The organism is Nocardia sp. NPDC005978 (genome assembly GCF_040614455.1).
Taxonomy (GTDB): domain Bacteria; phylum Actinomycetota; class Actinomycetes; order Mycobacteriales; family Mycobacteriaceae; genus Nocardia.
In genome coordinates, this window is the sequence record NZ_JBEXUS010000071.1 from 1 (window position 1) to 42,539 (window position 42,539).

The window sequence follows — 42,539 nt, forward strand, 5'->3', positions numbered from 1 at the left end:
TTGGCCGCGCTGCGCGAGGCCGTACCGAACATCAACCTGCAGATGCTGCTGCGCGGGCGCAACACCGTCGGATACACCCCGTACCCCGAAAAGGTAACGCGCGCATTTGTTTCCGAGGCCGCGGCGACCGGTATCGACATCTTCCGCATCTTCGACGCCCTCAACAACGTGGATCAGATGCGCCCCGCGATCGACGCGGTCCGCGAAACCGGCACCACGCTGGCCGAAGTCGCGCTCTCGTACACCGGGGACCTGTCGAACCCGGACGAGGATCTGTACACCCTCGACTACTACCTGAAGCTGGCCGAGCAGATCGTGGAAGCCGGTGCGCACGTCATCGGCATCAAGGACATGGCCGGGCTGCTGCGCGCGCCCGCCGCGACCACTTTGGTGACCGCGCTGCGCCGCGAATTCGATCTGCCCGTGCACGTGCACACCCACGACACCCCCGGCGGCCAGCTCGCGACCTACCTCGCCGCCTGGCAGGCCGGAGCCGACGCGGTCGACGGCGCGTCCGCGCCCATGGCGGGAACCACCAGCCAGCCCGCGCTGTCGGCGATCGTCGCCGCGACGGCGAACTCCCCGCACGACACCGGGTTGAACCTGCAGAACGTGTGCGACCTCGAGCCGTACTGGGAAGCACTGCGAAAGGTATACGCGCCTTTCGAATCCGGGCTCCCGGGTCCGACGGGGCGCGTGTACACCCACGAGATTCCCGGTGGTCAGCTCTCGAATCTGCGTCAGCAGGCCATCGCGCTGGGTCTGGGTGATCAGTTCGAGGAGGTCGAGGCGAAATACGCTGCCGCGGACAGGCTGCTGGGCCGGCTGGTCAAGGTCACCCCGTCCTCGAAGGTCGTCGGCGACCTCGCCCTCGCCCTCGTCGGCAAGAACGTCGAGATCGACGACTTCGCCGCGGACCCGGCGCGTTTCGACGTCCCCGACTCGGTGATCGGTTTCCTGCGCGGGGAACTCGGCACCCCGGCGGGCGGCTGGCCCGAACCTTTCCGCAGCCGAGCCTTGGCCGGGCGCGGCGCGGCCAAGCCGGAAACCCCGCTCACCGCCGAGGACGAGGCGGGTCTGAACGGCAGCTCCGAAGAGCGCCGCGCCACGCTCAACAACCTGCTGTTCCCCGGACCGACCGCCAGGTTCCGCGCGCACCGTGAGAAGTACGGCGACATCTCCGCCCTGTCCGCCAACCAGTTCTTCTACGGTCTGCGCCACGACGAGGAGCACCGCGTCCAGCTCGACAAGGGCGTCACCCTCCTGATCAACCTCGAAGCCGTCTCCGAGCCCGACGACCGCGGCATGCGCACCGTCGTCTGCCTCCTCAACGGTCAGCTCCGCCAGGTCCAGGTCCGCGACCGCTCCCTCGCCCAGCAGGTTCCCCTCGCCGAGAAGGCCGACCCCGCCGACCCGGCCCAGCTGGCCGCGCCCTTCTCCGGAGTGGTGACCGTCGCGGTGTCCCAGGGCGACCGCGTCGAGGCCGGCGACACCGTGGCCACCATCGAGGCCATGAAGATGGAGGCCGCGATCACCGCACCCCGCGCGGGCGTGGTCGATCGCGTGGCGATCGGCAGGGGCCGGCAGGTCGACGGCGGCGACCTGTTGCTGGTGCTTTCGGGGAGCTGACCGAGCAGCTGTCAAGGCATGTGTCCACCAACTGAAACAGGTTCTAGAAATACTTGCTTCGGTCGCCTAGGGTGCAGGTGAATCGGCGTGAGAGTCGCTTCGCCGACCTTGGGAAGGGAAGTGTCCCGGTGGACATCACAGCCGCGGTTGCGCGTGGGGCGCAGGCCCCGCTCGGGCTCGAAGCCATCACCCTCGAGGAGCCCCGCGCCGACGAGGTGCTGGTGCGGATCGTCGCGAGCGGGGTATGCCATACGGACCTGGTGACCAAGAGCGTGTTCCCGGCGGAGCTGCCGATCGTGCTCGGGCACGAGGGGTCCGGCATCGTCGAGCAGGTCGGCTCGGACGTCGACGACGTCAAGGTCGGCGATCACGTGCTGCTGACCTACAGCAGCTGCGGGGACTGCGGGCAGTGCGCGGCCGGCGTGCCGTCCTACTGCGAGAACTTCGTGGTGCGCAACACCTCGGGCGGCCGCTCCGACTTCACCTCACCGCTGAGCCAGGACGGCGAGCGGGTGATGGGCGTGTTCTTCGGGCAGTCCAGCTTCGCGACCCACGCGCTGGTCTCGCGGCGCAGCGTGGTCGTGGTGGACGACGACGTCGATCTCGTCGCCAGCTCCCCGTTCGGCTGCGGTGTGCAGACCGGCGCGGGCGCGGTCGCCAACGTCATGCGGCCTGCGGCCCATGAGTCCATCGTGATCTTCGGGGTCGGCGGAGTCGGCATGTCCGCGCTGCTGGCCGCGCGGGCGCTCGGGGTCGAGAACGTGGTCGCGGTCGATCTGTCGGCCGAAAGGCTCACCCTGGCAAAGGAACTCGGAGCGGCGGCGACCATCGACGGCGCGGCCGAGGACGTCGTGGCCCAGATCCAGGCGGCGACCGGCGGCGGCGCGAACTTCGCCCTGGACACCACCGCGGCCAACCCGGTCATCGCCAAGGCGCTGCTGGCGCTGGCCCCGCGCGGCACCCTCGTGCTGGTCGGGCTGGGCGAGGCCACCATGGACTTCGAGATCGGTCATCTCATCGGCAACGGCAAGGCCGTGCGCGGCTGCATCGAAGGCAGCTGTGACCCGCAGGAATTCATCCCGCAGCTGATCGAATGGCATCGGGCGGGCAAGTTCCCGATCGAGAAGATCTCCCGGCGCTACGCGTTCGACGAGATCAACACCGCCCTGCACGACGCCCACGCGGGTACGACCATCAAGCCCATCCTGGTGCTGTGAACCGCATGCACCCGGCGTGATCGCCGGGCACGAGATGGATCGAGGGCCGCACCGGATACCGGTGCGGCCCTCGATCGCTCATCGACGACGCGGGTGAGCGATCACTGCGGGCGCAGGACCACCAGGCCCGGGGTGGTGCCGACGTACTCGGCGAACGGGGTGTCCACCACCTGGTACGCGGCCAGTGAACTGGCGTTGCGGAAGACCGGGCCGTTCGGCGTCCGCACGAAAATGCCCACGTGCGTGACATCGAGGCCCGGCAGATCCGCGTAGGCCGCGACGTAATCGCCGGTGCGCAGCTGCGAGACGACCGCCTCGTTCACCGCGCCCGCCGGGATGTAGGTGATCGCGCGATCCACCGCGGGCAGCCCGGGCAGGTAGGAACTGCCGTCGCCCTTGATGTTCAGCCGCTTCGGCACGCTGACCGCGGCGGGGGAGAGCGTCCCGGTGATGTCCGCGGCCGCGGTCCGGGGCGCGTTCGCCCAGTCGGTGAAGAAGTGCTTGCGCTTGGTGAACGCGACTTCGCCGCCGGTGTACCGGGTTTCGACCAGGTTCGCGACGAACTCCGCGCGGGTGGTCGACCGCGTGAGGGCCTCGACGTAGTCGAGGAAGGTGAAGCAGTCCACCCGGCGCAGGTCGACGATCAGCTCTTCGGGCCGGTCCGCGGCGCCGACGAGCATGTTCGCCCCGTACGGCGTGCCGAGGAAGTGGGCCGACAGCAACTCGATCAGCTCGCCCTTGCCGATGCCCGCGGGCGCGGCGCGGCGCACGGCCAGCAATTGGTCGATCTCGCCCGCGCTGACGTCGTCGATGACGGGATCCGCCGGGACGGCGACCGCCGCGGGACTCAGCAGCCCGGCGCCCCCGGCCAGCATCAGCACGACGAGCAGAATGCGAGCGATGACGCGCAAATCGCCTCCACGGAAGGGCCGAGCGGTGAACAGATGCCCTCCACCGTAACCCGCGAGCGGCCGCCGCAGGGTAGTAAGACTCCGCCGGAGCAGAACAACCCCCGCTGTCAGGATTTGGAAACCTGCCGTTTATCAACGGCTGCCAGACTTCACACACCCATACCCGCCGAATCTGTCGTAGGGTGCGGGCGTCGTTACAGCTAATCGGAAGTTGAACGCCGCTGTGTGCCCCAGGCAGCGGTGCGGAAGAAGTAGGCCCAGCAGGTGTTTTCTCGCTCGACCACGCGCGCCGCGGCTGCGCTGATTGCCGCAGGCATTCTCACCGTCCTCCTGCCGTCGGCCCCCTGTACCGCCGCACCGGAACCGAGCGAGCCGGGCGCCCGGCCCGGCGTGGCGGCCGCGCCGCCCGGCGCCGTGGTCGCACCCGACGGGTCGTACATCGTGCGCTCGCGGGTCGACGAGGACAGGCACCTGGAGTTCACCGTCTACTCGGTGGCGATGGATTCGGAACTCACCGTCGAGGTGCAGCGCCCGGCCGACACCTCCGCGCCGCGCCCGATCCTGTACCTGCTCAACGGCGGCAGCGGCGGCATCGGCATCGGCACCTGGGATCACCAGACCCGCGCGGAGGAATTCCTGGCGGACAAGGGCGTCAACGTGGTTCAGCCGATCGGCGGCGCGGGGTCGTACTACACCGATTGGCGCTCGCCCGATCCGCGCCTGGGCGTGGTCAAGTGGAAGACCTACCTGACCGAGGAACTGCCGCCGCTGATGGACGCGGCCCTGGGCTCGAACGGCGTCAATGCCATTGCGGGCGTGTCGATGTCGGGCACCTCGGTGCTGCAGTTGCCGATCGCCAAGCCCGGCCTGTACAGCGCCGTGGCGGCCTACAGCGGGTGCGCCCGCATCTCCGATCCCATCGGCCAGGCGTTCGTCCGGCTCACCGTCGGCTACAGCGGCAGCGACGCGGCGAACATGTACGGCGGCTCGGAGGATCCGCACTGGGCCACCAACGATCCGTACCTCAACGCGGAGGGGCTGCGCGGCATCGAGCTCTACCTCTCCAGCGGCAACGGCCTGCCCGGCCCCTACGACAAGGTCGGCGACCGCCGCATGGTCGGCACGGGCGTGGGCGCGCTGGCGAATCAGCTGCTGGTGGGCGGCATCATCGAGGCCGCCACCGATCAGTGCACCCGGAGCATGGGCGCCCGCCTGGAGGAGCTCGGCATCGCGGCCACGGTCGTGCTGCGGCCCTACGGAACCCACTCCTGGGGCTACTGGGACGACGAGCTGGTCGCGTCCTGGCCGGTGCTCGCGCGCGGACTCGGCGTCTAGCCGGGGACCGTGCCCGCCCCGAGTGTCGGGGCCGGGCGCGGGTCCGTGCTCAGGCCGGGTCGGTGGTGAAGAGGTTGAGCTTGTAGGTCGTGACCGGCGGCGCCCAGCCGAAGAGCTTGGCGATGGCGCGGTATTTGAACGGCCATTCTCGGGCCACGGCCGGTTGCGGCTGAGCGAAGGTGCGCGATTCGCGCAGGCGCAGGCCGTGTACTTCCAGCGTGGCCGGATCGTCGCAGATCCACTGCATGCGCGCGCTGACCGCCTGGAAGACCGGGTTGCGGTCCTGGCTCTTCATCATGAGCTGCCCGCCGGTGTCGAAAGCCAGTGGGGTGTCCGGGAATCGGGTGGCCAGCTGCCGCAGCACCGCGTGCACGCGCTCGGCGGGGAAGTAGAGCATGACGGCCTCACTGAGCAGGAACAGCGGACCGGGGCGTTCGGTGACCCGCTCGAACCAGTCGGTGTCGAACAGCGAACCGGAAATCATGGTGTAGCGGTCGCCGTCCTGGAAGAACCTGCGGCGCAGGGCCATGGTGTCCTCGACATCGAGGTCGAACCAGCGCAGGCGGCCGTTGTCCAGGCGGTCGAATCGGGTCGAGAGGCCGCAGCCGAGATCGACCACGGTGCCCTCGGGATGCTCGCGCAGGAAGCCGCGCACGTATTCGTCGAAGATGGCGGCGCGCAGTACCGACCCCGACAGGGACGGACCGCGGAATTTCGTGAAGTCGTAGTCGATGGCCTCGACGAGCTCGATCGCCCGCCGGTCGTTCAGGACGCTCGGCTGTCGCCGCGCGTCCTCGGCGCGGCCGTACAGCGGAATCAACAGTGTTTCCTGGATCGCACCCAGCGATACCGATTCACCCATGACCGCAGCCTAATTAAGGCTGCCCTTACCTGCCAGGGGTTTTCGTGGCGCCGGATTTCGCCCCGGCGATTCGATCGCGGCCGCCCGGGTAGTGCTGGGGCTAGAGGCAGTCGGAGCGCGCGAACGCGTGCGCAGGAGGTGTGACATGACAGAGAGCCGGACATCGGGAATGCGGTTGCGCCGGACCCCGCGCAAACACGCGGGTGAGGGCATCGAAGACGGCGTCAATGTGCTGGGGATCCTGCTCTTCGGGCTGGGCATCGTGGCCGTGGGTATGGCGCTGGTCGCGGGCGGGTACGGATTCGGCGGCTGGGCGCTGGTCGCCGGGGTGGCGGCGGCCGTGCTGTTCGTCGCCGGCGGGGTCGTGCTGCTGCTGGAGTGGCGGCGGCGGCATCCGCGGGGTGGGGTGAACGAGCCTGTCCGGCAGGGGCATTGAGCCCACTTTCGCGTGCGGTCGCCCGGCCGATGACCGATCGCCGGGCGGCGCCGGGCCCGCCGGTGTGACCGGCGACCGGGCCCCGGCTTGATAGCGTAAATATCGACCGGTTGATCGTTTATTGACGGGCGGCCGCCCGCGGGGCGGTGCGCCGCCCGGTTCGACCGCCCAGCGTGGGAGGAGTTACAGGTGGGGGTGACTCGCCGAACGCAAGCGGAGCGCCGGGCCGAGACGAGCGGACTGCTCATCGACGCGACCATTCTGACCATCCTCGAGGCCGGATACGTCGGGGTGACCGTCAAGGAGGTCTGCCGGCGCGCGGGGGTATCGCACGGCGGGCTCTTCGGGCGCTTCGACACCCTGGCAGACCTGGTGGCGGCCACCGCCGCGGAGGTCGGCCGCAGGCTCATGGAGGAGTTCATCGCGAAGATGGCGCAGCTGTCCGAACGGGGCGACGTGCACACGGTGCTGGCGCTGTGGCGCTCGGCCGCACGGGATCCGCTCAACACGGTCTGGCTGGAGCTGACGGTGGCCGCGCGCACGGATCCCGCACTACGGGAACGACTTTCGACGGCGCGAGCGGACTACGCGGCGGCCCTGCTGGCCAGCGGCAGCAAGATGTCCGCCCTGCGCGGGTTGAGCTCGGACCAGGTCTTCGTGCTCGGCTCGATGGTCGGGACGTTCTTCGACGGGGACGCCGTGCACCACGGGCCGTTCCCGCTGCCGGAGCTGGACGAGCCCCGGCTCGAGATCCTGGGTGCGATGCTCGGGCAATACCTGGACGGTGCGCGAACGCCGGAATGAACGGATTACCGTGGGAGGTATGACCGAGGTCCGGCGCCGGACGCCCACGCAGCGCAGGTCCCGCGAGACCGTGGAGATCGTGCTGGAAGCCGCCGCACAGATGTTCTCGCGCGAAGGACTCGCGGCGACGACCAATCGGATCGCGGAGCGCGCCGGCGTCTCGATCGGCACGCTCTACCAATACTTTCCGGACAAGCACGCGCTGTTGCGCGGGCTCGCCGAACGGCATCTGCGGGAAGGCGCGGCCCGGCTGGAGGTCGTCTTCGCCGAATTGCGCCGCACCGAGCCATCTTTCGAGCAGACCGTGCGGACGATCCTGGACACCGTCGTCGAGTTGCACCGTGATCGGCCGGTCCTGCACGCGCTCATGCACCGGGTCGCCCCTCGCGACATGGTGGAACTGGCCGAGCTGCGCGCGTTCGAGGAACACCTCGCCGACGAGGTCGCCCATCACCTCACGCGCTGCGGGCGCGGCGGCACCGACCCGGCGCTGACCGCCCGGACCATGGTGCACGGGCTCGACACCCACCTGCACCGCGTTCTGATCCACCGTTCCGTGGACACCGACCAGCTCCTGGACCTGGTGTACCGGCTGATCGGTGACCCGCGCCCGGCGCACCGGGTCCGACGGGCCGAGTGACGGGCGCGCCGATGGGCCGGGCGTTCCGGCTACTCGATCGTCCGTGCTGAACCCGGGGCGGGTGCGCCGGTCGAGCGCGCCGCCGTGAGTACCCCGCGCAGGGCATCGGCCAGCTGATCGATGCCGGGCTCTTCGACGGGGAAGTGCCCGCACCCTTCCAGGAGGACGAGTTCGGCAGGCGCACCGAGCCTTTCGAGGAAGCGAACGCTCAGCTCCGGCGGCGTCCAGCGATCCTCGGCGGGATGTACAAGGGTGACAGGGGTTTTCGGGAACAGCTCCGGTGCGGTGTGGCGGTATCGGAGGAAGCTCGACAGGAATCCCAGTGGCACCCGCACCCCGCCGCCGCGCGGATCGTGTGCGCACAGCCGCGAGAGGGCGGGGTCCGGGCTCATGTTGCGCATGTCGACCAGCCACCGGATCGGGACCCGCACCCCGCCCAGCACCGGTTCCACCGCACCCAGCAGCGCGGGCGCGAACGGGCCGGTGAACGACCAGCGCGCGGCGGCCCGCCGGGCGTCCGGGTCCGCGGGATCGAGCAGGCAGGTCGCCACGACGTGCGCCACCATGCCGGTCCGGGCCGCAACCTCGTAGGCGAGCATGCCGCCCATACTCGCCCCGAACACCACCAGCGGTCGCGGATCGGATACCGCCTGCTCCCTGACGAATTCGCACAGCAGCTCGACCCAGTCGCCGTACCGCACCGCTCGTGGCCGCGGCTCGACCGTGTCTCCGTACAGCGGGAGGTCGATGGCGAGGACCTCCGCGCCCGCCGGCCCCGCCTGCGCGGCCAGCGGCCACAGCAGTCCCGCGTGCCCGCCCCCGCCGTGGATCGCGAGCACCCGCACCGGCGCCTGCGGGTCGACCGTCCGCGCGATGTGCACCCGGCGGCCCCGCCACTCCCACCACGTCGACACCGGTTCGGTGAACGGCTCCGGCACATGCTGGGCCGGAATGAATCTCAGATACTCGCGATACTCCATGCCCCCAGCGTCATGCCGGTCGCACGCGGTGACAACTCGCGTTCACCGTCCGGAAATGGGGTCTGGAAATAGCTATCTACCTGTGGATACGGTGCACTCCCGCGCGGGGCCGCACCCGTTGCTCAGGTTCGGCTTGCGCGTCCCCCCGGACCAGTGCGGCATCTGGGCTTCGTGGTGCCGAACGTGGGGTCCGGACCCGTCCTGTGCGCCGCCATCGCCGACGCCGTCGAAGCGGCGGATGGCGTCGTCGGGGAAGCGGGTGGTGACGGTGGTGTGGGCGATGAGGGCGAGGTCGGTGCCGACCGCGCTCAGCTGCCGCTGCTGATGCCGTCACCGCTGCCACTGCCGGTACCGCCGCCGTCGACCGCGAGCAGATGGAACGCGGTCTTGCCCGCCAGCCCGAAGTTGTTGTCCGACACCAGGATCAGCGAGCGTGCGCCACCGCGCAGCGCCGGGCCCCAGGTCATGCCCTCGGCGCACTGCGGATCGATCCCGTTCGCGGTGAAATCGAACAGCAGCTTCTTGCCCATGGGGCGGGCGGTCGCGGGTGCGACCGCCATGCCGGTCACCGGATCCGCACCGGCGAAAGAGGTTTCGTAGATGCGGGCGGTGAATCCGGTGCGCGGGTCGTAGCCGCGTTCCAGGGTCAGGAACCGGCCCGCGTCGATCGGGAGGATCTCCGCGACGCCGGCGGCGGACGGTATCGCACCGGGCGCTACCCGATCGGTCGGATAGATGTATTCGGCGAGATCCGCTCCGGTGCCGATCTGGATCTGCACCAGCCGGGCTCGGCTCTCCGCGTCGGTCCCGGCGGCCGGGCCGTCCTGCACGAGCGCGTTCTCGCTGACCGCGATCAGCGCGGTGTTGTCGAACGACGGTGCCATGGCCTCGAATCCGAGATTGTCGCGAATGCCCGCGACCGGGACGCCCGCATCGTCCAGTTCCGGGGTGAACGCGGCCGGGACGGGCAGGTCGCGCACGTAGGACCCGTCCATGGCGGCCTGCCGCAGGAAACCCGGGCGACCGGTCTTGGCCTCGCCCTCGCTGGTGTAGTAGAAGCCCTGTTGTGTCGGCAGCCAGCGAATGGACTCGGTGTCCGCCGCGCGCGGCGCATACGGCTGACCGTCGATGTCGCGCAACCGAATCAGTGTGTCGAAGCGCGGATCACCCAGCTTGCCGTCCGCGCCGATCGGCAGATCCAGCGTGTAGGCCCGGACGGGACCCTGCTCACCGCGGTTGTCGCTGATCGCGAGGTAGCTTCGCGCGGCGGCGTTGTAGTCGATGCCGGACAGCCCGCCGACCTTGAAGCCGTCGAAGCTCAGCTCGTCCGGCAGTGTCACCGAATTGACGTAGCGCAGGCCGAGGCCGCCGAGGTCGGCGTGCGCGGGCGCGGGTTCGGCGATCGGGGTGATCGCGAGCCCGAGGCCGGCGGCGGCCGCGAGCAGAACGGTACTGGGTCGGGAGAACGTCATCGTCCGAGAGCCTTTGCGGATAGGGGCACTGTGCGCCGTCAGCGTGACCACCGTCCGGCCCGCCTGCCAGATCCCGTCCCGCTCAACGACTTCGCGTCGGGATTACCCCGGCGGGCCGCCGCCCGCGTGACATGATGCCGCCTCGTTCGCGGGGACCGGACCCGCGAATAGCGTTTGCCCGATAGTTACTGTCGCGCTGGGGAACTCCCTGGCAACCTGCTGAAACGGAAAATCCCGGCACCGCCGGGGTGGGCGGTTTGCCGGGATCTTGAAGTGCGCGAGGCGGGACTTGAACCCGCACGTCCGTGGACACCAGAACCTAAATCTGGCGCGTATGCCAATTTCGCCACTCGCGCTAACGGTACGACCGTCCAAACTCTACCGGGCTGAACGGGGAACCAGAAGCACCGGGCGGGCGTGGCGTACTGGTCGGTAACCCTACCTGGGCTTATAACGATTTGGTAACCGCCAATATGAGGAAGCCTCACATTTCCTTCACTCATGTAACCGGCCTCACCAGCGCCTTCAAACATGAGGGAGGGTCATGTTTCTCAATCTTCTGGTACGTACGTACCGAAATACCCGGGAGTACGCCGGAGGGCCGCGACCAAACATGAGGAGATCCTCATGATTTTGTGGAATCCTCGCCATCTACCAGGGCCAGTAGGCCGGAGGAACACCTGCGCACCGTGAGCGCGGCCCAGTCCTGTGGGGGCGGGCCGCCAGGAGAAGGAAGTCGAACGTCTTGACGATCAACGAGAGCACCGGAACCGGATCCAAGGCCAGGCTGGCGGGGAAGAGTCGGGAAAGCGGAGTCAGGTCGTCACTGCTCGATCGGTTGCTGGCGGGCGCGCCGTACGCGCTGGCCTTCGGTGGCCAGGGCGCCGCGTGGCTCAGTGAACTGGAGGAGATCGGGCGCGATTCCGCGCTCGAACCCGAGCTGACCTCGCTCGTCAACGAAGCCGCGCAGGCGCTGGAACCCGTTGCGGCGCAGCTGCTGGTGGTCCGGCCGGTCGGTTTCGACCCGGTTGCCTGGATGCTCGAGGAAGACCTCGCGGACCCGGACCAGGGGGAGGTGTCGGCGGCGCCCACAGCGCAGGTGCTGCGCTCCGCCGCGGTCTCCATGCCCGGTGTGTTCCTCACCCAGATCGCGGCCCTGCGCGCGCTGCGCCTGCAGGGCCTGGACATCGTCACCCGGCCCCCGGCCGCGGTCATCGGCCACTCGCAGGGCCGGATCGCCGCCACCGCCGCCGAGGCGCACGGGCACCGCGACGCCGAACTGCTCGCCGTCGCCCAGCTGATCGGCGCCGCCGCGGGCCTGGTCGCCCGCCGGCGCGGCCTCATGCCGATCGGTGACCGCTCCCCGATGGTCGCGGTCTCCAACGTCGACCCCGAACAGCTGCAGGCCGTCGTCGACGAGCTCGCGCTCGGCGTGGACGAGTCCAAGGCCGCCGTGCTGTCCATCCGCAACGGCCGCCGGCGCGCGGTGCTCAGTGGCCCGGTCGCCCAACTCGACCGAGTCCGTCAGCGCTGCACCGAGATCCACGACGAGCAGGCCGCCGAGCGCGAGTCCAAGAAGCGCGGCGGCGCGGTCTTCGCCCCCGTCTTCGAGGACATCCCGGTCGAGGCCGCCTTCCACCACCCCGCCCTCGGCGAGACCGTCGATATCGTGCGCGGCTGGGCCGAGCAGTGCGGCCTGGACGCCGAGCTGGCCGCGGCCCTCACCCAGGAAGTCCTCGTCGATCCCATCGACTGGGTCACCATCGTCGACACCACCGTCGCCGACGGCGCGCAGTGGATCCTGGACCTGGGCCCCGGCGACCTGCTGACCCGCCTCACCGCCGGTTCGCTCAAGGGCACCGGCGTCGGCGTGGTCGCCGCCTCCACCCGCCCCGGCCAGCGCAGCCTGTTCACCCCCGGCGCGGCCCCCGAGGTCGCCCCCGCCTGGTCCGAGTTCGCGCCCAAGCCGGTGCGCCTGCCCAACGGCCGGGTCGTGGTCGAGACCGCCTTCACCCGCCTGACCGGCCGCTCGCCCATCCTGCTCGCGGGCATGACCCCGACCACGGTGGACGCCAAGATCGTTGCCGCCGCGGCCAACGCGGGCCACTGGGCCGAGCTCGCCGGCGGCGGTCAGGTCACCGAGCAGATCTTCGCCGACCGCGTCGCCGAGCTGAAGCAGCTGCTGCACCCGGGTCGCTCGGTCCAGTTCAACTCCCTGTTCCTGGATCCGTACCTGTGGAAGCTGCAGCTGGGCGGCAAGCGCCTGGTGCAGAAGTCCCGGGCCGCGGGCGCGCCGTTCGACGGCGTCATCGTCACCGCCGGCATCCCGGAGCTGGACGAGGCCGTCGCCCTGATCGAGGAGCTCAGCGAGGTCGGCATCACCCATGTCGCCTTCAAGCCCGGCACCGTCGCCCAGATCCGCGCCGTGCTGCGGATCGCCGACGCCGCACCGGATTACGCGGTCATCATGCACATCGAGGGTGGCAAGGCCGGTGGCCACCACTCCTGGGAAGACCTCGATGACCTGCTCATCGACACCTACGCCGAACTGCGCAGCCGCGCCAATGTGATCGTCTGCGTCGGCGGCGGCATCGGCACCCCCGAGCGCGCCACCGAATACCTCACCGGCGTCTGGTCGCAGGGCTACGGCTACCCGGTCATGCCGCTGGACGGCGTCCTGGTCGGCACCGCCGCCATGGCGACCCTCGAAGCCACCACCGCCCCCGAGGTCAAGCAGCTCCTGGTCGACACCCCCGGCACCCCGGACTGGGTCGGCGCGGGCACCGCCGAGGGCGGAATGGCCTCGGGCCGTAGCCAATTGGGCGCGGACATCCACGAGATCGACAACTCCGCCTCGCGCACCGGCCGCCTGCTCGACGAGGTCGCCGGCGACGCCGAGGCCGTGGCCGCCCGTCGCGACGAGATCATCACCGCCCTGAACGGCACCGCCAAGCCGTACTTCGGCGACGTCGCCACCATGACCTACACCGAATGGCTCGAGCGCTACGTCGAGCTGGCGGTCGGCCTGGACCGGCGCCGGGACTTCGACTGCGGCGGCGACTTCGCCGACGCCATCAACGACGCCACCGCCTCGGTCTGGCTGGACATCACCTGGCGCACCCGCTTCGCGGAGATGATGCGCCGCACCGAATCCCGGCTCAACCCGGCCGACCGCGGCGAGATCGAGACCCTCTTCGCCGACGACGCCGCCTTCGAGGAGCCGGTCCGCGCGCTGTGCACGCTGAAGGAGCGGTACCCGGCCGCCGCGGCGACCGTGCTGCACCCGGCGGACGTCCCGTTCTTCGTCACGCTCTGCAAGACCCCGGGCAAGCCGGTCAACTTCGTACCCGTCGTGGACGGCGACGTGCGCCGCTGGTGGCGCTCGGATTCGCTGTGGCAGGCCCATGATCCGCGCTACTCCGCCGATCAGGTCTGCGTCATTCCCGGCACCGTCGCCGTCGCGGGCATCACCCGCGTGGACGAGCCGGTCGGTGAACTGCTGGACCGCTTCGAGCAGGACGCCGCCTACTCCCTGGTCCGGGCGGGCGTCGTCCCGGCCGCGGTCGACGGCCGCCGCCGCGCCGACGTCACCGCGGGCGCCATCGACATCGTGCTGGCCGCCCCGGACGTGCAGTGGTCCGGCCGCACCACGGTCAACCCGATCCACCGCCTCGGCGACCTGAACGAATGGGTCACCACCGAGCAGGGCGCGAACCACCCGCCCACCGGGTCCACCCTGACCCCGGTCACCGGACCCGAATCCGACCACTCCTACGTCGAATTGGCGGTCCCGCTGCTCGGCCGGGATGCCGTCCGGATCCGCGTCACCGTCCCGGTCACCGTGTACAACGGCGGCGCGCCCGTCATCACCGAAGCCGATGCCGACGTCGCCATGTCGGCGCTGCTCGGCGTGGCCGCCGGGCAGTCCCTGCCCGAGGTCAAGGACGCCGACGGCGTCAAGGTCGCGCACCTGAACGTGGCCTGGAGCCCGGACCTGATCGCCGATCACGCCGGTGTCACCGGCTCCGGCCTGCCCGACGGCCTGAGCACCCTGGGCCGCACCGTGCCCGACGTGCTGGTCGGCGCGTGCTGGCCCGCGGTGTTCGCGGTGCTCGGCGCCACCCGCACCGCCGATGACCGCAGCGTCATCGAGGGCATGCTCGACCTCGTGCACCTGGATCATCAGATCCAGCTGAACGGTGAACTGCCTTCCGCCGCAAGCGTGCTCGCGGTCAAGGCCGAAGCCGGCGAGACCCTCGACACCGATATGGGCCGGGTCGTGGAGGTGCGCGTGCGCATCTCCGGCATGCTCGACAAGCCCGAGACCGGCATGTCCATGCCGACCGTGGCCACCCTCACCGAGCGCTTCGCCATCCGCGGCCGCACCGGGGCCAACGAACTCAGCGATCCGCCGCGCGCCGGCGGCGTGCTCTCGGAGCAGGCCAAGGACACCCCGCGCCGCCGCCGTCGCGACGTCACCCTGGTCGCCCCGCGCGCCATGGCCGCCTTCGCGCAGGTCTCCGGTGACTTCAACCCGATCCACACCAGTGACGCCGCCGCCAGGCTGGCCGGGCTGGGCAGCCCGATCGTGCACGGCATGTGGCTCTCGGCCGCCGCCCAGCACGCGGTCTCGGCCATCGACATCGCCGACAAGGTGCCCCCGCGCACACTGTCCGCCTGGACCACCCGCTTCCTGGGCATGGTCCGGCTGGGCGCGCAGATCGACGTGCGCGTGGAACGCGTCGCCATGGATCAGGGCGCGGAGGTCATCGAGGTCTCCTGCCGCATCGACGGCGATCTGGTCATGACCGCCACCGGTCGCGTCGCGCCGCCCAAGACCGTCTACGCCTTCCCGGGCCAGGGCATTCAGACCAAGGGGATGGGTCTGGACGCGCGCACCCGCTGCAAGGCCGCCAAGGCGGTCTGGGACGACGCCGACAAGCACACCCGCGAAGCCCTCGGCTTCTCGATTCTCGCCGTGGTCCGCGACAACCCGACCTACCTCAAGGCGCGGGGCGTGGAATACCGGCACCCGCAGGGCGTGCTGCACCTGACCCAGTTCACCCAGGTCGCCATGGCGACCCTCGGTGTCGCACAGGTCGCCGAACTCCGCGAGGCGGGCGTCTTCATCGAAGGCGCGATGCTGGCCGGCCACTCGGTCGGCGAGTACAACGCGCTCTCGGCCGTGGCCGGGGTGCTCCCGCTGCACGCCGTCCTCGAGGTGGTGTTCCAGCGCGGCTCGGCCATGCACGAGCTGGTTCCGCGTAATGCCCAGGGCCTGAGCGACTATCGGATGGCCGCCATCCGGCCCTCGCAGATCGGCGTCGCCGATCACGAGGTCGTCGACTTCATCACCGGCATCGGCGAAGCCTCCGGCGAGTTCCTCGAGGTCGTGAACCTCAACCTGCGCGGCGCCCAGTACGCCATCGCGGGCACGGTCGCCGGACTCGACGCCCTCGAAGCCGAGATCGAGCGGTTGCGCGCCATCACCGGCGGCAAGCGCGCCTACATCCTGATCCCGGGCATCGACGTGCCGTTCCACTCCACCGTGCTGCGCGCCGGCGTGCCCGACTTCCGCACCAAGCTGCAGGGCCTGCTGCCCGCGGACCTGCACCCGGAGGTGCTGGTGGGCCGCTACATCCCGAACCTGGTGCCGCGCCCGTTCAGCCTCGAGCGCGAATTCATCCGGGAGATCGCGGATCTGGTGCCGTCCGAGCCGCTCGCCGAGGTGCTCGCCGCGTGGGACGAGTGGGCCGCCAAGCCCATCGAACTGTGCCGCGTGGTGCTCGTCGAGCTGCTGGCCTGGCAGTTCGCCAGCCCCGTGCGCTGGATCGAGACCCAGGACCTGCTGTTCACCGACGTCGAGCACGGCGGCCTCGGCGTCGAGCGGTTCGTCGAGGTCGGCCTCGCCGCCACCCCGACCACCGCCAACCTGGCCTCCAATACCCTGAAGCTGCCCGGCTTCTCGAACACCGTGGTCGAGGTGCTCAACATCGAGCGCGAGTCCGGCATCGTCTACGCCACCGACACCGATCCGGCGCCGGTCGACGAGCCGGAGGAGACTCCCGCCGAGACAGCTTCCGCGGCAAGCGCTCCCGCCGCTGCCGCCCCGGCCGCCGCCCCGGTGTCCTCGGGCGGACCCCGCCCGGACGACATCGCCTTCGGCGCGGCCGACGCCACCCGCATCCTCATCGCGCTGTGGACCAAGCTGCGGCTGGACCAGATCGGCCCGGTGGACACCATCGAGGGCCTGTGCGACGGCGTCTCCTCACGACGCAACCAGCTGCTGGTCGACCTCGGCGCGGAACTCTCGCTCGGCGCCATCGACGGTGCCGCCGACGCCGACATGGGCGCGCTGTCCGCCACCGTCGAGCGCCTGGCCCGCACCTACAAGCCGTTCGGCTCGGTGCTGTCCGACGCCATCGGCGATCACCTGCGCAAGGTCTTCGGCCCGTCCGGCAAGCGGCCCGCCGCCATCGGCGAACGCGTCAAGAAGGTCTGGGACCTGGGTGACGGCTGGGCCAGCCACGTCACCGCCGAGGTCTCGCTCGGCACCCGCGAAGGCGCCAGCGTGCGCGGCGGGGACATGGGCGGGCTCGTCGCCGGCGGGCTCAACGACGGCGCCGCCGTGGACGCGGCCATCGACGCCGCGGTCCAGGCCGTGGCCGCGCGCCGCGGGATCGCGGTATCCATGCCGTCCGCCGGCGGCGGCGGGGGAGCGACGGTCGACGCCGCCGCCCTGGGCGAGTTCACCGAGCAGATCACCGGCAACACCGGCGTGCTCGCCACCACCGCCCGGGTCATCCTGGAGCAGCTCGGGCTGACCGAGCAGATCTCCGCCCCCGAAGCCTCCGACGACACCCTGGTCGATCTGGTCTCGGCCGAATTGGGCACGGACTGGCCGCGTCTGGTGGCACCGGCCTTCGACGCCCGCAAGGCACTGCTCATCGACGATCGCTGGGCCAGCGCCCGCGAGGATCTCGCGCGGCTGTGGCTGGGCGTGGACGCCGACGTCGCCGACCTGGATGTCGAGGGGTACCTCGGCGCCGGCGCTGCCGTTGCGACACAGGCCAACTGGTGGCGTGAGCGCGCCAAGAGCGAAGCCCGCTCGGTGCTGGCCGGGGTCTACGGCCGCATCGCCGACGCCGCCGTCGCCACCGAAGAGCCGGGCGTATGGTCCTCGGACATCGCCGTGATCACCGGCGCCAGCAAGGGTTCCATCGCCGCGGCCGCGGCCGGGCGCCTGCTGGCCGGTGGCGCGACGGTCATCGCCACCACCTCCTCGCTCAACGACGATCGCATCGGCTTCTACAAGAAGCTGTACCGCGAGCACGCCCGCAACGGCGCGACCCTGTGGGTCGTGCCCGCGAACATGGCGTCCTACAGCGATGTCGACGCGCTCATCGACTGGATCGGCAACGAGCAGGTCGACAACGCGGGCGGCGCGAAGGTGCTGGTCAAGGAGGCGATGATCCCGTCGCTGCTGCTGCCCTTCGCCGCGCCCCGCGTGGCCGGTGACCTTGCCGACGCCGGGGCCCGCGCCGAAATGGAGATGCGGGTTCTGCTCTGGTCGGTCGAACGCCTCATCGGCGGGCTGTCCAAGGTCGGCGCGGATCACAACGTGGACGCGAAACTGCATGTGGTGCTGCCGGGTTCGCCCAACCGCGGCATGTTCGGCGGTGACGGCGCGTACGGCGAGTCCAAGGCCGCGCTCGACGCCGTGGTCGCCAAGTGGCGCGCGGAGAAGTCCTGGGCCGAGCGGGTCACCCTGGTGCACGCGCTGATCGGCTGGGTGCGCGGCACCGGTCTCATGGGCGGCAACGACCCGCTGGTCGAGGCCGTGGAGAAGGCCGGCGTGCACACCTGGTCCACCGCGGAGATGGCCGACGAGCTGCTCAAGTGGTGCACCTCGCGCGCTCGCATCGTCACCGCGACCGGACCGCAGCAGATCGACCTGACCGGCGGGCTCGCGCGCGCCAAGCTGGATCTGCCCGCCCTGGCCAAGGAGGCCCGCGAGCAGGCCGAAGCCGTCGGCGCGGACGCCGAAGAGGCTGCCGCCGCGACCATTTCGGCGCTGCCCGCGCCGCCGACCATGACCTCCGCGCTGCCGGTCCCCGAATGGGGTTCGGTCACCGCCGATCTCGACGACATGGTCGTCATCGTCGGCGCGGGCGAGCTCGGGCCCTACGGTTCGGCGCGCACCCGCTTCGAGATGGAGGTCTCGGACCAGCTCTCGGCCGCGGGCGTGCTCGAGCTGGCCTGGACCACCGGCCTGGTCACCTGGGAGAACGATCCCAAGCCGGGCTGGTACGACACCGAATCCGGTGACTACGTCGCCGAATCCGAGCTGGCCGAGAAGTACCACGACACCGTGGTCGAGCGCTGCGGCGTGCGCCGCTACGGCGACGACGGCGCCATGATCGACAACACGGTGCCGCTGCTCACCTCGGTCTTCCTCGACAAGGACCTGACCTTCGTCGTGAACAGCGAGGCCGAGGCGCGGGCGTTCTACGCCTCCGGCCCCGAGCAGACGGTCATCACCCCCGTCGAGGGTTCGGGCGACTGGCAGGTGACCCGCAAGGCGGGCACCGAGATTCGCGTCCCGCGCAAGACCAAGCTCTCGCGCTTCGTCGGCGGCCAGATCCCCACCGGCTGGGATCCGACCCGCTTCGGCATCTCCGCCGACATGGCGGCCTCGGTCGACCGGGTGGCGCTGTGGAACATCGTCTGCACCGTGGACGCGTTCCTCGGCTCCGGCTTCAGCCCGGCCGAGCTCATGCAGTGGGTGCACCCGGCCATGGTCGCCAACACCCAGGGCACCGGCATGGGCGGCATGTCCTCGATGCGCTCGCTGTACATCGACAACCTGCTCGGTGAGCCGCGCGCCAACGACATCCTGCAGGAGGCGCTGCCCAACGTCGCTCTCGCACATGTGGTCCAGAGCTACGTCGGCTCCTACGGCGGCATGATCCACCCGGTCGCGGCCTGCGCCACGGCGGCGGTCTCGGTCGAGGAGGGCGCGGACAAGATCCGGCTCGGCAAGGCCGACCTGGTCGTGGCCGGCGGCTACGACGACCTCGGCATCGAGGGCATCGTTGGCTTCGGCGACATGTCCGCCACCGCGGACTCGGCCGTCATGTCCGCCAAGGGCATCAGCGACCGCTACTTCTCCCGGGCCAACGACCGCCGTCGCGGCGGCTTCGTCGAATCCCAGGGCGGCGGAACGGTATTGCTCGCCCGCGGCAGCGTCGCGCTGGAGATGGGCCTGCCCGTGCTCGGCGTCGTCGCCTACGCCCAGTCGTTCGCCGACGGCGTGCACACCTCCATCCCGGCCCCGGGCCTGGGTGCGCTGGGCGCCGGTCGTGGCGGGCCCGAGTCCAAGCTGGCCAAGGAACTCGCCAAGCTGGGTGTCGCGCCGGACGAGATCGCGGTGATCTCCAAGCACGACACCTCCACCGCGGCGAACGATCCCAACGAGTCCGAGCTGCACGAACGGCTGGCCACGGCCATCGGCCGCTCGGAAGGCGCTCCGCTGTTCGTGATTTCGCAGAAGACCCTCACCGGTCACGCGAAGGGCGGCGCGGCCGCGTTCCAGATGATCGGCCTGTGCCAGGTGCTCGAGCAGGGCGTCATCCCGCCCAACCGCAGCCTGGACTGCGTGGACGAGAAGATGCGCGCCTACCCGCACCTGGTGTGGGTGCGCGAGGCCATGGATCTGGGAGATCGCTTCCCGCTCAAGGCCGGTCTGGTCACCTCGCTCGGCTTCGGCCACGTCTCCGGCCTGGTCGCGATCGTGCACCCGCAGGCGTTCATCGAGGCGCTCGAGCCCGGCAAGCGCGAGGAGTACCAGCGCCGGGCCCAGGACCGTCAGCTCGCCGGCCGCCAGCGGATCACCGAGGCGATGTGCGGCGGCGCTCCCCTCTACGAGCGCCCCGCCGACCGCCGCCTCGGCGGCGACGGCACCCCCGCGAAACAGTCCCGCCAGCTCGAGGCCGACATGCTCCTGTCCCAGCAGGCCCGCCTGGGCAGCGACACAACCTATGTCGCAGTCCCCCCGGGACCGGCCTGCCGGTAGCGCCGCGGCCGTGTAGTACACGGCGCAACTGAGCTCACGACCAGCGGAGCCTACGGAACCGTAGGCTCCGCTGGTATGTTGCGCCCATTCGATCGCACACAAGAAGGAATCGAGGAGTCCCCACAAGTGACAATCCTTGGTATCGGGCTGGATTTGGTTTGCATCTCCGAATTCGCCGAACAACTGGAACGCACCGGAACCACCATGATCCGGGAGAGTTTCACCGCTGGAGAACGGCGCTACTGCCAAAGCAAGGGCACCGATCCCGCACGCAGTTACGCCGCCCGCTGGGCCGCCAAGGAAGCGGTGATCAAGGCCTGGGCCTCATCACGTTTCGCGCGCAGCCCGCAGATCGGCGACAACCCGTATCCGCTCATCGAGGTCGTCAACGACGCCTGGGGCCGGCCCAGCATCAAATTGCACGGGCTGGCGGCGGAATTCCTGCCGCGGGTGCGCGTGCACCTGTCGCTGACCCACGACGGGGACACCGCGGCGGCCATGGTGGTGCTGGAAGATCCGGGTGAGCTAGCGGACCTGCTCCAGGGCTGAACGACTCGGTTCGCCTCGGGACAACTCAATTCGCCTCGGGTTCGAGGGAACTGCGCTGCCCCCCGGTGCGCGATTCCTTCTCCGCGATAAGCAGATACGCGACCATCAGTCGCTTGAGTTCGGCCACGGCGTCCTCGTGCGCCAGGCCGTCCTGCACCGAGAAATTCAGCATCGAGTACACGACGTGCACCAGCACCTGCGCCATCATGGAACGGCGCACCCGCGGCGTGCGCGGCATGAGCTGGCGCAGCATCTGCGCGACCGCCTCGGCGAATTCCTTCTCGTGAATCGCGCCGGTCGCGCGCGTGGAGGGCGTGGACTGCATCGCGAGCCACACCTCGCGGCGCGAGGGGTCCGTCATCCACAGGTCGGCCAGATGGTCCACCAGTGCGTTCATGTGCCGCAGCCAGTCCATCGACGGGATCTCGCCGTGGAAGTCGGCCAGCTCCTGTGAAACCGCCACCAGGTCTTGGCGATTGAGTTCGCAGACGATCACGTACTTGTTGGCGAAGAACTGATAGAGGGTGCCGATCGGCACTTCCGCGCGCGCGGCGACCTCTTCACAGGTGAACGATTCGAAGCCGACCTCGACCAGCAGTTCGCGCGAGGACTGCAGCAGGGCGTCGAACTTGCGCTTGCTCCGTTCCTGCGTCGGACGGCGACGCGGCATGAGTTCCTGCGGGTCGTCCTGCAACTCCAACGCAGGGTCCGGTCGTCGAGTCGACCTGGTTCCCGTACGCGCATCCACGTCCACAGCCTAGAGGTAGCGACACTCCGATGACACGCTGCGGTAGTTCGTGTGTCCCTATGTCGCCCCGTTTTTTACCCATCCGCACCCGGGAATGGCGACGAACCTTCATCGCAGCTGCTTCCCGGCAGTCTCGACAAGAGGGTAATGACCAGAACTTAGCGACCTTGGAAGGCTGATCTGTGGTTCCCACCTCAGTAGTTCGTTCCGCGGTGACCATAGGTGTCGCCACCGAACGCGGCACCGTCCGTGCCGTGGCTCTCGCCGACACCGGTGACAAGTTGCCGGAGCGCGTCGTGCTGGAGCGGGTGGAGAAGATCCCCGGCGATACCAAGGCCGATCTGGCCGCCGCCGTCGAGCTGGTGCTCGAGGAGCTCGCGGGCAAGTTGGGCCCCGATCGCGAGATCGTCGGCGCGGCGGTGGCGTATCACGACGCCGCCGAGCGCCGCGCCATCGTCACCAAGCTGGCCGCCGGCCCGTGGCACGAGGCCTCGATGGTGTCGGCCAAGGCCGCGCACCTCGCGGTGGCCCGCGCCATGACCTGGGTGGACGAGTTCGAGGATCTCGCCATCTGCGAGGTCGTGCCCGGCGCGCAGACCTTCTCCCTCATCGATCCCGAGCGCAGCCGCGTGCGCGCCTCGGTCACGCTGAACGGCGGCGGCACCACCGAGGAGGCCATGCGCGCCGCGGTCACCGCGGCCTGGGACCAGTTCGACGCGGCCGGGGTCAAGCCGGACGCGGTGGTGCTGATCGGTTCCGCCGCAAGCGGTCCCGCGGTCGTCGGCGCGCTGGAGGCCGGCTTCGGCGCACCCGTGATTCCGTGCTCGGTGGCCACCGCGGCCCCCGCCATCGGCGCGGCGCTGTCCGCGCTGCCCGAGGTCGAATACGCCGGCGAGGCCGCCGAGCGGATCCGCCGGGCACGGGGCACCGCCGCGCTCTTCGCGGCCGCGAGCGTGCTGGCCGGCGGTCTGGTCGTGGGCGGCGTCTACTCCGCGAGCAGCGGTTCCAAGACCGTGCCCGAACCCATGCTGGCCGATGCCCGGGTCACCACCGACGCGCAACCGGTCGATCACCACACCACCGCCCCGGTCGAAACCGCCCCGGTGGACACCGGTTCGGCGGGCGAGTTCGCGGACGCCCTGCCCACGGACGCCCTGCCCACGGACGCGCTGCCCGAGGGCGCGTTCGCGCCCACCGAGGCGCAGGCGCCGATGCCGATGCTGGAAGAGCCTGCCCCGGAACCGGATCCGGAGATCATCGTCATCGATCCGGCCACCCTGAACCTGGGCGGGGCGCTGGAATCCCCCGCGGATGCCCGCCCGTCGCGCCCGCTGGTGAAGTCGCAGCCCGAGCCCGAGACCGGCGCCAATTTCGACTCCATCATTCCCGCGCCGACGCATCCGGTCGGGTCGCCCACCGAGGGCGGCCTGTTCGCGGGCGAGATCGCGCCGCCGCCGGTGGGCACCGCCGAGTTCGCGAACTGGTGGGACGGGCACTGGCGCATGATGCTGCAGTGGGCCGCCCAGACCATGCCCCGCGTCTGAGGCACTGACGGCGCGGCCCGCGTTCGCGACGCGGGCCGTTCGCGGCGGAACCCGTTGCGCGGGAACCGGACTCTCGGCGCGTGCGGGGGCTGCACCGAGTTCGAGTAGTCCCGGCCCGGTGGGGGCCGGGACTACTCTGTTCTCCGGGTGTCAGACGGACAGTTCGCGCCGCAGCTTGGCCACGTGGCCGGTGGCGCGCACGTTGTACTGCGCGACCTCGATCTTGCCGTCCGCGTCGATCAGGAACGTGGAGCGGATGACTCCGGTGACGGTCTTGCCGTACATGGTCTTCTCGCCGAAGGCGCCGTAGGCCTGCAGCACCTCTTTGTCCGGGTCCGACAGCAGGGGGAAGGTCAGTTCCTCGTTGTCGCGGAACTTGGCCAGCTTCGTGGGCTTGTCGGGCGAGATCCCGATGACCTCGAGCCCGGCGCCGTTCAGTTCGGCGAGGCTGTCGCGGAAATCGCAGGCCTGCTTGGTGCAGCCGGGCGTGCTGGCGGCCGGGTAGAAGTAGACGATCACCTTGCGGCCGCGGTAGTCGGCCAGGGACACCTCCTTGCCGTCGGCATCGGGAAGTGTGAAGGCGGGCGCGGTGTCGCCGGGACTGAGTCGGTGGTTCTCGGTCATGCCGCAACCGTAGTAGACGGGCGCGACGCGGTGTGAGCGATACACTCCACAGCACCGCTCGTAAGCGGGCGCGCAGCCGCAGTCCGGCAGCGCGCGGGGCCTCGAGACGACAGTGCCGCTGAGCGCGGCTTTCAGACAGGAGTGTGACGTGGCGAGAGATACCGAGGCGATCGAGCGGGAGATCGAGGCCGCGCGGAGCCGGCTCGCGAACACCCTCGACGAACTCGCGGTGCGGGCCGATCCGCAGCGGTTGGCCGACAACACCAAGCACGCGCTGATCGCGAAGGTGAACGAGCCCAAGATCAAGTACAGCCTCATCGGCGCGGGTGCGCTGGTCGTGACGCTGGTGCTGGTCAAGATCTTCCGCTGAGCCCGGTGTAGCGAAACCGGACGCAAGAGAAACCCCCGATGCCGACGGCACCGGGGGTTTCTCGTTGTCCGAGCTCGATCAGACCGTCGGGCAGGCGAATCCGTCGCCGTCCGGGTCCAGGTGCGGTCCGTAGCCGGGCTCGCCGCGGAAGAGCGGGGCGTGGCCGGCGTGGCGGGCCTCGTCGCAGTTCTTGTACGAGCCTCCGGCGGAACCGGTCTGGGCCAGATTGGCCGAACCGGTGGCGCCCGAGCCGGTATCGATGGTGGACGACCCGGTGCCGGAGGAACCCGTGGGCACATCGGCGAAGGCAACCCCCTGGGCTGCGAAGGTCGTCAGTCCCGCGACGCTGGCGGTGACGAGAAGCCGGCGAACGTTCATGTATTCCTCAATGTCGGCGCAATAGGTTGGTATAGGCCCGATTCGGCGCGGATTGCCACCGCTGCCGCAGGGTTGCGGCACGGTGGCCGGTACGGGTCCGGCGTCTACTGTTTCTGCGGACCGTTGCATTGTCAACCGGATGAGCTATTCATCCAGGTAAAAGGCTACGGACCGACGACCCCGCGAAGGTGTTCCGCGGGAAGGGGTCCCGTCCGTTCGCTCCGGAAATCGCTACTGCGGGTAATGATCTCCGGCCGCGCGTCTCGGACGAATTGCCCGTACTTTACGACACGTTCGGCGCCGCGGGTGTGTGCGCGCCGATACACCGACTTTAGTGTCCATGTCAACTAGTGCGGGATAGGATGAAAAGCATGGTCCGCTGGCTGAGCGACGAAGAACAGGCAACCTGGCAATCCTATATCCGGCTGCGGCAGCGCATGGATGCCGCGATCGCCGCCGGGCTGACCCGCGACGGCCTGTCCACCTCCGACTACGAGGTGCTCGTGGCGTTGTCCGCCGCGAGCGGGCAGCTGCGCGCCAAGGATCTGGGCGCGGAGATCTGCTGGGACAAGAGCAGGCTCTCCAAGCATCTGTCCCGTATGGCCGCGCGCGGGCTCATCGATCGCTGTCAGGCGGTCGACGACGCCCGCGGGCGCGAGGTGCGCCTGACCGAGGCCGGGCGCCGGGCGCTCGAGGCCGCCGCGCCCAATCACGTGGAATTGGTGCGGCGGCTGTTCATCGACGGGCTGGACGCGGGCGAGGCCGCCGCGCTGCGCTCGCTCGCGGACCGGGTGGTCGCCGAGGCCGAGCGCACCGACCTGGGCTAGCTCTCGTCCCGCGGGCGGTCGAACTGCGCGCGCTTCCAGTCGCCGAACGGCTCGTCGCGCTCGCGGACGGCCTCGCGGAAACCGGCGGTGGCCGAGCGCAATTGGAAGGCGTAGCCCTCCCTGGTGTGCCGGGAGATCCCGTCGAACACGGTGCTGATCATGCCGGAGTTGAGCACGCCCTGATTCAGCAGCGCGCTGTTGAGCGCCAGCTTCGCCATGATCAGCTGATTGATCGGCACCTGTGAGATGCGGTGCAGCAGATCCTCGGTGCGCTCGTCGAGCTCGTCCGGGGCGGGGGCCTCGATGGCCAGGCCCCACTCCGCGGCCTGCGCGCCGCTGAGGCTGTCGCCGGTGAACAGCAGGCGTTTGGCGCGCTGATCACCGACCCGGTGCGCCCACATGCCCGCGGCCGGAATGCCCCAGGTCCGGGTGGGCGGATAGCCGAACCGGGCATCCGCGGCGCAGATGATCTGATCGGCGTACAGCGCGATGTCGGTGCCGCCGGCGATGGCGAACCCGTGCACCTTGGCCACGGTCGGCTTGTTCGCGTGCAGCAGGCTGGCGAAGCCGCGGTTGAAGCGCGACATCATGGCGTAGTCCACCATGGGATCCCAAGTGCCCCACGGATTGTGATTGCGGGCCTGGACCACCGGGTCCAGGACGGTGCCCTCGGTGGGCTGCGCGCCCGGTGCGGGTTCCATGCCGTTCTCGGCGAAGATCGACAGGTCGTAGCCGCCGCAGAAGCCCTTGCCGCGCCCGCTCACCACGATGACGTGCACGCGCGGATCGAGATCGGCTCGTTCGACGGCGGTCGCCAGTTCGATCGGGGTGTCCGCGGTGATGGCGTTGCCGCGTTCGGGCCGGTTGAAGGTGATGCGGGCGATGCGGCCGGTCACCTCGTAGGTGAGAGTGCGGCCGGCGAATTCGCCGCCGGGTTCGGGGCGATCGGCGAAGAGCGAGGCGTCGCCGCCGGTCAGCTCATCGCGCCAGGCGGCGGGGCGGGTTCCCGCGTGGTTCTCGAAGTCGGGTGACACTCAAGCAGTGAACCCCCGTTCATTTCTTGCTGTCAAGGGTGCGGCTAGCTGAGCCACGGTGTGACGGGCGGTTTCACCCAGAGAATCTTCTCGTCGGCCTGTTCCCGCCGAGCCGCCGGATGCCCGGGATTGCGGGCCGCCCAGGAATCCTTCTCGGTGAGCAGGCGGGCCACCACCTGCCAGGTCTCGTCGGTACTCGGCGGATTCGCCTCGGCCGCGCGCGCGAGTTTGCGGCGTTCGGGCATGGGCATGGCGAGCAGTTCCGCTCCGGAGATGTCGCGGTGCCAGGTGTAGGCCGCCAGTCGCCGGGCCTTGTCCATACGGCTGCTCGACGCGGAATCGGAATGGGCGAAGTCGTTCATGGGCTGCTCACAGGGTTGGGGATCGGGGGCAAGCCTAGTCCAGCGGGGTGACACCGATCTGCGGCAACTCCGGCCGCGGGCGCCCGGTCCGCGGTTACCGTTGGAGGATGCCAGATGCGACGGGTGCCGCTGACGTACTGACCATCGGGACGGCGACCGCCGCGGATTGGGCCGTGGTCCGCGAATGGGCGGCGGATGAGGGCTGGAATCCGGGCGAACGTGACATCACCGCCTTCTTCGCCCAGGATCCCGAGGGCTTCTTCCTGGGCCGCATCGACGGCGAGCCGGTGTCGGCGGTGTCGGTGGTCAACTACGGCACCGACTACGCCTTCCTGGGGTTCTATCTGGTGCGCCCGCGCTGGCGGGGGACCGGGCTGGGGCTGGCGACCTGGAAGGCCGGTATCGCGCACGCCGGATCGCGCACCATCGGGCTCGACGGCGTGCCGGACCGGCAGGGGGACTATCGCCGCAGCGGCTTCGAACTCGCCTATCGCAGCGCGCGATTCGTCGGCGTACCGCGCCTGCCCGGCGCCGACGGCACGGTGCGCACGGCCACGGCCGCCGACACCGCCGCCCTGCACCGCTACGACTCCGGCTGCATGCCCGCCGACCGGCCGCGTTTTCTCGGCGCCTGGCTCGCCGAGCCCGGTCATCACACCGTTGTCCGCGAGCAAAGCGGGGTGCTGACCGGCTTCGGAACCGTCCGTCCCGCACGGGATTCCCTGCGGGTGGGGCCGCTGTTCGCCGATTCGGCCGAGGCGGCCGGGCAGCTGCTCGCCGGGCTCGGTGAGTTCGCCGCGGGCCGGCCGCTGGCGATCGACGTGCCGCTGACCAACGCGGTGGCCGTGGAGTTGGCCGAGTCTGCCGGGCTGACACCGAGTTTCGATACCGCGCGCATGTACACCGGGCCGGTGCGGGCGCATCGGCAGGATCGGGTGTTCGGGGCGACCAGTCTCGAACTGGGCTGACGTGAGGGGCTTTCCGAGCCGGGTCTGCGGGTTCGGCCGACGGGCGGGCGTTTCCGGGCCGAGCTCTCGAGTGAACGGCCTCGAACTCTGCTGCCGGCCGGTCCGGTGCTACAGGGGCCGAATTGATTCGGCCAGCCGGGCGGCCGCGGCCTGGTCGATGGGGGAGTCGGTGTCGCTGAGCCAGGTGAGCCACCAGCGCTGCTCGCCCGAGCGGACCACCGCGGTGTAGACCTCGGCGGTCGTGGCGCCGGAGTCGTCGAAATCGACCCGGTAGAAGCAGGATTTGCCGGTGGTGCCCCGGCCCGTCAGGTCGTGGCTCGACTCGTCGATCCGCTGCCCGGAATCGGGAAAGAAGAACTCGCCCATGCCGCCGCCGAGCGAGCAGGCCGCGCGGGCGTCATCGGATTCGGCCGCGGCGAACAGGGATTGGTCCAACCGGCCCAGCAGCACCATGCCGTCGGCGCCGTCGGTCCGGCGCAGTGCGGACTGACCGAAGACGAGTTCGCCGTCCTGCGGGGGGATCTCCTCCCAGCCCGCCGGGGCGACGAAGCTCATACCCGCGGCGGCGCTGCTGATCCGGTCCGCCGTGCCGGTGTCCCGGGTGTCCCGCCACTGCCCGAGCGCGAGCACGCCCAGCGCGGCCACCGCGGCGATCAGCGCGGCGACGCATCCCAGCCCGATCCAGCGCGCGGCCCGCGGCGAGACGGCGGAGTCCGCGGTCTGCGCGCCGGAATCCGTGGCCTGAGCGGCGGAGTCCGCGGGCGGCACGGTGGGTTCCGGCGACCACTGCTGGTTGGGGTCCACCCGGCGACGCTAACAATCACGCCGAACCGGACAGGGCGGCTCGCCGCGCCGGGAGATCACGATCGGGCCACCCGAAATGTCGGAAATCTGCGGTTCCCGGTCTGGGCCGGAGCCCGGGGGTAGCGTCACGCGACAGCGTTTCCGTGGAGTCGGCGACACCATTGGGAGAGTGCACATGGCAGGCAAGGTCATCGACATCGACGTCCCCGATCTGTCCGGCAGGCGCGCCGTAGTCACCGGGGCGAGCGACGGCATCGGCCTCGGGATCGCGGCCCGCCTGGCCGCCGCGGGTGCGGAAGTGCTGCTGCCGGTGCGCAATCCGCGCAAGGGCGAGGCGGCGCTCGCGAGCATCCGGGAGCGGACGCCGGACGCGCGGGTGTCCCTGCGCGAGCTGGACCTGTCCTCGCTCGACTCGGTGGCCGCGCTCGGCGCGACCCTGCGCGCGGAGGGCGCGCCGATTCACCTGCTGATCAACAACGCCGGCGTGATGACACCGCCCGAACGCCAGACCACGGCCGACGGTTTCGAACTGCAATTCGGCACCAACCACCTCGGCCACTTCGCCCTGGTGTCGCACCTGCTACCCCTGCTGCGGGCGGGCCGGGCCCGGGTGACCTCGCAGATCAGCGTCTCCGCGAACAGCAACGCCATCAACTGGGACGATCTGAACTGGGAGCGTTCCTACACCGGCTCGCACGCCTACTCCCAATCCAAGATCGCCCTGGGCCTGTTCGCCCTGGAACTCCAACGCCGCAGCGAGGCCGGCGACTGGGGCATCACCAGCAATCTCTCCCACCCCGGCGTGGCACCCACCAACCTCCTGGCGGCCCGCCCCGAGGTCGGCCGCGCCCGGGACACCCTGGGCGTCCGCGTGATCCGCTTCCTCTCGGCCCGCGGCATCCTCCTCGGCACGGTCGAGTCGGCCCAGCTCCCCGCCCTCTACGCCGCGACGTCCCCCGCCGCCCGCCCCGGCCTGTTCTACGGCCCGAGCGGCCCGGGCCACCTCGGCGGCCCACCCGCCGAACAAAAGCTCTACACCCGCCTCCGCGCCCCCGCCGACGCCACCCGGATCTGGACGATCTCCGAGACCCTGACCCACACCACCCTCGGCCCGGAATAGGTCCCGTCCGGAAATTCGGTGCCCTGCGGCTGCGATTCGCTTGGGATGGGGTGGCGGAGTGGGTGATTCGGAAAGTGATCGGGTGTGGTTCTGCTCACGTTCGGAGTGGCGGGCGGGATCGGGGGTATCTTGACGACCCGCCGGGAGGGGAATGGGCCGGCATCGATTCGGCAACAAAAGAAGAAGGCCCCCGGCTGGTAGCCGGAGGCCTTCTGAAGTGCGCCATCAGGGACTTGAACCCCGAACCCGCTGATTAAGAGTCAGCTGCTCTGCCAATTGAGCTAATGGCGCATGCCCTGTGCTTCGTGGCCTGTCCCTCTCGGTGTTGGCCTCTCTGCGGTGCGGTAGAAACATTAACAGGCGATGCCGCCAAACATGAAATCGCCTGGTTGTTGGGGGTTTTTGCGTGGTTCGAAGATCTCGTCGAACGGTGTTAACGAAGTGCGGCCTCCAGGTGATGAACCGGTTGAACCCCGAGGGGGTGGGACGCGTTGTCGTTTGTCAGGTCGGTGGTGCCTGGCAGAATGACTTGCAGGCGTGATCTCGACCGAAACCCCGCGGGCGTGGTGGGTCGAACACGTGTGGTCGGGGCCGAATCCTCGGTGTCCAGCTGCGCACCGAGACGTGAAGTGGGGTTGCAATGAGTATTGGTCAGGGTCGGCTCCGGTCGAGCCGGCGCCGTTCGACGTGGCTGGGCTCGACAGCGGTGCTGTCCGTGCTCGCCCTCGCCCTGGTGGGCTGTTCGTCGAGCACATCCGATTCCTCTTCGGTCGCAATCGATTCCAACCCCATCAGTGAACTCGTCAAGCCGAAGCTGATCGCGCCGGTCAAGGACGGGCAGAAGGGCTTCTCGCCCGCCGACCCGCTGGTGCTCAAGGTCGAGGACGGCAAGCTCAGTTCGGTCGCGCTGACCAACCCCGAGGGCCGCGCGGTCGCCGGTGAGATGGCCGCGGACGGCCGCTCCTGGAAGCTGACCGAACAGCTGGGCTTCGCGCGCACCTACACCCTCAAGGTCGAAGCCATCGGCCTGGGCGGTGCGAGCAGCACCTCGCTGAGCTTCGCCACCATCTCCCCGAACAATCGCACCCACCCCTACCTGCTGCCCGGTGAGAACGAAGTGGTCGGCATCGGCCAGCCGGTCGCCATCCAGTTCGACGAGAACATCCCGGACCGCAAGGCCGCCCAGGCCGCCATCAAGATCACGACAACCCCCGCGGTCGAGGGCGCGTTCTACTGGGTGAACAATCGCGAAGTCCGTTGGCGGCCAGAGCATTTCTGGGCCCCGGGCACCAAAGTCGATGTGGCCGTGCAGGTGTACGGCCGCGACCTGGGCAACGGCCTGGTGGGCGACACCGACATCAACTCCAGCTTCACCATCGGCGACGCCACGGTCTTCACCGCCGACGACGACACCAAGCAGGTGACGGTCGAGAAGAACGGCCAGGTCGTGCGGACCATGCCGACCTCGATGGGCAAGAACAGCACGCCCACCGACAACGGGATCTACATCGTCGCCGACCGGCACGACAAGATCATCATGGATTCCTCGACCTACGGCGTAGCGGTGAACTCGCCCGACGGGTACAAGACGCCGGTGGACTGGGCGACCCGAATCTCCTACTCCGGCATCTTCTTCCACTCCGCGCCGTGGTCGGTTGGGGCGCAGGGTTCGTCGAACACCAGCCACGGCTGCCTGAACCTGAGCCCGGAGAACGCGCGCTGGGTGTACGACAACGCCAAGCGCGGCGACATCACCATTGTCAAGAACACCGTGGGCGGGACGCTCTCGGGCGTGGACGGCCTGGGTGACTGGAACATCCCGTGGGCGCAGTGGAAGGCCGGCAACGCCGACGACAACCGCTGACCCGAAGACAGCAAGCAGGGGCGCCGACCGAAGTCGGCGCCCCTGCTGCATGCTCGAGGTGCGGTGGAAGCCGTCGGGGATCGGGTCAGAACGGCGCGCCCGGCTCCTTGTCGAGGCTGCCGCAGCCGAAGCTGGTTTCGCCGAGCAGTGTCCACGCGCTGCCGGTCACCGAGCAGAGCTTCTCGAACGGGCCGAAGAGCAGCTTGTCGAGGTTGGGCAGGCCGAACGAGCCGGTGCCGGTGGAACCGGTGGTGGCCAGGCCACCCGAGGTGCCGGTGTTGATGTCGTCGGACGAGCCGCCGGAACCCGGGGCGATCGTCTGCATGGGATCGTCGTTCTTCTTCTTTTCGGCGACCGAGTTCGGCACCTCGGAGAGGACGATATCCGCGCTGGCGGCGGGGGCCGCGACCATGATGGCCGCGGTGGCTAGCAATGTGGAGACGGCGGAACGATTCACGTGGTGGATCTCTCTGGTCGAGCATTGGTAAACGGGGGCCCCGACGCCGCCCGTGTGTCGCCCAGCAGTTTACGAAGATCGAGTGTTCCGCGCCACAAATTCCGATACAGTGCCACATCCGTCACAGCGAAGCGTTATGCCCGAACCCTCGCCGCGGGGTGAATCCGGGCCACCGCGCGTACCGGAGCGCCGTCCGCACCCGGGATATGCAGCGGAAACAGTGACGCTTCGACCGTGTCTCCGGCCTCCTGCGCCGCCAGCACCTCCGCGAGGTTCGTGAGGTTCTCGGCGATCACCGCGTGTGCCCGGCACAGCGCCAGGTGCGCGGGAATGTCGTGTGCCGGGGTCGGGTCCACGCTGAGCGCGTCGATCCCGACGGTCCGGATTCCGGCGTCGACCAGATACCGCGCCGCCCGCACGCTGAGAAACGGATGCGCGAGATACTCGTCCGTCCCCCAGAACCGGGACCACCCGGTACAGATCAGCACGATCTGCCCCGCCGCGACCCGCCCTGCGAACACCTCCGCCCCGATGGCCGCCCGCGCCCCGAACTCGCGCGCGTCGATAACCACCACCGCCCCCGCGAACCGTTCCAACGGCACCTCGTCCAGGGCGGGCAGCCCGTCGTCGATATGCCGGGGCGCGTCGACATGGGTCCCGCTCTGCGACCCCATATGCACCCCCAGCACGTTGACCCCGGCCCCCGCCACCGTCAACGCCGCCTCGATCACCACCTCCGGGTCCCCGGGATAAACGGGCATGCCACTGCGCAGGGGAACCGACATATCAATGAGCCGCACCCCGCCAGCCTCGCGAAGTCATCGGGTCCAGAGCAACAGGCGCGCCCGAGCGGCGGGGATTTCTGTCGTAGACCCCTGGGAGGATTCGCGGCACACGTAACGGAGATGGAGGGCAGTGCGGTGGTCGGTGTCGAGCGGAACGTCGAGAACTCGGGAATCGTGTTGAGCACGGAGGCTTTCGGGGACGCGGGGGACCCGGCCATCGTGCTGCTGCACGGGGCGGGGGACTCCATGCTGGCGTGGGACGAGGAGTTCATCGAGCGGTTGGTCGCCGGCGGACGGTTCGTAATCCGGTACGACGCCCGGGATTCGGGCCGGTCCTCCACCTTCGAGGTGGGTGCGCCGCCGCACGGGCTGGCCGACGTCATCGCGGACACGGTCGCGGTGCTGGACGCCTACGGCCTCGAGCGGGCGACGTTGTACGGGATGTCGGGTGGCTCGGCGCTGGCGCAGCTGGTGGCGCTGGCGCATCCGGAACGGGTTGCGGCGCTGGTGCTTTCCTCCGGAACTCCCGGCGGGCCCGGGCACGAAGCCACCGACCTGCCGGGCATGACCCCCGAGCTGGCCGCTTTCTTCGGTGGCGAGCTGCCCGAGCCCGACTGGTCCGATCAGGCCGCGGTGGTCGACTATCTCGTTGCCTCCGAGCGTCCGTTCGCCGCGACGAGCCGCCCCTTCGACGAAGCCGCCCGCCGCGCCCAGGCCGCCCGCGTCGTGGCCCGCGCGTCGAATATCGCTGCCCAGCTGACCAACCCGTTCCTCATGGACCCCGGCCCGGCCTGGCGCGATCGCCTGGCCACCGTCACCGCCCCGACCCTGGTCCTGCACGGCGACGAGGACCCGCTGTTCCCGCTCGCGCACGGGAAGGCCCTGGCCGCCGCCATTCCCGGCGCGCGCTTTCACATCCTGGCCCGGACCGGCCACGAGATGCCCCCGCGTGACGAGTGGGACGCGATCGTTCCGCAGATCCTGGCGCTGACCCCCTAGCTCACCGGCGTACCGTCCGCGACCGGCTGATCGTTCTCGGCCGGTGCACGGTCGACCGGTTGCCTACGCAGCATGGAATGTCCGCGCCCGTAGGCGAAGTAGACCACCATGCCCAGCGCCATCCAGATCACGAACCGCAGCCAGGTCTCGATCGAGAGGTTGAGCATCAGCCACAGGCAGGCGATCGCGGCCAGGATCGGGATCAGGGGGACCAGGGGGACGCGGAAGCCGCGGGGCAGGTCGGGGCGGGTGCGGCGCAGGATCGGCACGCCCACCGCGACCATGACGAAGGCGACCAGGGTGCCGATGTTCACCATTTCCTCGAGCGTGCCGAAGTCCACGAAGCCGGCCAGCAGCGCGCAGACGACGCCGACCAGCACGGTCAGCCGGACCGGGGTGCCGTGTTCGCCGGTGCGGGCCAGCGAGCGGGGGAGCAGCCCGTCCCGGGACATGGCGAACAGGATGCGCGTCTGCCCGAGGTACATGACCATGACGACGGTGGACAGGCCCGCGATCGCGCCGATGGAGATGATGTTCTTCACCCAGGTGTCGCCGTGGATCGCGAAAGCCGTTGCCAGGGTCGCATTCTCGCCCTGCAACTCGGTGTAGGACACCATGCCGGTCAGGATCAGCGAGACCGCGACGTAGAGCACGGTCACGATGGCCAGTGAACCGAACAGCCCGCGCGGCACGTCACGCTGCGGGTTGCGCGTCTCCTCGGCGGTGGTCGCCACCACGTCGAAGCCGACGAAGGCGAAGAACACCAGGCTTGCCGCGGACAGCAGCCCGAACCAGCCGAACGCCGTGCCGCCGGATCCGGTGAGCCAGGCGAACAGCGACTGCCGCACGCCCTCGGCATGCTCGGACGGCTGCGGCGGCGGAATGTAGGGCGAGAGATTCGAGGCCTTGAAATAGGTCGCGCCGACCACCAGCACCAGCGCGATGACGCCCAGTTTGATCGCGACCGCCACCGCCGAAACCCGGGACGACAGTTTGGTTCCCGTGGCCAGCAGCGTGCCGACGATCGTGATGATCGCCACCGCGCCCCAGTCGAACCGCAGCGATCCGAGCTCGACCGTCACCTGATGACCGAGCAACTCGCCGAGGTATTGCGACCACCCCTTGGCCACCACCGACACCGCCAGGGCGAATTCCAGGATGAGATCCCAGCCGATGATCCAGGCGATCACCTCGCCGAAGGTGGCGTACGCGTAGGTGTACGCGCTGCCCGCTACCGGCACCGTCGAGGCGAACTCGGCGTAGCACAGCGCCGTCAGCCCGCAGGCGATCGCCGCGAAGACGAAGGCCAGCGAGACCGCGGGCCCGGCCACCGTGCCCGCCGTCCGCGCGGTGAGCGTGAAGATGCCCGCGCCGATGACCACGGCCACACCGAAGATGGTGAGGTCGCGGGCCGTCAGGTCCTTGCGGAGCTTGGAATCCGGGTCGTCGGTGTCCCGGATCGACTGTTCGACCGATTTCGTGCGGAACATGCCGCTGGTGATCGCCACGTGCTGTCTCCTCCTCGAAACTTCTTGCGCCGCGGTCAGTTCGATCGCGGGATGGCGTCCAGGCGGCGCTCGGCGAACCGGTTCGCGGCCGCGCCGGCGCCGATGCCCGCGCCGCGCGCGACGGTGATGATGTCGCGGCAGCGGTCGTAGATGCGGGCGACGTCGGCCTCCACGACCGAGGCCGGGGCGGAACGCAATTCGCCCTCGACCTGGATCAGCCCCCCGGCGTTGGCCACGAAATCGGGGACCCAGGTGATGCCGCGCTCACCGAGCGCGTGCTCCACCACCGGATGGGCGAGCTGGTTGTTGGCCGCCCCGCACACGAGTTTCGCCTCCAGCGCCGCGGCACTGTCCTCGGTGAGCGTGCCGCCCAGGGCGCACGGCGCGTAGATGTCCACCGGAGCGGCGGCGACCGAGCCCAACAGCCGGACGGCCGGGTGCCGCTGCGAAATGCGCTGCAGGGCGGCCTCGTTCACGTCGCTCACGCAGACCTCCGCCCCATCGGCGAGCAGCAGTTCGACGAGTTCGCCGCCGACCTTGCCCGCACCCTCCACGCCTACGGTCCGGTTGGCCAGCGCGGGCGTACCCCACACGGCCTCGGCCCCGGCGCGCATGGAGTGGAAGACCCCGAGCGCGGTGAGCCGGGCGCTGTCGCCGGAACCGCCCGCGGCCATACTGCGGCCGGTGACGTGCGCGGTGTGCCGGCCGATCACATCGAGATCGCCGGTGTTCGTGCCGACATCGCCCGCGGTGATGTAGCGCCCGCCCAGGGTGTTCACGAAGCGGGCGTATGCGCCCAGCAGCGCTTCGGTTTTCGCGAGCGCGGGATCGCCGATGATGACGGCCTTGCCGCCGCCCAGGTTCACCCCGGCGGCCGCCGCCTTGTACGTCATGCCCCACGACAGCCGCAGCACGTCCTGCAGCGCGGCGGATTCGTCGGCGTACGGGTAGAACCGGGTGCCGCCGAGGGCGGGACCGAGCGCGGTGGAATGAATGGCGATGATCGCCTTGAGCCCGGTGCGGTCGTCCTCGCAGAACACCACCTGCTCGTGGCTGCGCGGGCTCAGCTCGTGCGAGCGGGCGAAAACCCCTGCGTCGGTGTGCATTGCGGTCACGGGTGCTTCCTCTCTGGATGCCCTGCCCGAGGCGGCCTGGTGGGCCGTACGGGGCGGGGCGCTGGTCGCCGCTGGTGGCGGCGCTGGGCCGGGGTCGGCCGGGGCGGTGGTGTATCGGGGCATGGCCGGGTGGTGGGCGCGACCTGTTCCGCCGCGCAGGGGGATTACTCATTTACGTTGCGGTACAGAGTGTTTCGGTCGAGCTGCTGCTCGCGGCTGCACCCATGCGCACTCCACCGGGGCGTGAGCACCGCCGACGTTGCGCCCAGGGCAGTCGATTCGGGCCGCGCCCGATGACCGGCGCGCACGGGCGGCTCGCGCCGTTGCCCGGATCGCCCGGTCGCCCCTCATGCGACCGGGTGACCCGGACCCCGGACGAGCCGGAGCCGGATCAGTAGTCGATGCCGAGCTCCCGCAGTCCGGAGCGGTAGAGCTCGACGTTGCCGAGCTTGATGTCCTCGTACCCGCGCACGACGTCGGGCAGCGCGGCGGCCCGGACGGCGGTGTCGTAGCCGGCGGCGCTCAGTTCTGCCGCTAGCCGGCCCACCATGCCGGTGTAGTGGGACAGCAGCTCGCGCTCCACTTTTCGCACGTGGGCGTACCCGAACGGATCCAGTTTCGTGCCGCGCAGCGCCCTGCCCTTGGCGAGCAGCCGCAGCGCCACATGGGATTTCGGGCCGAGCCCGATCTTCTTCTTGCGACCGAGCGCCCGCAGGACGGGCGGATGCAGCTTGTACGTGAGCTTTTCGCCCCCGGGTACCTGCGCCCGAACCTCGGCCAGGAACGCCGGATCCACGAGCAGGCGCGCAACTTCGTACTCGTCCTTGTACGCGGTGAACTTGAACAGCCCGCGCGCCACGGCGGCGCTGAAGTCGGTGCGGTCGGTGATCGCGCGTTCGGCCGACCAGGCCAGCTGCACGGTCTCGAGGTAGCGGCGGGCGACCTTCACGTTCTGATAGCCGATCAGTTCGGCGGCGCGGCGTTCCACGAGATCGCGGACCTCGCCCTCGAAATCGGTGCCCACCAGCAGGTCCGCGGGCACGACCGGTGTGGTGACCCGCGGTCGAGCCGCGTCCACCGCGGCCGCGAACGCGGCCGGATCCGCGATGGCCGCCCGCCCCCAGCGGAAGGCGGCGACGTTCGCCGCGACCGCGACGCCGTTGATCCCGATCGCCTCCTCGATGGCCGCGGCGGGCAGGCGCAGTCCGCCGGTCTGCACGGCCGCGCCGACCATCAGGAAGTTCGCCGCGGCTGTGTTCCCGAACAGCCGCTCGGCGGCCGCCAGCGCGTCGAAGTGATGTAGCGAGCGCGACACGGTCGCCAGTCGATCCAGCAGCTCGGCGACCGGCGGATGCTCGATCGACCTGTCGTACACCATGTCTCCGGTCGGTGTCAGGCTTGTCGAGGCCACCACGATGGTGCCCGCCGGATTCCCGTACCCGAGGTAGCGGCGGTCGGCGGCGGTCAGCAGATCGATGGCGAGCACGCAGTCCGCGCTGCCGGGGGTGAGCCGGTTGGACGGCTCCAGCCGGCCGGTCGCGAACCGCAGGTGCGACACCACGGGACCGGCCTTCTGGCTCAATCCGATCTGGTCCAGGCTCTCGACTTCGTAGCCGGCGCGCAGCGCGGCCGTGGCCAGAACCTGGTTCACCGTCACGATGCCGGTGCCGCCGATGCCGGCGAGCAGCACGTTCTGCGTGCCGGCCGGTGCCCCCGGCCCGGGGTCCGCGACGGCGGGCGGTTCGGCGGTTATGCGGCCGGAACCCTTGCGGCCCTTCTTGTCCGGGGTCACCTCGACGGTGACGAAGGACGGGCAGTCGCCGTCCAGGCAGCTGTAGTCGGTGTTGCAGGAGGTCTGGTCGATGCGGGTCTTGTCGCCGAACTCGGTTTCGACCGGTTGCACCGACAGGCAATTGGACTTGGTCCCGCAGTCGCCGCAGCCTTCGCACACCGCCTGGTTGATCACCACGCGGGTGTCGCGGGTGGGCAGGGTGCCGCGCTTGCGCTGACGCCGTGCGTCGGCGGCGCAGTGCTGGTCGTAGATGATCACGGTGACGCCGGGGACCTCGCGCAGCAGCCGCTGCGCCTCGTCGAGCCGGTCGCGATGCCACAGCAGCGTGCCCTTGGCCAGCGCCCGCCGGTTGTGCCGCTGGGGTTCGTCGGCGCAGATGATGATGCGGCGTACGCCCTCGGTGCTGAGCTTGTGCGTCAGGCCCGCGACGGTGAGCCCGCCCTCCACGTCCTGCGCCCCGGTCATGGCGACCACTTCGTTCCACAGCACCTTGTAGGTGATGTTCACCCCCGCCGCCACGCACGCCTGCACCGCCAGCTGCCCGGAGTGGAAGAAGGTGCCGTCGCCGATGTTCTGGAACAGGTGCGGCACATCGGTGAACGGGGCCTGCCCGATCCACTGGCTGCCCTCGCCGCCCATCTGGGTCAGGCCGGTGACCGCGCTGTCGCCGCGCCCGGACATGGTGACCAGGGTGTGGCAGCCGATCCCGCCGCCGCCGATCGACCCCTCGGGCAGCGCGGTCGAGCGATTGTGCGGGCAGCCGCTGCAGAAGTACGGCTTGCGTTCGGCGGAGAGCACCTCCAGTGAAAGCGGCGGCGGCGCTGCCTTTTTCAGTTCGACGCGGCCACGCAGCACGCGCCGCAGCGGCCCGAGCAACCGGCCGGGGGTCAGTTCGCCGTCGGACGGCATCAGCGTCGCATCGCGCTCGTCCCGCTTGCCGATGATGCGCGGCGGCGCGACCGTGCCGTAGAGGATCTCGCGCATCTGGGTTTCGATGAACGCGGTCTTGTCCTCCACCACGACGATCTCTTCCAGGCCCCGGGCGAACTCGGTGACGTGTTGCGCGCCCAGTGGATACGGCATGCCGATGCGCAGCAGTCGAATTCCCGCGCGATGCAGGGCGGTTTCGTCCACGCCCAGGTCGAGCAGTGCCTGGCGCACGGCATCGAAAGTGGTTCCGGTGGCTGCGATCCCGAGCCGCGCGGCGGGCGGATCCACCTCGATCACGTCGAGGGTGTTCGCCGCCCCGAAGGCGCGCACCACATCCCAGCGCGGACCGTACAGATCCGCCTCGGCCAGCACGCTGTCGGTCGGGGCCGCCATCGGCCGCTGCCGGTACCGGAAAGGCCTTCCCTCCCACAGCACTTCGGGCACCGTAACCGTCAGATCGGCCACCGAGCCGTCCACCGTCCACGCGCCGTCCGCGACATCGGCCACGATCTTCATGGCCACCACGCAGCCCGAGGCCCGCGACAGCGCGACCCCCCGCATGCCCATGGTGATGATCTCTTCGGCGTTGCGCGGGAACAACACCGGCACGCCCATGGCCGCCAGCGACCGCTCGCTGACCGCCGGCACCGTGGAGGATTTCGAGGCCGGATCGTCACCGACCAGCAGCAGCACCCCGCCGCGGGCGTTGACCCCGTACATGTTCGCGTGCCGGATGGCATCGGTGGCGCGGTCCACGCCCGGGCCCTTGCCGTACCAGACCCCGACGACCCCGTCGTGGGTCGCATTGCCGGCCGGGAGATCGGCCTGACTGCCCCAGACCGCCGTGGCGGCCAGTTCCTCGTTGAAGCCGGGCACGAAGGTGATGTCGTGCTCGGTGAGCACGGTCGGCATGCCCAGCAGCATCTTGTCGACCCCGCCGAGCGGGCTGCCCTGGTAGCCGGAGACGAAGGTCGCGACCCGGCGCCCGGCGCGCATGTCGCGCACGTGCTGTTCGACCAGCAGTCTGGCGATGGCCTGAACGCCGGTGAGCAGGACCGGGCCCGAGCCCGAGCGATAGCGGTCGGCCAACTCGTACGGCGCGGTGGTCCGCGGTAGCGAGGAGGGGCAGGCAACGCTGGTCATGAACTGTCACCACACTTCCCACGGCTCAGGTCGTGAACCGCGAACGAAGGTACGTAAAGCAATCGGTGCAGCGAAACTTGCCGGGAAGGGTTTCAGGTGTCAACAGTTGGTCGAAAAACTGATCAGACTGCTCAAAAGTGATCTACGGCACTCGAATGGGAGCAGCATTCTGCTCGAGCGCGGAGAGATCCGGATCACATCAGGCGGGGCCGGGGTTCCGGGTCGAATGCTCGACCAGCGGCAGGGCGCGGTATTCGATCGGCGTGGCCAGGGCCAGCATGGTTTCGGTGTGTTTGACGCCCGCGATGGTGTGCACCTGCTGCATGATCGCCAGCAGGTCCTGTTGCGACCGGGCGGCTATGCGCACCAGCAGATCCGCACGGCCGGTGGTGGCGTGCACCTCGAGGACGTTCGGAAACGCCCGCAGCGCTTCGACGATCGCGTCCATTCTGTTCTGGTCGAGTTCGACGCCCACGTACGCGTGCACCGCGAAGCCGAGCGCCTGCAGATCCACATTCGGCGGATAACCGCGCACGGCCCCACTGGATTCCAGCCGTTTCATCCGGGCCTGCACGGTATTGCGGGCGACCCCTAGTCGGGACGCCAATTCCAGGATCGGGGTGCGCGGGTCGCGCGCCAATTCCGCCAGCAGCGCGGAATCCAGTGCGTCGATCTTGATGGTCATGCCGCATTCTGGCACAGCGAATCGGGCGGGAAATCAGGCTGCGCCGTGCGCTCGCTCGAATTGTTCGGCGATGCGAACCAGCAGGTCGGCGGGGTCCGCGGGCGGCGCCTGCCGCCGCCACACGGCCCGGAATTTGCGGGTCAGGGCCGCGTCGGCGACCGGGATGCCGACCAGTGCGCCACTGCGCAGATCGGGTTCGGCGATCAGCCTGCTCAGGATGGCCGGGGCCAGGCCGCTGCGCGCGGTGGCCAGGATCGCGGCGGCCGAGCCCAATTCGGCTGCGGGACGGGCGGGTTCGGCCTGGGCCGCGAGCAGTTCCCAGACGGTGTCGCGCGTGCCCGAGCCCGGTTCGCGCCACAGCAGGGCGGTGCGGGCCAGTTCGGCCACGGTCACCGAACTGCGGCGTGTCCAGCCGTGCCCGGGCGCGACCACGACCACGAGTTCGTCCCCGCCGAGCACCCGGCTGACCAGTTCCGCCGGGGCGTGCGGGCCCTCGACGAAGCCGATGTCGGCCTGCGCGTGGCTCACCCAGTCCTGGACCTGCCGGGAATTGCCGACCTCGAGGGCGACGGTCACCTCCGGCCGCGCGGTGCGCAGCGCGGTGAGCCACTGGGACATGCGGTGGTCGGCAATGGTTTTCGACGCCGCGATGCGCAGGCTCGGCTGGTCGGCGGTGCGCAGGGCGGCCACGCCCGCGGCGAAGGTGTGCGCCGCCGCCAGCAGCGGTCGCGCGTACGCGACGACCGCGCGCCCCGGTTCGGTGAGGCTGGACCCGGTCGGCCCGCGCTCGAGCAACCGCAGGCGCAGCCGACGTTCCAGCGCGGTGACGCGCATGCTCGCGGCGGGCTGGGTGATGCCGTGCCGGCGCGCGGCGGCGCCGAGACTGCCCAGTTCGGCGACCGAGGCGAGCAGGTCGAGCACCTCCAGGTCGGGCGTTCCCGGGGGCAGGGTCATAAGGCTGAATTATGCGGGCAGGCCGTCGCCCGCGCCCGCCCGGCCCATAAGCCGCCCTTATGAGGTGCGCACCGTTCGGCGGCTACCGCGCCCGGTCCGGCACGCGCATCGTTGACGGTGCCCCGACCTGCTCGACGGGGCATTCATTCGAGGGAGGCTTTCATGACTTTCGTCATCGGCGCGGATTGCGTCGACGTACTGGACCGCGCCTGCGTGGAGGAATGCCCCATCGACTGCATCTACGTCGGCGGCCGCATGGCCTACATCCAGCCCGACGAATGCATCGACTGCAACGCGTGCGAACCCGCCTGCCCGGTGGAAGCCATCTACTACGAAGACGATATGCCCGACGGCCAAGACGATTTCATCACCGAGAACGCCCGCTTCTTCACCGAGACCCTGCCGGGCCGCCCAGAGCCCCTCGGCTCGCCGGGCGGCGCCGCGAGAATCGGTGTGGTGGGCGCGGATACGGAGTACATCGCGAGTTACCAGCCGTAAGCCAGAGAGTCCGGAGAACAGCGAAGGCCCCGATCCAGTGGATCGGGGGCGTCGCGTCGGGGGTCCCACGGGGCTCGCACCCCCCCCACCCCCCAACACCGCTCCGAATATACCACGTCT

The 42,539-nt window shown here is 69.9% G+C and carries 33 protein-coding genes and 2 tRNA genes; 16 read left to right on the top strand and 19 right to left on the bottom strand.

The genetic code is table 11. The features are described from left to right. The coding region (locus ABZ319_RS27065) for a biotin/lipoyl-containing protein (RefSeq protein ID WP_354989306.1) at positions 1-1,629 on the top strand (1,629 nt) is incomplete at its 5' end. A gap of 128 nt (positions 1,630-1,757) precedes the next feature. Then, positions 1,758-2,846 carry an NAD(P)-dependent alcohol dehydrogenase gene (locus ABZ319_RS27070; RefSeq protein ID WP_354989307.1) on the top strand — a complete coding sequence of 363 codons (1,089 nt, stop codon included), beginning with the start codon at positions 1,758-1,760 and terminating at the stop codon, positions 2,844-2,846. Between the two features lie 101 nt (positions 2,847-2,947). Here ABZ319_RS27070 and ABZ319_RS27075 read toward each other — a convergent pair whose 3' ends face one another. Continuing rightward, positions 2,948-3,757, bottom strand: coding sequence for a DUF1460 domain-containing protein (locus tag ABZ319_RS27075; RefSeq protein ID WP_354989308.1), 810 nt, complete (start codon positions 3,755-3,757; stop codon positions 2,948-2,950). 264 nt (positions 3,758-4,021) lie between these two features. Here ABZ319_RS27075 and ABZ319_RS27080 point away from each other — a divergent pair, with 264 nt between their 5' ends. Next, entirely contained in the window at positions 4,022-5,092 is a 1,071-nt protein-coding gene (locus ABZ319_RS27080) for an alpha/beta hydrolase family protein (protein ID WP_354989309.1), read from the top strand. 49 nt (positions 5,093-5,141) lie between these two features. Here the strand turns inward: ABZ319_RS27080 and ABZ319_RS27085 are convergent, their stop codons facing one another. Next, positions 5,142-5,954, bottom strand: a complete 813-nt coding sequence (locus tag ABZ319_RS27085; protein WP_354989310.1) for a class I SAM-dependent methyltransferase — start codon at positions 5,952-5,954, stop codon at positions 5,142-5,144. Between the two features lie 145 nt (positions 5,955-6,099). Here ABZ319_RS27085 and ABZ319_RS27090 point away from each other — a divergent pair, with 145 nt between their 5' ends. The 3 genes from ABZ319_RS27090 to ABZ319_RS27100 all read left to right on the top strand — a co-directional run bounded on the left by ABZ319_RS27090 (position 6,100) and on the right by ABZ319_RS27100 (position 7,834). Continuing rightward, positions 6,100-6,390: a hypothetical protein gene (locus ABZ319_RS27090; RefSeq protein WP_354989311.1), complete on the top strand. Its 291-nt coding sequence runs from the start codon at positions 6,100-6,102 to the stop codon at positions 6,388-6,390. A 195-nt stretch (positions 6,391-6,585) separates the two neighbouring features. Next, the gene (locus ABZ319_RS27095; RefSeq protein WP_354989312.1) at positions 6,586-7,194 is read left to right on the top strand and encodes a TetR/AcrR family transcriptional regulator; all 609 of its coding nucleotides are present in this window, start codon (positions 6,586-6,588) and stop codon (positions 7,192-7,194) included. 19 nt (positions 7,195-7,213) lie between these two features. Next, complete coding sequence (locus ABZ319_RS27100) at positions 7,214-7,834, top strand: TetR/AcrR family transcriptional regulator (protein ID WP_354989313.1); 621 nt, start codon at positions 7,214-7,216, stop codon at positions 7,832-7,834. Positions 7,835-7,863: 29 nt separating this feature from the next. On the opposite strand, the gene ABZ319_RS27105 is transcribed toward ABZ319_RS27100, so the two are convergent. From ABZ319_RS27105 to ABZ319_RS27115, 3 genes are all read right to left on the bottom strand, one after another. Continuing rightward, complete coding sequence (locus ABZ319_RS27105; protein WP_354989314.1) at positions 7,864-8,814, bottom strand: alpha/beta hydrolase; 951 nt, start codon at positions 8,812-8,814, stop codon at positions 7,864-7,866. Positions 8,815-9,122: 308 nt separating this feature from the next. Further along, positions 9,123-10,286 carry an esterase-like activity of phytase family protein gene (locus ABZ319_RS27110; protein WP_354989315.1) on the bottom strand — a complete coding sequence of 388 codons (1,164 nt, stop codon included), beginning with the start codon at positions 10,284-10,286 and terminating at the stop codon, positions 9,123-9,125. Positions 10,287-10,560: 274 nt separating this feature from the next. Beyond that, positions 10,561-10,642, bottom strand: a tRNA-Leu gene (locus tag ABZ319_RS27115). 389 nt (positions 10,643-11,031) lie between these two features. On the opposite strand from ABZ319_RS27115, the gene ABZ319_RS27120 reads away from it, so the two are divergent. Both ABZ319_RS27120 and ABZ319_RS27125 read left to right on the top strand, forming a co-directional pair. After that, complete coding sequence (locus ABZ319_RS27120; RefSeq protein WP_354989316.1) at positions 11,032-20,361, top strand: fatty acid synthase subunit beta domain-containing protein; 9,330 nt, start codon at positions 11,032-11,034, stop codon at positions 20,359-20,361. Between the two features lie 126 nt (positions 20,362-20,487). Next, the gene (locus ABZ319_RS27125) at positions 20,488-20,910 is read left to right on the top strand and encodes a holo-ACP synthase (protein ID WP_354989317.1); all 423 of its coding nucleotides are present in this window, start codon (positions 20,488-20,490) and stop codon (positions 20,908-20,910) included. Between the two features lie 25 nt (positions 20,911-20,935). On the opposite strand, the gene ABZ319_RS27130 is transcribed toward ABZ319_RS27125, so the two are convergent. Next, positions 20,936-21,610 carry a TetR/AcrR family transcriptional regulator gene (locus tag ABZ319_RS27130; RefSeq protein WP_354989318.1) on the bottom strand — a complete coding sequence of 225 codons (675 nt, stop codon included), beginning with the start codon at positions 21,608-21,610 and terminating at the stop codon, positions 20,936-20,938. Between the two features lie 260 nt (positions 21,611-21,870). Here ABZ319_RS27130 and ABZ319_RS27135 point away from each other — a divergent pair, with 260 nt between their 5' ends. Then, complete coding sequence (locus ABZ319_RS27135; RefSeq protein WP_354989319.1) at positions 21,871-23,202, top strand: hypothetical protein; 1,332 nt, start codon at positions 21,871-21,873, stop codon at positions 23,200-23,202. Between the two features lie 150 nt (positions 23,203-23,352). On the opposite strand, the gene bcp is transcribed toward ABZ319_RS27135, so the two are convergent. After that, positions 23,353-23,826 (bottom strand): thioredoxin-dependent thiol peroxidase, encoded by a 474-nt coding sequence (bcp, locus tag ABZ319_RS27140; RefSeq protein WP_354989320.1) that lies wholly within the window; start codon positions 23,824-23,826, stop codon positions 23,353-23,355. Between the two features lie 148 nt (positions 23,827-23,974). Between bcp and ABZ319_RS27145 the strand changes: the two genes are divergently transcribed. After that, positions 23,975-24,196: a DUF3618 domain-containing protein gene (locus ABZ319_RS27145; protein WP_354989321.1), complete on the top strand. Its 222-nt coding sequence runs from the start codon at positions 23,975-23,977 to the stop codon at positions 24,194-24,196. Between the two features lie 78 nt (positions 24,197-24,274). On the opposite strand, the gene ABZ319_RS27150 is transcribed toward ABZ319_RS27145, so the two are convergent. Then, positions 24,275-24,574 (bottom strand): excalibur calcium-binding domain-containing protein, encoded by a 300-nt coding sequence (locus tag ABZ319_RS27150; RefSeq protein ID WP_354989322.1) that lies wholly within the window; start codon positions 24,572-24,574, stop codon positions 24,275-24,277. A gap of 371 nt (positions 24,575-24,945) precedes the next feature. Between ABZ319_RS27150 and ABZ319_RS27155 the strand changes: the two genes are divergently transcribed. Continuing rightward, the gene (locus ABZ319_RS27155; protein ID WP_354989323.1) at positions 24,946-25,401 is read left to right on the top strand and encodes a MarR family winged helix-turn-helix transcriptional regulator; all 456 of its coding nucleotides are present in this window, start codon (positions 24,946-24,948) and stop codon (positions 25,399-25,401) included. Here ABZ319_RS27155 and ABZ319_RS27160 read toward each other — a convergent pair. Together ABZ319_RS27160 and ABZ319_RS27165 are read right to left on the bottom strand one after the other, a co-directional pair. Then, a complete protein-coding gene (locus tag ABZ319_RS27160; protein WP_354989324.1) occupies positions 25,398-26,435 on the bottom strand; it encodes a crotonase/enoyl-CoA hydratase family protein in 1,038 nt (345 codons plus the stop codon). The genes ABZ319_RS27155 and ABZ319_RS27160 overlap by 4 nt on opposite strands. A 44-nt stretch (positions 26,436-26,479) precedes the next feature. Beyond that, complete coding sequence (locus ABZ319_RS27165) at positions 26,480-26,797, bottom strand: hypothetical protein (RefSeq protein WP_354989325.1); 318 nt, start codon at positions 26,795-26,797, stop codon at positions 26,480-26,482. A gap of 107 nt (positions 26,798-26,904) precedes the next feature. On the opposite strand from ABZ319_RS27165, the gene ABZ319_RS27170 reads away from it, so the two are divergent. Then, positions 26,905-27,765 carry a GNAT family N-acetyltransferase gene (locus tag ABZ319_RS27170; protein ID WP_354989326.1) on the top strand — a complete coding sequence of 287 codons (861 nt, stop codon included), beginning with the start codon at positions 26,905-26,907 and terminating at the stop codon, positions 27,763-27,765. Between the two features lie 108 nt (positions 27,766-27,873). Here the strand turns inward: ABZ319_RS27170 and ABZ319_RS27175 are convergent, their stop codons facing one another. After that, positions 27,874-28,569, bottom strand: a complete 696-nt coding sequence (locus ABZ319_RS27175; protein WP_354989327.1) for an APA family fibronectin-binding glycoprotein — start codon at positions 28,567-28,569, stop codon at positions 27,874-27,876. A 175-nt stretch (positions 28,570-28,744) separates the two neighbouring features. On the opposite strand from ABZ319_RS27175, the gene ABZ319_RS27180 reads away from it, so the two are divergent. Beyond that, positions 28,745-29,689 (top strand): SDR family oxidoreductase, encoded by a 945-nt coding sequence (locus tag ABZ319_RS27180; RefSeq protein WP_354989328.1) that lies wholly within the window; start codon positions 28,745-28,747, stop codon positions 29,687-29,689. Between the two features lie 218 nt (positions 29,690-29,907). Here ABZ319_RS27180 and ABZ319_RS27185 read toward each other — a convergent pair. Then, positions 29,908-29,980, bottom strand: a tRNA-Lys gene (locus tag ABZ319_RS27185). Positions 29,981-30,329: 349 nt separating this feature from the next. On the opposite strand from ABZ319_RS27185, the gene ABZ319_RS27190 reads away from it, so the two are divergent. Then, the gene (locus ABZ319_RS27190; protein WP_354989329.1) at positions 30,330-31,553 is read left to right on the top strand and encodes an Ig-like domain-containing protein; all 1,224 of its coding nucleotides are present in this window, start codon (positions 30,330-30,332) and stop codon (positions 31,551-31,553) included. 85 nt (positions 31,554-31,638) lie between these two features. Here ABZ319_RS27190 and ABZ319_RS27195 read toward each other — a convergent pair whose 3' ends face one another. Both ABZ319_RS27195 and ABZ319_RS27200 read right to left on the bottom strand, forming a co-directional pair. Then, the gene (locus ABZ319_RS27195; RefSeq protein ID WP_354989330.1) at positions 31,639-32,010 is read right to left on the bottom strand and encodes a hypothetical protein; all 372 of its coding nucleotides are present in this window, start codon (positions 32,008-32,010) and stop codon (positions 31,639-31,641) included. 134 nt (positions 32,011-32,144) lie between these two features. Next, positions 32,145-32,795 carry a cyclase family protein gene (locus ABZ319_RS27200; RefSeq protein WP_354989336.1) on the bottom strand — a complete coding sequence of 217 codons (651 nt, stop codon included), beginning with the start codon at positions 32,793-32,795 and terminating at the stop codon, positions 32,145-32,147. Positions 32,796-32,915: 120 nt separating this feature from the next. Here ABZ319_RS27200 and ABZ319_RS27205 point away from each other — a divergent pair, with 120 nt between their 5' ends. Then, on the top strand, positions 32,916-33,794 hold the full coding sequence (locus tag ABZ319_RS27205; protein ID WP_354989331.1) for an alpha/beta hydrolase: 879 nt from the start codon (positions 32,916-32,918) through the stop codon (positions 33,792-33,794). On the opposite strand, the gene ABZ319_RS27210 is transcribed toward ABZ319_RS27205, so the two are convergent. From ABZ319_RS27210 to ABZ319_RS27230, 5 genes are all read right to left on the bottom strand, one after another. Then, complete coding sequence (locus ABZ319_RS27210) at positions 33,791-35,284, bottom strand: amino acid permease (protein WP_354989337.1); 1,494 nt, start codon at positions 35,282-35,284, stop codon at positions 33,791-33,793. The genes ABZ319_RS27205 and ABZ319_RS27210 overlap by 4 nt on opposite strands. 53 nt (positions 35,285-35,337) lie before the next feature. Beyond that, positions 35,338-36,408, bottom strand: coding sequence for a Glu/Leu/Phe/Val dehydrogenase dimerization domain-containing protein (locus ABZ319_RS27215; protein ID WP_354989338.1), 1,071 nt, complete (start codon positions 36,406-36,408; stop codon positions 35,338-35,340). Positions 36,409-36,808: 400 nt separating this feature from the next. Next, entirely contained in the window at positions 36,809-40,282 is a 3,474-nt protein-coding gene (locus ABZ319_RS27220; protein ID WP_354989332.1) for an indolepyruvate ferredoxin oxidoreductase family protein, read from the bottom strand. A gap of 199 nt (positions 40,283-40,481) precedes the next feature. Next, complete coding sequence (locus ABZ319_RS27225; protein ID WP_354989333.1) at positions 40,482-40,967, bottom strand: Lrp/AsnC family transcriptional regulator; 486 nt, start codon at positions 40,965-40,967, stop codon at positions 40,482-40,484. Between the two features lie 33 nt (positions 40,968-41,000). Continuing rightward, positions 41,001-41,921: a LysR family transcriptional regulator gene (locus tag ABZ319_RS27230; RefSeq protein WP_354989334.1), complete on the bottom strand. Its 921-nt coding sequence runs from the start codon at positions 41,919-41,921 to the stop codon at positions 41,001-41,003. A gap of 162 nt (positions 41,922-42,083) precedes the next feature. Between ABZ319_RS27230 and fdxA the strand changes: the two genes are divergently transcribed. Further along, positions 42,084-42,419 (top strand): ferredoxin, encoded by a 336-nt coding sequence (gene fdxA, locus ABZ319_RS27235; protein WP_354989335.1) that lies wholly within the window; start codon positions 42,084-42,086, stop codon positions 42,417-42,419. The last annotated feature ends 120 nt before the right edge of the window (positions 42,420-42,539 follow it).

What these genes read in the sequence shown, in the direction of transcription:
- ABZ319_RS27150 (WP_354989322.1), bottom strand. Translation starts at nt 24,574, where the DNA reads ATGAACGTTCGCCGGCTTCTCGTCACCGCCAGCGTCGCGGGACTGACG.
- ABZ319_RS27180 (WP_354989328.1), top strand. Translation starts at nt 28,745, where the DNA reads ATGGCAGGCAAGGTCATCGACATCGACGTCCCCGATCTGTCCGGCAGG.
- ABZ319_RS27155 (WP_354989323.1), top strand. Translation starts at nt 24,946, where the DNA reads ATGGTCCGCTGGCTGAGCGACGAAGAACAGGCAACCTGGCAATCCTAT.
- bcp (WP_354989320.1), bottom strand. Translation starts at nt 23,826, where the DNA reads ATGACCGAGAACCACCGACTCAGTCCCGGCGACACCGCGCCCGCCTTC.
- ABZ319_RS27220 (WP_354989332.1), bottom strand. Translation starts at nt 40,282, where the DNA reads ATGACCAGCGTTGCCTGCCCCTCCTCGCTACCGCGGACCACCGCGCCG.
- ABZ319_RS27230 (WP_354989334.1), bottom strand. Translation starts at nt 41,921, where the DNA reads ATGACCCTGCCCCCGGGAACGCCCGACCTGGAGGTGCTCGACCTGCTC.
- ABZ319_RS27090 (WP_354989311.1), top strand. Translation starts at nt 6,100, where the DNA reads ATGACAGAGAGCCGGACATCGGGAATGCGGTTGCGCCGGACCCCGCGC.
- ABZ319_RS27170 (WP_354989326.1), top strand. Translation starts at nt 26,905, where the DNA reads ATGCCAGATGCGACGGGTGCCGCTGACGTACTGACCATCGGGACGGCG.
- ABZ319_RS27110 (WP_354989315.1), bottom strand. Translation starts at nt 10,286, where the DNA reads ATGACGTTCTCCCGACCCAGTACCGTTCTGCTCGCGGCCGCCGCCGGC.
- fdxA (WP_354989335.1), top strand. Translation starts at nt 42,084, where the DNA reads ATGACTTTCGTCATCGGCGCGGATTGCGTCGACGTACTGGACCGCGCC.
- ABZ319_RS27210 (WP_354989337.1), bottom strand. Translation starts at nt 35,284, where the DNA reads ATGTTCCGCACGAAATCGGTCGAACAGTCGATCCGGGACACCGACGAC.
- ABZ319_RS27200 (WP_354989336.1), bottom strand. Translation starts at nt 32,795, where the DNA reads ATGTCGGTTCCCCTGCGCAGTGGCATGCCCGTTTATCCCGGGGACCCG.
- ABZ319_RS27085 (WP_354989310.1), bottom strand. Translation starts at nt 5,954, where the DNA reads ATGGGTGAATCGGTATCGCTGGGTGCGATCCAGGAAACACTGTTGATT.
- ABZ319_RS27190 (WP_354989329.1), top strand. Translation starts at nt 30,330, where the DNA reads ATGAGTATTGGTCAGGGTCGGCTCCGGTCGAGCCGGCGCCGTTCGACG.
- ABZ319_RS27105 (WP_354989314.1), bottom strand. Translation starts at nt 8,814, where the DNA reads ATGGAGTATCGCGAGTATCTGAGATTCATTCCGGCCCAGCATGTGCCG.
- ABZ319_RS27215 (WP_354989338.1), bottom strand. Translation starts at nt 36,408, where the DNA reads ATGCACACCGACGCAGGGGTTTTCGCCCGCTCGCACGAGCTGAGCCCG.
- ABZ319_RS27100 (WP_354989313.1), top strand. Translation starts at nt 7,214, where the DNA reads ATGACCGAGGTCCGGCGCCGGACGCCCACGCAGCGCAGGTCCCGCGAG.
- ABZ319_RS27225 (WP_354989333.1), bottom strand. Translation starts at nt 40,967, where the DNA reads ATGACCATCAAGATCGACGCACTGGATTCCGCGCTGCTGGCGGAATTG.
- ABZ319_RS27205 (WP_354989331.1), top strand. Translation starts at nt 32,916, where the DNA reads ATGGAGGGCAGTGCGGTGGTCGGTGTCGAGCGGAACGTCGAGAACTCG.
- ABZ319_RS27165 (WP_354989325.1), bottom strand. Translation starts at nt 26,797, where the DNA reads ATGAACGACTTCGCCCATTCCGATTCCGCGTCGAGCAGCCGTATGGAC.